We start from the raw sequence: 54935 nt of genomic DNA on the forward strand, positions 1-54935 counted from the left end.
AGCACCGTCGTGATCGCCGCCGTCAGCGTCGTCTTGCCATGGTCAACGTGACCAATCGTGCCCACGTTCACGTGCGGCTTGGTCCGCTCAAATTTCTCTTTTGCCATTTTTCAGCTCCAAAAACAAATTGCCGAAACACCAGAACAAATACAAATAACTGGTGCCCATGGCGGGAATCGGACCCGCGACCTCTCCCTTACCAAGGGAGTGCTCTACCACTGAGCCACATGGGCCAAGGCATCCGGCAAGCCGAACACCCCTGGAATCTCACTAACTACCAGCCCGAAACGGGCCCACAACCGACGCAACATGGAGCGGGAGACGGGAATCGAACCCGCGTCATCAGCTTGGAAGGCTGGGGTTCTACCATTGAACTACTCCCGCCCGAACAAGCCGGCGCCACACGGCACCGAATCACAAGAGCGCGACTTCCCATTCACTAACACGTCACATCGATCGCTGGTGGAGGAGGCTGGATTCGAACCAGCGTACGCGTAAGCGGGCAGATTTACAGTCTGCTGCCTTTAACCACTCGGCCACCCCTCCATAGCGCAGCCCGCGATTATGCCATGAATTTATGGCGGGAGACCTCCAAGCCTTCGACCGCGTCACCACGCCACGGGCGGCAGGCGCTGCCCGGACAGCCAGGCATTGGCTTGCCCGAAATGGCCACACCCGACGAAAGGCACCGGGCCGCGCCGGGCCGACAGCGGCGAGGGATGGTTGGCGCTCAGCACAAGGTGGCGCCCGGCATCGATCAGGGGCGCCTTCTTCTGCGCGTGAGCACCCCAGAGCAGAAATACCTTGGGGCCGCCGGTCTCGCCGCAGTGGCGGATGACCGCATCCGTCAAGGTTTCCCAGCCTCGGCCCGCATGGCTGGCGGGCTGGCCGTCCTCCACCGTCAGGCCGGTGTTGAGCAGCAGTACCCCTTGGCGGGCCCAGCGCACCAGAGAGCCGTCGGCGGGCGCCGGTGCGGCCAAGTCGCGCTGCAGCTCCTGCAGCATGTTGCGCAGGCTGGGCGGCACCTTGACGCCCGGCGCGACGGAAAATGCAAGGCCTTCCGCCTGGCCGGGGCCGTGATACGGGTCTTGCCCCAGGATGACCACGCGAACCGCCTCGGGTGGGGTGAGATCGAGGGCCCGCAGCGGCTGGGGCGGGTAGATCACCGCGCCGTGGGCCAACCGATCTTCCAGAAAGCGCTGCAAGCCTTGGCCCTGGGGTGACGCCCAGAAACCGGAGACCAGCCCAGCCCAACCGGGCTGAACAGGCCAGTCGGACGGATTGGCCGAAGTCAGGCGGGGGGCCGCCGCAGGCCCATCCCAGTCGAAGCCGGTCTGCATCGCAACCTCAGGCAAACAACTCGGCCAGCGCCAGACCCGGTTCGGGCGCGCGCATGAACGCTTCGCCGACGAGGAAAGCGTTGACGCCCGCGGCGCGCATGGTTTGCACGTCGGCCCGGCCCAGAATGCCGGATTCGGTGATCAGAAGACGGTCCGCGGGCACGTCGGGCAGCATGTCCAGTGTGGTCTGCAGGCTCACCTCGAAGGTGCGCAGGTTGCGGTTGTTGATGCCCACCAGCCGGGTCTTGAGCTTGAGCGCGCGATCCAGTTCGGCGCGGTCGTGCACCTCCACCAGCACCGCCATGTTCAGACCCAGCGCAATGGCTTCGAGTTCGGCCATGCGGGCGTCGTCCAGGCAGGCCGCAATGAGCAGGATCGCGTCGGCGCCCATCGCGCGGGCTTCATAGACCTGGTACGGGTCGACCATGAAGTCCTTGCGCAACACCGGCAGATCGCAACTGGCGCGCGCCTGCTTGAGGAAGTCGGGGCTGCCCTGGAAGAACTGGCGGTCGGTCAGCACCGACAGGCAGGCGGCGCTGACCTTGCCATCGCCTTCGGCATAACTTTGCGCAATATCGGCCGGGATGAAGTCTTCGCGCAGCACACCTTTGCTGGGGCTGGCTTTCTTCACTTCGGCGATCACGGCGGCGCGGCCGGCGGCGATCTTGCTGCGCAGCGCGCCCTCGAAATCGCGCGTGAGCACGCGGCTTTCGGCGTCGAAGCGGATCGCATCGAGCGGCTTCTTGCGCTGCGCGGCGGCGATTTCCTCGTGTTTGACGGTGACGATTTTCTGCAGGATGTCGCTCATGGTGGTGTCCGGGTCAGGCCACGAAGGCCTTGAGTTGTTCGAGCTTGGCCAATGCCGCGCCAGAGGCCAGTGTGCGTCGGGCCAGCGCAATGCCGGCGTTCATGTCGGCCGCCACGTTGGCGGCATAAAGCGCCACGCCGGCGTTGAGCGCCACGATCTCGCTGGCGGCCTTGAGGGCCGGCTCGTCACGGCCTTCGAGCACGCCCATGAGCATCTGGCGCGAAGCTTCGGGCGTTTCCACCCGCAGCGCGCGGCTGCTGGCCATGGTCATGCCGAAGTCTTCGGGGTGGATTTCGTATTCGGTGATTTCGCCATTCTTGAGTTCGCCCACCAGGGTGGCGGCGCCGAGCGAGACCTCGTCCATGCCGTCGCGGCCGTAGACCACGACCGCGTGTTCGGCGCCCAGGCGCTGCAGCGCGCGCACCTGGATGCCGACGAGATCGGGGTGGAACACGCCCATCAGGATGTTGGGCGCGGACGCGGGATTGGTCAGCGGACCGAGGATGTTGAAGATGGTCTTGATGCCGAGTTCGCGTCGCACCGGCGCCACGTTCTTCATGGCGGGGTGGTGGTTGGGCGCGAACATGAAGCCCACGCCGACCTGCTCGATGCAGCGCGCGATGGCTTCGGGCGGCAGGTTGATGTTGACGCCCAGGCTTTCCAGCACGTCGGCGCTGCCGCTTTTGCTCGACACGCTGCGCCCGCCGTGCTTGCTTACACGCGCGCCGGCTGCGGCCGCGACGAACATGGAGCAGGTGGAAATGTTGAAGGTGTGCGAGCCGTCGCCGCCGGTGCCCACGATGTCGACCAGGTGGGTCTTGTTGGCCACATTCACCTTGGTGGAGAACTCGCGCATCACCTGCGCGGCGGCGGTGATCTCGCCGATGGTTTCCTTCTTCACGCGCAGGCCCGTGATGAGGGCGGCCATCATCACGGGCGACATCTCGCCGCTCATGATCATGCGCATGAGGTGCAGCATTTCGTCGTGGAAGATTTCGCGGTGCTCGATGGTGCGTTGCAGGGCTTCCTGCGGGGTGATCTTGTGTGCGGTGGTGGGCGACATAGGAGGCTCCGTACGTTCTTTTTACTGGGCGGGATGGTCGGTGAAGGCCAGCTTCAGGCCGAAGCCGATGAAGAGCAGGCCGGCGGCGCGGTCGAGCCAGTGCATGGCCTGGCGCACCCGTTGCACGCGGCGCGCGGCCCAGGCCGCCACCCATGCGTAACCCAGCGTCACGGGCAGGGCATTGACGCTGAACAGAACACCCAGGGCCAGGAAGGCCAGGGTCTTGTGACTCGTATCCGGCGCGATGAACTGCGGCAGGAACGCCAGAAAGAACAGCGCGACCTTGGGGTTGAGCACGTTGGTGAGGAAACCGCGGCGGAACACGCGGCCCATGTCGGGCTCGGCCGGCGCGGCGTCGGGCGACCAGCCCGGCGTGGACGCGCGCAGCAACCGCACGCCCATCCACAACAGGTAGGCGGCGCCAATGACCTTGACAACTGTGAATGCCATGGCCGAGGTCGCCAGCAAAGCGCCCAGACCGATGGTGGCCACCGCGACATGCACGAAGCACCCGGCGAAGATGCCGAGCGCGGCCACCATGCCGACCCGCGCGCCGCCGCGCAGCGAATGGTTCACGATGTAGAGCACGTCAGGCCCCGGCGTGAGGTTGAGCAGCCAGCCGGCCACGATGAAGAGCAGGAGTTGCGGCAGATCCGGCATGGCGTGCTCCTCTTGCGTTCAATACACGGCCGATCCGGCCGGGCGCGCAGCGGCGGCGTTGCCGCCCGCTTGCGCAAAGAAGTTGCGGGTGCTGGCGATTGCGCGGTCGATGCCCGCCCCATCCACGTCCAGGTGCGTCACGAAGCGCAGGCCGATCAGGCCGGTGCCCAGCACGCCGTCGTTCGCCAGGTGGGCGAGAAGGTCGGGCCCGCGGCCGTTCGCCACGTCGACGAACACGATGTTGGTCTGCGCCGAGCGCACGCTCAGGCCTTCGATGCCGGCGAGGCCTTGCGCCAGGCGCTGCGCAAGCGCGTGGTCGTCGGCCAGGCGGCGCACGTGGTGGTCCAGCGCGTGGTGCGCCGCGGCGGCCAGCAAACCGGCCTGCCGCAGACCGCCACCGAGCATCTTGCGCCAGCGCAAGGCGCGACGGATCAGCTCGTTCGAACCGCACAGCGCCGAGCCCACCGGTGCGCCCAGGCCTTTGCTGAAGCAAACCGAGACGCTGTCGAAGCGGTCGACGATGCCGCGCACGGCAACGTACGGGTCGCCGCCCGCGGCCACCGCCGCGTTGAACACGCGTGCGCCGTCCAGGTGCACCGCCAAACCCTGCTCGCGCGCCAGTGCGGTGGCCTGGTCGAGGTACTCGGTCGGCATCGGGTGGCCGTTCCAGGTGTTCTCCAGGCACAGCAGGCGCGTGCGGGCGAAATGGGGGTCATCGGGTTTGATGGCAGAGGCTATGTCGGCCAGCTGCATCTGCCCGCTGGCGTTTTGCGCCAAGGGCTGCGGCTGGATGCTGCCCAGCACCGCCGCGCCGCCGCCTTCGTAGCGGTAGGTGTGCGCGTTCTGGCCCACGATGTATTCGTCACCCCGCTCGCAGTGCGACAGCATCGCGCAGAGGTTGCTCTGCGTGCCGCTGGGCATGAACAGCGCGGCCTCCTTGCCGGTGATGGCGGCGATGCGCTCCTGCAGCGCTTGCACCGACGGGTCATCGCCGAAAACATCGTCGCCCAAGGGCGCGGCCATCATGGCCTCGCGCATGGCGGCCGTCGGTTGCGTCACGGTATCGCTTCTGAGGTCAACAGTGTTCATACGGCCTGTTCCAGAAAGTTCTTGAGCATGGCGTGGCCGTGCTCGGTGAGGATGCTCTCGGGGTGGAATTGCACGCCCTCGATGGCCAGCGTCTTGTGCTTCGCGCCCATGATCTCGCCATCCGGCGTCCAGGCCGTGATCTCCAGGCAATCGGGGCAGCTCGCGCGCTCGATCGCCAGCGAGTGGTAGCGGTTCACGGTGAACTGCTCGGGCAGGTTGGCGAACACGCCCTGGCGCGTGGTGGTGATCTGCGAGGTCTTGCCGTGCATGAGTTCCTGCGCGCGGATGATCTTGCCGCCGAACGCCGCACCGATGCTCTGGTGCCCCAGGCACACGCCCAGGATGGGCAGCTTGCCGGCGAAGTGCTGGATCGCCGCCACCGAAATGCCGGCCTCGGCGGGCGAGCACGGGCCGGGCGAGATCACCAGGCGGTCGAGCTGGCCGGCGTCCAGGCGGGCCTGAATGTCGGCCACGGTGATCTCGTCGTTGCGGAACACGCTGACTTCGGCGCCCAACTCGCCGAAGTACTGCACGATGTTGTAGGTGAAGGAGTCGTAGTTGTCGACCATCAGCAACTGCACGGGTTTCATTCCAGGCCCTCCTCGACCAGTTCGGCGGCACGCAAGAGCGCGCGCGCCTTGTGCTCGGTTTCTCTCCATTCCATCTCGGGGACCGAGTCCGCCACCACGCCGGCCGCGGCCTGCACGTAGAGCGTGTCGTCCTTGATGATGCCGGTGCGGATGGCGATCGCCACGTCCATGTCGCCGGCGTAGCTCAGGTAACCGCAGGCGCCGCCGTAGATGCCGCGCTTGGTGGGTTCGAGCTGGTCGATCATTTCCATGGCGTGCACCTTGGGCGCGCCGGTAAGCGTGCCGGCCGGGAACGTGGCCTTGAGCACGTCCATGTTGGTCATGTTGTCGTTGAGCACGCCTTCGACGTTGCTCACGATGTGCATCACGTGGCTGTAGCGCTCCACCGCAAACGCCTCGGTGACTTTCACCGTGCCGATCTTCGCGATGCGGCCGATGTCGTTGCGCGCGAGGTCGATCAACATGACGTGTTCGGCGCGTTCCTTGGGGTCGTTCACCAGCTCGATTTCGGTGGTTTTGTCGAGCTCGGGCGTGGCGCCGCGCGGGCGCGTGCCGGCCAACGGGCGAATGATCACCTTCTGGCCCTCGGTGGTGTTCTCCTGCCGCACCAGAATTTCGGGCGACGCCCCCACGACGTGGAAATCGCCGAAGTGGTAGTAATACATGTAGGGCGAGGGGTTGAGCGAGCGCAGCGCGCGGTACAGGCTCAGCGGCGATTCGGTGTAGCGCTTCTTGATGCGCTGGCCGACCTGCACCTGCATGAAGTCACCACCGGCGATCAATTCCTTCGCGCGTTCGACCGCCTTGAGGTAATCGGCCTTGGCGAAGTCGCGCTCGGCCGGATGGCTCTGGCTGGGCTTGACGACCGGTGCGCTCACCGAATACTTCAGCGCTTCGCGCAGGTCGCGCAAGCGCTTCTTGGCGTTGGCGTAGGCCTCGGGCTGGGCCGGGTCGGCGTAGACGATCAGGTAGAGCTTGCCGGAGAGGTTGTCGATCACCGCCAACTCTTCGCATTGCAGCAGCAGGATGTCGGGGCAGCCCATCGCGTCGGGCGGGCAGGTGGCTTCGAGTTTCTTCTCGATGTGGCGCACCGCGTCGTAGCCGAAGTAACCGGCCAGACCGCCGCAGAAGCGCGGCAGCCCCGGGCGCAGCGCGACCTTGAAGCGCTTCTGGTACGCGGCAATGAAGTCCAGCGGGTTGCCATGGTCGGTCTCGATGACCACACCTTCGCGCACCACCTCGGTTTTCGCCTCGGCGCCAAAACCCGTGGCGCGCAGCAGTGTGCGGGCGGGCAGGCCGATGAAGCTGTAGCGCCCGAAGCGCTCGCCGCCCACCACGGATTCGAGCAGGAAGCTGTGCTTGCCGTCGCCGCGTCCGTGCGCGAGCTTGAGGTAGAGCGAGAGCGGGGTTTCGAGGTCCGCGAAGGCTTCGGCCATCAGCGGGATGCGGTTGTAGCCCTGCTGGGCCAGGCTCTTGAATTCCAGTTCGGTGATCATGTTCGTCGTTCTTTCCATCGGCCACGCCTGCGGTCATCGACGCTTGGGGCGCGGTTTGCGGGGACTGGTCATCCGGTCAGGCGGGCTGCCGGGCTTGGGTGGGGGACAGTGGCGGCGGCTGGTGGGTCAACGCGCGCGGACTGTGCAAACCCCGGGGAAGGTGCACGTTTACGCTGGCTTACGCCAGGGCCAGGCTCCCCGGCCATTGCGGCTCGGAAGAAAACCTGTGAAGGGTGTGCGTGGGTTGAACATGGAAGGCGCAGTGTAGCAAAGCGCCGTGTCCGTGGCCTGCGTCACGCGCCCAAGCTTTGGTTTTACGGCCAAACCCTGATGCCTGCGGGGCCGTCCAGACAGGACAATCCCCACGAAAAGAACGGTCGTTCTTTTTTTACCCACCCCGCAGTCCCGAAGGCACCGATGAAAACACCGTTCCTCCCCGCCCTTGCCCTGAGCGCCGCACTGCTGGGCGCTTCGCTCGCACAGGCGGCCACCGTCGACCTGGCCGGCGTGAAGCTCGAAGACCGCGCCACCGTGGCGGGCAGCCCGCTGGTGCTCAATGGCGCCGGCATCCGCTACAAGGCCGTGTTCAAGGTCTACGCCGCCGGCCTGTATCTCGCGGCGAAGGCGGGCACGCCGGACGCCGTGCTGGCCACCCAGGGCCCCAAACGCATCAGCATCACCATGCTGCGCGACATCGACTCGGCCGAACTGGGCAAGCTGTTCTCGCGCGGCATGGAAGACAACATGGACCGCAGCGCCTTCTCCAAACTCATCCCGGGCGTGCTGCGCATGAGCCAGGTGTTCAGCGCCCACAAGAAGCTGCAGGCTGGCGACAACTTCCTGGTGGACTGGGTGCCCGGCACCGGCGCCGTGCTCACCATCAAGGGCAAGGTCGAGGGCGAGCCGTTCAAGGAGCCCGAGTTCTACGACGCGCTGCTGCGCATCTGGCTGGGCCCCAAGCCGGCCGACCACCTGCTCAAGGACGCCCTGCTCGGCCTGTCAAAGTAATTGCAGTTCGGCCAGCGAGTCGATCAGCCGGTCGTGCGGCGCCTGGTCGATCGGGTCGCCGTGGTTGTAGCCGTAAGTGACGAGCACGACGGGGCAGCCGGCCGCGCGGGCGGCCATGCCGTCGTTCTGCGAATCGCCCACCATCAGGGTTTGGGCCGGCGCGGTGCCCAGGGCTTCGCAGGTCTTGAGCAGCGGCAGCGGATCGGGCTTGTTGCGCTCGAAGCTGTCGCCCCCAAACACGTGGCTGAAAAACCCGCTCAATCCCTTGGCCTGCAGCAGCGGGCGCGCGAAGCTCAGCGGCTTGTTGGTCAGGCAGGCCAGCGGCAGGCCGCGCGCGCGCAGTGCCGTGAGGCCCTCGATCACACCGGGGTAAACCGCGCTGTGCTGGCCGTTGATGGCGAGGTAGTGCGCCTGATAGCGCGTCCAGGCGTCGGCTTGCACGCCGACCGCTTCGTCGCCGCTGAGCCCCCCGTGCAGCAGCGCTGAACGGATGAGATGCGCCGAGCCCTTGCCCACCATGCGCTCGATGTCGACCCGCGTCACGGTGGGGCGACCGAGGTCCTCGAGGGTCTGGTTGAGCGCGACGTCGAAGTCACCCAGGGTGTCGACCATGGTGCCGTCCAGATCGATGATGGCGGCCTGAACGGCGTGAAGGTGCGGCGCGAACGCTGTCGGTTGGATCATGGTTTGGTAGAAATGGCGCCGGCTTTGTGCGCGGCCAGCAATGCCTCGCGAAATGTCTCGGCGATCCGCAGGAGCTCGGGCGAGCGGCGGCGGATGCAGGCAAATGTACAGCGGTAAAAGAGCCGCTCGGGCGATACCGCCCGCATCCGCCCGCCCTCCACGAACGGCTGCGCGTAGTGGTCGGGCAGGAAGCCCACGAACATGCCGGACAGGACCAGGGTGGCCACCGCCTCCTGATCGCTGGCGGTGGCGGCCCGCTCCAGGCCACGACCCTGCGCGAGCGACATGTTGGGCGAGTGGTAGCCCAACGCCGCCAGGTGCTGGCGCCTGAGTTCCGCCCACCCGTGCCGTTTCGAGGCCTCGCCGAACCACGGATGCCCGGAACCGGCATACAGGTGCATGTTCTCTTCAAAGAGACGGTCGTAGCTCAGGCTGTCCGAGCGCCGATGTTCGGGAATCACCCCCAGGTGGTACTGACCGTCGATGACACCGCGCTCGATCATGGCGATCGTGCCCACGTGCAGGTGCAGATGCACCTGCGGCGCCTGCCGCCGGAACAGCGCGATCGCATCGGACAGCCGGGCCTGCGGGTTGCTGGCGGTTTTTTCGAACACGGCCACATGCAGGTCACCACCCAAACTGCGGTGGATGTTGTGCAGGTTGCCTCGAAAGGCATCGGTGGCGGCGAGCAACTGCTCGGTGGCGGCGTACACCAGCTCCCCCTCGGGCGTCAGCGAGAAACCCGCCCGGCCACGCCGGCACAACACGAGGTTGAGGCGGGTCTCCAGGTCTTTCACGTGGCGGCTGATCGTCGACATGGCCAGGTTGAGTTCCAGCTCGGCCGAGGCCATGCCGCGGCAATCCACCACGGCCTTGAACACCCGCAGCAGGCGCAGGTCCACGTCGCCAAGCTGGCCAATGGGTGTGGGGTTGTTTGCTTGCATGAATCGTCAACTTTACTGGGAAACGTTGTCATTCTCTCAATCCGAACATCTCCCCAGAATGCGCCGATCCGACCCACTTCAAGAAGCACTTCCATGGACATGCCGGTCAACCACCCCACCCCCAACGCCACGCGCACCGACGCCGATTGGCTCGCGGCGCACTGGATGCCCTACACGGGCAACCGCGACTTCAAGGCCAAGCCGCGCCTGATCGCTTCCGCGCAAGGCGCCTACTACGTCACACAGGACGGGCGCCGGATCTTCGATGGCCTGTCGGGCCTGTGGTGCACCGGGCTCGGCCATGCCCGCCAGGAGATCGTCGAGGCGGTGAGCCGCCAGGTGGCCACGCTGGACTATTCGCCAGCGTTCCAGTTCGGCCATGCCCTGTCGTTCGAGCTCGCCAACAAGATCGTCGAACGCATGCCTGCGGGGCTGAACCGGGTGTTCTTCACGGGCTCGGGCTCGGAGGCGGCGGATACCTCGCTGAAGATGGCGCGCGCCTACTGGCGCGCCAAAGGACAGGCCGGCAAGACGCGTCTGATCGGCCGCCTCAAGGGCTACCACGGCGTGAACTTTGGCGGCATCTCGGTGGGCGGCATCGCGGCCAACCGCAAGCTGTTTGGCCAGGGCGTGGAAGCCGACCATCTGAACCACACGCAGCCCGCGCTGGGCAGCTTTCACAAAGGCATGCCGCCCGTGGGCGCCGCCTTGGCCGACGAGCTGCTCGACCTGATTGCGCTGCACGACGCATCCAACATCGCGGCTGTCATCGTCGAACCGTTTTCGGGGTCGGCGGGTGTGGTGGTGCCGCCGGTGGGCTATCTGCAGCGCCTGCGCGAGATCTGCACCGCCCACAACATCCTGCTGATCTTCGACGAGGTCATCACCGGCTTTGGCCGGACCGGCGCGTGGACCGGCGCGCAAGCCTTTGGCGTGACCCCGGACATATTGAACATAGCCAAACAGGTGACCAACGGTGTGCAGCCGCTGGGCGGTGTGGTCGCGCGCCAGGACATCTACGACACCTTCATGGACGCGGGCGGCCCGGACTACATGCTCGAGTTCCCCCATGGCTACACCTACTCCGCGCACCCGGTCGCCTGCGCTGCCGGCATCGCCTCGCTGGATCTGCTGGCCCGCGACCACGCCATGCAACGCGTCACCGAACTGGCGCCGGTCTTCGAACGCGCCGTTCACGGCCTGCAGGGCTGCAAGCATGTGGCGGACATCCGCAACTTCGGCCTGGCCGCCGGCATCACGATCGACGCGCTGCCGGGCGAGCCCGCCAAACGCCCTTACGACATCGCCATGGCGATGTACGACAAGGGCTTCTATGTGCGCTATGGCGGCGACACCATCCAGCTCGCCCCACCGTTCATCAGCACGGAAGCGGAGCTGGGCCGCTTGATGGACGCCTTGGGCGAGACCCTCAACGCCACCGCTTGATGTCGCATGCCGCCCACGGATGGGGCGGCTGCAGGCCCTTCAGCCCTGGCCGAAGAACGGGGCGTTACTTCAACGCCACGCGCATCTGGTCGATCACCGACTTGTAGTCCGGCTTGCCAAAGATCGCGCTGCCCGCGACGAAGGTGTCGGCACCCGCATCCGCCACGCGGCGGATGTTGTCGGCCTTGATGCCGCCATCCACCTCCAGGCGGATGTCCTTGCCGCTGGCCTCGATGCGTTTGCGCGCGTCTTCGATCTTGCGCAGTGCGGACTCGATGAAGCTCTGGCCGCCGAAGCCGGGGTTGACGCTCATGATGAGGATCAGGTCGATGTCGTCGATCAGCCAGTCCAGCACGTCCAGCGTCGCGCCGGGGTTGAAGGTGAGGCCAGCCTTGGCGCCCTTGGCCTTGATCGCCTGCACGCTGCGGTGTACGTGGGTGCTCGCGTCGGGGTGAAAGCTCACCAGGTCGGCGCCGGCGTCGATGAAGGCGCCGGCCAGCGCGTCCACCGGCTGGATCATCAGGTGCACGTCGATCGGCACCGGCGTGCCATCGGGTTTCTTCGCGTGCGGCTTGAGCGCCTGGCAGATCATCGGCCCGAAAGTCAGGTTGGGCACGTAGTGGTTGTCCATCACGTCGAAATGGATCCAGTCGGCGCCAGCGGCGATGACGTTCTTCACTTCGTCGCCGAGCCGGGCGAAGTCGGCGGAGAGGATGGAAGGGGCGATGCGGTAGGTGGTGGTGGACATGGTCTGGCTGCGCTGGCGTGGGGAATGAAGACCCGCATTCTCGCAGGGCCGTTGCCCTGACGCAGCCGCGCGGTAACATGCCGCCCATGCCGAAATACCTGTTCACCTGCGAGGTCGAACCCCAATACCTGAGCGAGCAGTCTTCGCCCGATGAAGACCTGTACGCCTTCGCCTTCGCCTACACCATCACCATCACCAACGCGGGCGAGGTCACGGCGCAGCTGATTTCGCGCCACTGGATCATCGACGACGCCAACGGCCACACCGAAGAGGTCAAGGGCCTGGGCGTGGTCGGCCACCAGCCGCTGCTGCGGCCCGGCGAATCGTTCCAGTACACCAGTGGCACGCGCCTGGCCACGCCCACGGGCAGCATGCGCGGCAGCTACTTCTGCGTGGCCGAAGATGGCGAGCGCTTTGAATCCACCGTGCCCGAATTCCACTTGCTCGCACCCGGCTCGGGCGACGCGCCCGCGCGCGTCCTGCACTGACCTCCACCGCTTCCTCACGCGGCCAAACACCCCACGACCGCATGCCCATCGCCACCCCGCTCGACACCCTGGACCCGGACGCCTCGCTGGCGCTGCGCCACCTCTGGCTGATCAACGCGCTGCGCTGGGTGCGCGGCGACGAAAGCGATGTGCAGGCCAGCGTGGCGCGCGTGCGTGCCTTCGTCGACGCGGTACAGGCCACGCCCGAAGCGCAGGCGCGCTGGCGCCGCTGGTGGCGCCAGTTCATCGGCACGGTGGACATCACGCCGCTGCTGGCCGACCACGGCTTTGCGCCGCGCACCGCTTTTCTCAGCGAGTTCGGCAACCGCCTGCGCAAGAAGGTGTTGCCCGGCACGCCCGAGACCACCGACATGGCCGAGCTGTTCGACCTGCTGCTGTCTTCGCGCTTCGACGTGCGCTGGCTCAAGGCGCTGGACAGCGAGACGCTCAAGCGTCTGCACAGCGGCCTGATCGAACCTGAGCCCGACGCCGCGGTGCAGGACGATCCCTCCAGCTTCTGGGAAGACGCGCTGATGGACGCGCTGGTCTACTGCGCCAGCCAGATCTGCGCCACCGGCTTTGCCTCCGAGATCCGGGGCCGCATGTCGCCCGAGGCCAAGGCGGGGCGCGCCTTCCACCAGTTGCCGGCCGACTTCGAAGGCCTGCGCCGCGCGGTCGACGCGCACGGCGCGCGCAGCCCGCAGGCCCTGGCCGCCGCCGACGCGCTGCGCGCCATCCTCGACACCTGCCGCCACGCCGCGTACACCGTGTACTCGCACCTGGAAGAGCACGGCGTCTCGGTGGGCATCGTGTTCCGGCTGCGCCAGTTGCGCGAGCGCGTGGTGCGCATGAAGCAACTGCTGGACTGCCTGCAGTCCGAGCAGCCCGAGCGCGCCACCGCCGCGCTGCTGGCCGACCTGGCGCAGGTGGGCATCGACAACCGCAGCATCCGCGCCCTCGTCGCCAGCAGCTCGCAGCTGACGGCGGCCAAGGTGGCCGAGCGCAGCGCGGAAAGCGGCGAGCACTACATCACCCGCAACGCGGTCGAGTACCGCGGCATGCTACGCAAGGCGGCGGGCGGCGGCGCCATCGTCGGCCTGACCGTGTGGGTCAAGTTCCTGATGGTGGGCCTGGGCCTCACGGCGTTCTGGGGCGGCTTCGCCAATGGCGTGAACTACGCCACCTCGTTCGTGGTCATCATGCTGTTGCACCTCACGCTGGCCACCAAGCAACCGGCGGTGACGGCGCCGGCCATGGTGGCCAAGCTGCGCGACATCAAACAACCCGGCGCGGTGCGCAGCTTCGTCGACGAAGTGGCCAACCTGTTCCGCTCGCAGGTCGCGTCCATCGTGGGCAACATCGGCATGGTGATTCCCGTGGTGGCGCTGATCAGCCTGCTGATGGTGTGGACCACCGGCCACGCCATGGTCGATGAACACAAGGCGCACGAGGTGCTCAAGAGCATCAGCCTGCTCGGGCCTCTGCTGCTCTATGCGGCCTTCACCGGCGTGCTGCTGTTCGCCTCCAGCATCATCGCGGGCTGGGTGGAGAACTGGTACGTGTTCCACAACCTGGACTCGGCCATGCAGCACAACCCGCGTTTCACGGCTGTGCTCGGGCGCGAGCGCGCCGCGCGCTGGGCCGCCTTCATGCGGCGCAACATCTCGGGCCTGGCGGCCAACATTTCGCTCGGCTTCATGCTCGGCCTGGTGCCAGCCTTCATGACCTTCTTCGGCATCGGGCTGGACGTTCGCCACGTCACGCTCTCGGCGGGCCAGGTTGCGGCAGCCGCGATGGCGCTGGGCTGGGGCGCCTTCACCGAGCCCGCGCTCTGGTGGGCCGTGGCGGGCGTGCTGTTCATCGGGCCGATCAACCTGGGTGTGAGCTTCTACCTCGCGTTCCGCCTCGCGCTGCGCGCACAGAACATCAGCGAGGTGAACCGCCAGCTGATCCGCGCGGCGATCCAGCGCCGCATCCGCGCCGCGCCGCTGAGCTTCCTGCTGCCGCCGCGCCGTCCAGCGGTCGACCCCGACGAACCGGCCGCACCGCAGGCCCATGGGTGAGTTCGACCTGATCCGGCGGCACTTCCAGCGCGCGCCGTCGAACGACACGGGCGCGGTGGTGCTGGGCATCGGCGACGACTGCGCGCTGCTGCAACCCAGCCCCGGCCACCAGCTCGCGATCTCCAGCGACATGCTGGTGGCGGGCCGGCACTTCTTTGCCGACGTGGATCCCGAGGCGCTGGGCCACAAGGCGCTGGCCGTGAACCTGAGCGACCTGGCCGCGATGGGCGCCCGCCCGCTGGGCTTCACACTCGCGCTGGCCTTGCCCCACGCGGACGACGACTGGCTCGCCGCCTTCGCGCGCGGCCTGTTCGCGCTGGCCGACGCGCACGCCTGCCCGCTGGTGGGCGGCGACACCACGCGTGGCCCGCTCAACATCTGCATCACCGTGTTCGGTGAAGTTCAACCCGGCCAGGCACTGCGCCGCGACGCGGCGCGCGTGGGCGACGACCTGTATGTGAGTGGCCGCACCGGTGAAGCGCGGCTGGCGTTGGAACACCTGCGGGGCAGCGACTGGGCCGCAGCAGCCCATGGCGCGGACCTGCGCGCGCGGCTGGAACGCCCCACGCCACGCAACGCGCTCGGTGCCTTGCTGGCCGCGGCCGGCGCGCGCGCGGCGATCGACCTGAGCGATGGCCTGACCGGCGACCTGGGCCACATCCTGCGGGCCAGCGGTGTGGGCGCCGAGATGGATGTGGACGCGCTGCCGGTGGCGCCTGCGCTGCAGGCCTTGCCCGAAGCGCAGCGCCTCGAATGCCTGCTCGCTGGTGGCGACGACTACGAGCTGCTGTTCACGGCGCCGCCCGCATCGCGCGCGGCCATCGCGGCCGCTGCCGCGTCAAGCCAGACGCCGGTCACGCGCATCGGGTGCATCGTGGCGGACACGGGCCTGCGACTGCTCGACGTGAATGGCCAGCCGGTGACGTTCGACGCGCGCAGCTTCGACCACTTCGCCTGAAAGACCCTCAGCGCCGCCCGCTCAACGGCAGAAGCCGGGGTCGCTGTCCCACATGAAGCGTGCCATGGCATCGAACAGCAGCCGGTTCTGGTGGCCCTGCCGCGCCGACCGGTCGAACTGATCGGCCGCATGCACCGCGATGGCGTGGTCGGGTTGCCGCAAGGCCACGCCGCTGCCCTGCGCGGCCACCTGCACTTCGCAGGCGCGCTGCAACAGGTAGTGGTCGGCAAACGCATCCTCGATCGACGCACCGCACACCAGCAGGCCGTGGTTGCGCAGGATCATGATGTTCCGGTCGCCCAGATCGGCCGCCAGGCGCGCGGACTCGTCGTGTTCCAGGGTGATGCCCTCGAAGTCGTGGTACGCGATGCGGTCGGTGTAGAACACCGACGTGAAGCTCAAGGACAGCAGCCCATCGCGCTGGCACGACACCACCTGCCCGGCGGTGGTGTGGGAATGCATGACGCACGCCACGTCGGCCCGCGCGCGGTGCACCGCACTGTGCACCACAAAACCGGCCGGGTTGATCGGGTAAGCGTCGGGGTCGAGCGAACGCCCTTCGAGGTCGATCTTCACCAGGTTGCTCGCGGTCACCTCCCGGTACATCAAGCCAAAGGGGTTGATCAGGAAATGCTCGGTGCCCGGCACGCGCAGCGTGATGTGGTTGTAGATCAGCTCGTGCCAGCCGAGATGCCAGAACATCCGGTAGGCCGCGGCCAGCTCGCACCGCGCTCGCCACTCTTCTGGCGCATAACGCGCGGGCCGCCGCTGCTCGAATTCGTGCGCCAGGGACGTGTCGCGCATGCCTCAGCTCTCCGGCGTGAACGCGACCGCCTTCACCAGCCGGCCCCAGAAGTCTGCTTCGGTCTTGAGCATGCCCGCCAGCTGCTGCGGCGTGGTGGGCAAGGGTTCCATGAACGCGGTAGCGAGGCTGCTGACCACGTCCGGCGCGGCCAGCGCGGACCCAATGGCCGCTTGCAGGCGTTGCACCAGCTCCGCCGGTGTCCTGGCCGGCAGGTAGAAACCGAACCAGCCGACGTAACTGAGATCGCCGAAGCCCTGTTCGGCGAGCGTGGGCGTGTCGGGCGTGAAGCGGCCCCGGCGAGGACCGCTGGTGGCGAGCAGGCGGCACTTGCCGGCCTGCACATTGGGCATGAACTCGCCGGTGGGACCGACCACGGCGGCGATCTGGCCGCCCACCATGTCCAGGATGGCGGGCTGCGAACCCCGGAAGGCCACATGGCGCAAGTCGGCCTGCCCGGCTTTGCCCAGCGCCGAACCGATGAGGTGCGCGGCCGAGCCCGCGCCCGCCGAGCCGAAGTTCGCCTGCGTCCCGTTGGCCTTGCACCAGGCCAGGAAGTCCGGCACCGTGCGCACGCTGGCGGGCACCAGGGCGCCCACCGCGAGCGCGTAGTCGAAAGCGGCCGCGCCCGACACCGGCATCACGTCATGGACCGGGTCGTAGGGCAGCTTCTTAAAGGTGTGGGGATGCAGGCCCAGCGGCGACGCCGGGGTGAGCAACACGGTGGCGCCATCGGGCGCGGCGTTCTTCACGGCCTGCACCGCGATCTGCCCGCCGGCGCCGGTGCGGTTCTCGACGATCGCCACACGCGCGAAACCCGGCTGCAGCTTGTCGGCCACGCGCCGTCCCACCAGGTCGATCGTGCCGCCGGGTGCGAAGCCGATGAGGATCTTCGTGGTCTCCAGCTGTGGTTGGGCGCGGGCATGGGGCGCGAGGCCCGTCATCAGAAGGCCCGCGGCAGAGGCATGGCAGAAATCGCGGCGCGTGAGGTTCATGGTGGATTCCTTGTTGTCGTGGTGGATGAACGTGGGATCAGAGGTCGAGCACCAGCCGCGGCGAGCGGGCCCGGGACACACAGATGAGCATGCTGCGCAGGCCTTCGCGCTGGGCCTCTGAATAGACGTAGTCGCGGTGGTCGATCTCGCCTTCACAGACCCCGGTCTCGCAGGTCCCGCACACGCCGTCTCGGCAGGAAAACGGCACGTCGTGGCCATGGCGCTCCAGCACCTCCAGGATGCTGAGCTCCGGCGGCACCTGCAGGCTCTGGCCGCTGCGGCGCAGGTCGATCCAGAAGCCGTCCGCGCTGGCCGGTGCCTCGCCCGCCACCGGCGCGGAGAACCACTCGAAGTGGCGCGCTGCTGCCGGCACCGGCGAGGCGCTGTCGCGCACCGCCTCCATCAAAGGCGCGGGCCCGCAGCAATACACCTCGGCATCGGCCGGCGCGTCGGCCATCAGCCGCGCCACCGGCAAGGGGCACGCGGCTTCGTCGTCGCAGTGCAGGTGCACGCGCTCGCGGTGGGGCACCAGGTCTTCGTAGAACGCCAGGCGCGAGCGGTTGCGCGCCGCGTAGACCAGCTGCCACGGCTTGTCCATCGCATGGCACCAGCGGATCATCGAGAGGATGGGCGTGATGCCGATGCCGCCCGCGATGAACAGGTAGCGCGTGGCATCGGGCCGCAGCGCAAAGTGGTTGACCGGCGCGGCGCTGTGCAACAGCATGCCGGGCCGCAACTCGGCATGCACACACTCGGAGCCGCCGCGCCCGCCACGGACCCGGCCCACGCCCAGCACATAGCGGTCCCGCTCCCGCCAGTCGTTGAGCAGCGAGTACTGCCGCACCGCGCCATTGGGCAGCGTCAGCGCGAGGTGCGCCCCGGGCTCGAAAGCGGGCAGCGACTGCCCACGGGCGTCCACCAGTTCCAGGCGCATCACGTCATGGGCCTCGGCGGACATGTCCGCGATGCGCAACTGCAATGCGCCGTTCATGCAGAGACCGGCTTGAGCATCGCCACGGGCGCCCCGGCCGATTCGCCCGCGCGCTCGGCCGCCACCAGTTTGTCGAAGGTCCAGCGGAAGTGCGACAGCGCGGTGTCGGCCGCCACCGCGAGCATGCGGAACGACGGGTCGGCGTCGAGCACTTTCTGCTGGGCTTCGATCAGGTGCTTGTCCTCCATGAAGCCTTCGATGAGGCTCTGGTGCAGCGAGCGCGACACGTTGTGGTCGCTGCCCTCGAAGTTGTTGAGGTAGGTCCAGAAGAAGTGCGTGCTCCGGCGCGTCTCGGGCGTCATGAACTGGCAGTTGCGGTATTCGCGGCTGCCCTCGCGGCTGCCGGTCTCCGAGCCACTCCCCGCGGGCGAGAACATGGACTCCAGGAAAAAGATGCCGGGGATGTGCATGTGGCCGATGTTGCGGCGGTCGACGTGGCGGTCCTTCTCGTCCAGTGGCAGCACCTTGCGGTGGAACGGCGGCGCCGCCGCGTCCATGTGCCAGCGCTCGACGCGAAAGCCGCGCGGCAGGCGCTCCACGGCCACGGGCTTGGTCACGTAGGCGTACTCCTCCGAGCCGCCCAGCGTTTTGGTGTGCACGAACGCGAGGTGCGCGAAATCGCTCAGGTTGTCCACGATGAGCAACCAGTTGGCGTCGTAGTGCATGTAGTCGGGAACGCCCTTCCACTGTGGGTCGCGCAGGTAGGGAAAGTCGATGATGTCGTCGGTGTCGGCCAGCGCGGGATCGCCCATCCAGATCCAGACCAGGCCATCGCGCTCGGTCACCGGATAGCTGCGCACACCGAGTTTGGGCGGGATCACCTCCTGGCCGGGGATCTGCACACATTTGCCGGTGGCATCGAACTTGAGTCCGTGGTACATGCAGCGCACGCAATCGCCTTCGCGCCGGCCCAGGTGCAGCGGCACACCGCGGTGGCAGCAGCGGTCCTGCAAGGCCACCACCTTGCCGCTCTCCGACTTGTAGAGCAGCACCGCCTCTTCCAGCAGGGTGCGCGGCAGCATGCGGCCATCGATCAGTTCGTGTGTCCAGGCGGCCACGTACCAGCAGTTTTTCAAGAACATGGGGTTTCCCTTTTCGACGTGTGTGCGTCATGCGGTTGTCGATGGGAGAATCCTAGGTTTTCAGCGCGGGCAGATATACAGGCTGTGCTGGTTACTGTGTTCCGGATCCTGAACAATGCATTGGGAAGACTTCGACGCCTTCTGCCTGGTCGTGGACCACGGAGGGTTCACCGCCGCAGCCCGCGCCACCGACCGGCCGAAGTCAAGCCTCAGTGCGTCCGTCACGCGGCTGGAGGCGCAGGTCGGCGCGCGGCTGCTGGAGCGCACCACGCGCCAGCTGCGCCTCACCGACGATGGCGAGGCGCTCTACCGGGAAGTCTCCAAACCGCTGTCGCAGTTGCGCGAGTTCGCCGCCGAGGCCATCACCAAGAGCGCGCAGGTGCAAGGCACGCTGCGCATCGCGGCGCCGTACGAGTTCGGTGCGCACCACCTTGCCAGCGTGGCCAGCGCGGTGATGAAGACCTACCCGCAGCTCAACATCCATCTTGATGTGGAGCACGCCCGCGTGGCGCTGTTCGAGCGGCACTACGACATCGTGTTCTCGGCGATCGAGCACAGCTTCGCCCCGTCCACCGTGGTCGTGAAGCGGGTGTACACGCTGGAGCGGGGCATCTTCGCCGCGCCGGAGCTGGTCCGTCAGCACGCGCCGCTCACGGCGCCGCGCGACCTGCATGCCCTGCCGCTGCTGGCCGGCAATGAAGAGGCGCACTGGGGCTTTCGCGCCGCCGATGGCAGCGCCATGGAGATCGACGTGCGCACGCCCCGCCTGCGCAGCGGCAACGCCAGCGCACGGCTCGCATCGGCCAAGGCCGGCCTTGGCGTGGCGCGCATCACCGCGACCTTCTGCGCGCAGGCCATCGCCCAGGGCGAGCTGGTGCGGCTGCTGCCCGAATGGCACTGCGAGCCCCTGCGCATCTACGCCCTGTTGCCCGGCAAGCGCCTGGTGCCCTCCAAAGTGCGGATATTTCTGGACGCGCTGGAAGCCGAGTCGCGCTCGCACGCGGACTGAGGCCTACGCCATCAGCAGCGCCGCGCTGATCTCGCGCACCCGGCGCTGGTCCAGCCGCGTCGCGTCCACCCACACGAAACGCCCGGCTGGCGCGCGCGCCACATCGGCCTCGGCCACGGCGCGCTCCGTCGTGCCGTCGAACAACAGCACCACGCGCTGCAACCGGGGCGCGGCGGCGAGCACGCCGAGTTCGTGTCGGCAGCCGCGGTTCTTCTCGCGAAAACCGCGCAGGTCCATCAGCACCACATCGGCCTGGCGCACCAGCGCGGCCAGCGCCTGCTGCCAGGTGCTGTCGAAGCAATAACACTCGTTGACGCGGTAGCGGCCATCGGGGTCTGGCTCCAGGTCGAACTCGCGCAGGCGCGCCCACATCTGTTCCTCGTTGGCCATGAAGCGCTGCACGAGGCGGCCGTCGAGGAAGGTGAACAGGTCGTCGGGGTCGAGCGTGCGGCTGAGCAGGTCGGTGCCTGCGATGAGCACGGTGTTGCCCGAGAGCCGCCAGCGCTCGACGACGCGGTCGAACAAGGCCTGCACGCCCGCGTCCTGCTGGAACACGCGCAGCACCAACAAGGTCGGCGGTGTGCCCACGGGCCGAAGCCAGCCGCGCAAGGCCCAACCCGCCAAGGGAATCCACAGCCAGGGAATGAATTGCGTCAACGCGATCCAGCCACTGCCTTGCAATGCGGGCAGTGCCGAGGCCGCGAGCACCACGAACCAATAGGCGGCGAGCAGGTACCAGAGATCGGAGAAGCGCTTGGCGCGGTACGCCGCGGCCAGCGAACGCGCGATGGTCCAGGCCGGCCAGGCCAGCAGCACCCAGGGTGCCAGCACCAGCAACAGAATTGCAGGATAGGCGCCCACCGTGCTCACGAACCCGATCAACCAGCGTGGCGGATCCAACGAGCCCGCCACCATGATCTGCAAGGTGGTGACCGACGCCCCGGCCAGCAGCAGAAAGATCGGCAGCAGGTACGGCGCCACCGCGCGGATGCGGCCGCTCGCGCCGATCAACAGCGTGACCGTGACCGGGATCAGCACCAGCCCGCCGAGCCAGAGCAGCGCATCGTCCAGCGGCTGCGGCGAGACCGAGCGCCAGGTGACCAACGCGAGCATCGCCAGCAAATACACACCGATCGCGCCCAGCGTGCGCAGCCACGACCAGCGCCGCAGCAAGCCCCAGGTGAGCGCCATCGGCCACGCATAGACCGCGCCCAGCGTGAGCGCGCGGCCCGGGCTGAGCAGGGACGGATCGCCATACACGAAGAGCAGCGCGAGCACCGATTGGGTGAGGCCGATCAACAGGCTCAGCACACCGAGCAACACGAAGTAGCGCCACGCGGCTCGCTGGTTGGCGGCGAAGTCGAGTTGGGCCAGGGGCAACTGCGGCTGCGCCGCGTGCGCCGCGCGCGCCGAGGCGATCGGCGCGTGCAGGGCGTCGGGCGGGGGCGCGCGCCGCATCAGCGCCAGCATGCGCCGCCGGTACAGCCCCGACACCACCCACGACGCCGCGGCGGTGAGCACCACGCCGAGCATCAAGGCCGTGAGGATCGCGCCGGTGTTCATGGTCATCCCGCTCCCCAGCCGGATGCCTGCCCGGCGCGGCCCAGTATCGCGCCGCACCTGCCCGGCAACAAGCCCCGGCCGGCCGATAATCCCCGCATGCCCGACACCGCCACCGACGCGCCGCCCCTGCCCCATCCGACCTGGCGCTTCCTGCTGGCCCACCCGGCCCACTTCATCGCGCTGGGCGCGGGCGCGGGCCTGAGCCGCATCGCCCCGGGCACCGCCGGCACGCTGTGGGCCTGGGTCGCTTTCCTGTTGCTGCAGCCGGTGCTCTCGCCGTGGGCGTGGGCGGCGTTGATCCTCGTGTCCACCCTGGTGGGCTGGTGGGCCTGCACCGTCACCGCGCAGCACATGCGCATCGCCGATTCGGGCCACATCGTGTGGGACGAGGTGGTGGCGTTCTGGCTCTTGCTCTGGCTGGTCTCGCCCACGGACTTCTGGGGCCAGCTCGCCGCGTTCCTGATCTTTCGCGCGTTCGACATGGTGAAGATCGGGCCCATGGCCTGGGCCGACAAAACCTTCAAGGGCTTCGGCCCGCGCGGCGGTTTTGGCATCCTGCTCGACGACTTCGCCGCCGCGTTCTGCACACTCGTCGTCATCGCGCTCTGGAGACTGTGACCATGCAAGACACTGCTGCCGCCCTCGTGGATCAACTCGCGTCATCTCTCAAGGCCCGCGGTCTGATGATGGCGACGGCGGAGAGCTGCACCGGCGGTCTCATCGCCGGCGCTTGCACCGATGTCTCGGGCTCCAGCGACTGGTTCGAGCGCGGCTTCGTCACCTACTCCAACGCCGCCAAGCACGAGCTGATCGGTGTGCCCATGGCACTGATCGAACAGCACGGCGCGGTGAGCGAACCGGTGGCGCGCGCCATGGCCGCCGGCGCGCTCGCGCACTCGGCCGCGCAACTCGCCGTGGCCGTGACCGGTGTGGCCGGGCCCACCGGCGGCAGCGCGGAAAAACCGGTGGGCACGGTCTGGTTCGGCTGGGCCACGCCCGAGGGTGTGTTCACCGAACACCAGCGCTTCGACGGCGACCGCGCCGCCGTGCGCCAGGCCACCGTGCGCCACGCGCTGGCGGGTCTGCTGCAGCGCCTGCCCCCCAACACCTGACCGATCGATCCATGGAACCGTTCAAGAACCTCATCAACCGCGACACCGTCGCCCGCACCGGCCAGCACCTGCGCCGCGCCTGGCCGCGCTTCGACCACAAGCGTTTTGCAGCGCAGGCCGCGACCGGACTCGAAGACCTGGAGTTCAAGGCCCGCGCGATGCAACTCGCCGACGCGCTGGAAGCCACGCTGCCCGCCGACTTCAACGCGGCCTGCGAGGTGCTGGAAACCAGCCTCGCGCCCGCGCTCGCGATCGATGCGCAGGGCGAGCCGATGAAACTCGGTGAGGCAGCCGACACGGGCGTGGCGGGCTGGGCGCTGTGGGCAGTGGGCGAGTTCGTCGCGCGCCGGGGTGTGCTGGACGCGGCGGCGGCGCAGCGCGGCCTGGCCTGCCTGCACGCGATCACACAGCGCTTCACGGCCGAGTTCGCGATCCGCCCGATCATCCAGAAGCACCCCGCGCTGTCGTTCGACACATTGAGCCAGTGGTTGAACGACCCGAGCGCGCACGTGCGCCGACTGGTGAGCGAAGGCAGCCGCCCTCGCCTGCCCTGGGGCCTGCGGCTGCAGTCGCTGGTGGTGGACCCCACGCCCACGCTGCCGCTGCTGCGCGCGCTGCAGGACGACAGCAGCAGCTACGTGCGCCGCAGCGTGGCCAACCACCTGAACGACATCGCCAAGGACCACCCCGACCTGGTGGCGGGCTGGGTGCGCGATCACCTGATCGACGCGCCCGATGCGCGCAGCGCGTTGCTGCGCCACGCCAGTCGCGGCCTCATCAAACAGGGCCACGCACCGACGATGGCGGCCTGGGGTCTGGCCAGCGGGCTCAAGGGCGACGCCTCGCTCACGCTGTCGGCCCCGCGCGCATCGGTGGGTGGTGACATGGGCCTGCGCGTGCGGCTGCGCTCCACCGCGCGACAGCCGCAACTGCTGGTGGTGGACTACGCGGTGCACCACGTGCGCGCCAACGGCAGCGCGTCGCCCAAGGTGTTCAAGGGCTGGAAGCTCACGCTGGCGCCGGGCGAGGAACGCATGCTGGAGAAGCGCCACAGCCTCAAGCCCGTGACCACGCGCACACTCTACCCGGGCACGCACGTGATCGACTTGCGGGTCAATGGCGTGGCGCTGGCCGAGGCGGCGTTCGAGCTCAGAGCTTGAGGATGTGTGCCTCCAGCCCGCGCCGCGGCGCGGGCTGGATGGCCGGGGCGTAGCCCAACCGGGCCCACATCTGCACCGTGAAACGCGGCGCGGGCGCGCCCAGCAGCTGGTGGATATCGGTGTAGGGCACGGTCTGCTCGGGGTACTCCTGCAGCGCCTGCGACAGCGGCTGCATCGAGAGCCCCACGGCGGTGGCGGCGAGCTGGGCGCGCACGTAGGCGCGGCCCGCGTTGACCTGGGTGAAGCGGTCATTGCCCTCGGTCACCAGCCAGAAGAAGGCGGGTGTGCTGTCGATCTTGCGGTTGAAGTCCTGGATCTGCGAGGTGGTCGCGAAGTCGTCGGGGCCGGGCGCGACACCGCGGTCGAACAGGCCCACGGCGTCGAGCGCGCGCACCAGCGGGTCGCTGAGCGAGAGGCCGTCGCGGTGCCGCGCGATCTCCTTCGGGCCCACGCGCAACACCTGGAGCGACTCCATCACCGTGCGCGGCGTCACCAGCTCGATGCGCCAGGCCGCTTGGGCGATGCGGCGGTGCTGCGCCAGCGCCTCGGTCTGCGCCGCGCCGACGAAACCGACACGCACCGGGTGCGGCCGAACGCTGGCGGTGATCCCCTGCAGGGCGGCGGCGGCGGGCTCGCGCGCGCCGTAGGCCTCGCGGTTCGTGCGGCGGCGAAAGATCTGCGCGAACAGAGGGTCGGGCTGCACCGACGCATCCGGCGCCAGGCGGATGCGCGCGGTCGGCCGCGCGTCGACCGTGGTCGGGTCGAAGGGACCCTGCGGAAACAGTTCGATCTGCGCACGCAGGCCCTTCTGCCGCGCGGCCAGGTCGAGCAGTTCGATGAAAGTGCCCTGGCTCATCATCATCTGGCGCGCGTACGGGTCGGTCTGTGGCAACAGGCGGCTGCGGTCGATGAACAAGCGAATCTCGCCGGGCACACCCAGGTCCACCAGCCAGGACTGCAGGTTGTGCGAGTGCGGCGCGAGCAGCGCGTGTCCGACCAGCCAGCGGCGCACGTCGGCCTGCTCGCCCGGCCCTTGCCAGGCGGCGATGGCCTCGGGCGGCAGCGCGCTGCTGCAGGCGCCCAGGGTGCTGGCGGTGGCAGCGGCGATGGCGCCACCGCCCGCGAGGCGGATGAACAGTCGGCGGTCCATGGTGATCTCCTGGTAGGTCTGGCGGTGTCAGGCCCGCGCGGTCAGCGGATTCGCGGCGTCCACCGGCGACAGCAGCGACAGGCCCCGCAGCGTGTGCTGCAGCGCCAACGGCCAGGGCGTGTGCGGCTCGCCGCCGATCCGCTCGCGCAGGCGGCGGTTGTCCAGCCGGTGCGGCTGGTTCCAGAGGTAGCGCAAGGCGGCCAGCGCACCCAGGGTCGGCATGACCGTGCCGAGCGCGCGGATCGGCAGCCAGGGCATGCCACCCACGCGCAGCGCCTCGTTCTCGCGCAGCCAACCCTGTTCACGGGCCAGTGGCTGCAGGGCGTTCACCCAGTCGTGGCCCGTGAGCGTGTGCCCACTGAAATGCAGCGACTCGAACGCCGGCAGGGCATGGCGCACGCGCGCCACCGCGACGAAGGTCTGCGCCAGGTCGGGCAGGTAGGCCCAGGGCGTGGCCACGTCCATCGGGCCGGGAAACACCAGCTTGCCGCGCTGGATGCCGGTGAGCATCGCGCGGTCCAGCCAGGTGCCCTGGCCCTGTCCATAGAAGTTGCCGGCGCGCACGATCACCGCGCGCAAGTCGCCGCGCTGCGTGGCGGCCGCCAGCCCCGCTTCCATGTCGGTGCGGATGCGGCCCATCGCCGTGGTCGGGCGGTGTGGCGCGCCTTCGAGCAGCACGGCCGGCATGTGCTGGCCGAAGTTGTAGACGTTGCCCGGCAGCATCAGCGTGGCGCCCAGCGCCTGCGCCACCGCCATGCCGCTGTGCAGCAGGGGCCCGGCCTCGCGCTCCCAGGCCGGGCGCGTGTACCGGTTGGGGTTGAGCGCGTGCACCACCACCGTGGCGCCACCGGCCTGCCGCACCTGCGCCACCAGCGCGGCGGTGGCCTGCGGCGTGTCCACCGCTTGCGCCAGCCATTGCACCTCGCCAGCCACCGTGGGCGCCCGCGCACCGGGTCGCGTCTGCGCCAGCACACGCCAGCCGTCGCGCGCAAAGGCCTGCACCGCGGCCAGGCCGAAGCGGCCGCGTCCGCCGAGCACCAGCACCGTGCCGGCAGACGATGGAGGAGAGGTGTGTGCGTGCATGAGGAACTCCGTGGGACACCGACCACCGGCGCCATGTCGTGCATTGTGGAAAGCTGTAGCCCCATTCACAATTGCCTGAAACCGAACACCAGCCATGCACAAATGAATACCGGCGATTTCAACTGGACGCTGATCCGATCGTTCCTCGCGGCGCTCGACCGCGGCAGCCTGATGGCCGCGGCGCGGGCGCTGGCCACGACGCAGCCGACCGTGGGCCGCCACATCGGCGAACTCGAAGCGCAACTCGGTGTGGTGCTGTTCGAGCGCACCGGCCGCGGCCTGGTGCCCACGCCGCACGCCCACCGGCTGGCCGAAGCGGCGCGTGCGATGGCCAGCGCGGCCGACCAGCTCGCACGCCAGGCCTCGGGTGCGCAAAAGGGCCTGCGCGGCTCGGTGCGCATCAGCGCGAGCCAGCCCGTCACCTGCGTGCTGCTGCCGCCCGTGCTGCTGCAGATGCGCCGGGCGCATCCGGACATCCAGGTGGAACTGGTGTCGAGCAACGCGGTGAGCAACCTGCTGCAGCGCGAGGCCGACATCGCGCTGCGCATGGTGCGCCCCGACCAGGCCACGCTGCTGTGCAAGAAGGTCGGCCAGGTCGCCCTGGGCACCTACGCGCACCGCGACTACCTGCGCCGCCGCGGCGCGCCACGCGTGCCCGAAGACCTGCTCGCGCACGACCTGGTGGGCAACGACCGCAACACCGACATCCTGCGCGGCTTCGCGGCCATGGGTTACCCGCTGCAGCGCGAGGCCTTTGCCGTGCGCACCGACGACCTCAACGCCTACCAGGCCGCGGTGGACGCTGGGTTGGGCGTGGGTTTTCTGGCGCGTTATGTGGCGCGGCGAAACCCCGATCTGGTGCCGCTGCTGCCGATGCTTTCCATTCCACCGCTGCCGATGTGGCTCGCGGTGCACCGCGAGATCCGCAGCAACCCGCGCATCCGCCAGGTGTGGGACTTCCTCGCCCAGGCCCTGCCCCCGGCGCTGGCCTGAGCGCGCACCCTACACTGCGTCCCACCCGCCACCCCTTGAAAGGCCGCCCTTCATGCTCACGGTCCACCACCTGAACAACTCGCGCTCGCAGCGCGTGCTCTGGCTGCTCGAAGAACTCGGCGTGCCATACGCCATCGAGCGCTACGACCGCGACCCGAAGACCATGCTGGCGCCGCCGTCGCTGGTCAAGGTGCACCCCTTGGGCAAGTCGCCCGTGGTCACCGATGGCAAGGCCACGCTGGCCGAGTCGGGTGCGATCCTGGAGTACCTGGTCGAGCAGTATGGCGAGGGCAAGTTCGCGCCGGAGCGCGGCACGCCGTCGTTCCTGCGCTACCGCTACTGGCTGCACTACGCCGAAGGCTCGCTGGCCACGCCGCTGTTGTTGCAACTGGTGTTCGACCAGATCGAGCGCAAGAGCCCGCTGCTGGTGCGGCCGATTGCGCTGGGCATCTCGGCCAAGATCAAGGGTTTGCTGGTCACGCCCAACCTGAAGCGGCACTTCGATTACCTCGAGGCCGAGCTGACGGAGCATGGACCGTGGTTCGCGGGGCGTTCGTTCAGCGCGGCCGACGTGCAGATGAGCTTTGGCATCGAGGCGGCGGCTGCGCGCGGCTTGCTGAAGAACCGGCCCAAGCTCGCGGACTGGTTGCGCCGCATTCACGAGCGGCCCGCGTACCAGCGTGCGCTGGAACAGGGTGGGCCGTTTGTTTTGGGGACGTTTTGAAGGCGCTGGTTTAAAAGAAGCGGATTGGCGGGTGGCCCCCACCCCAGCCCTCCCCCAGGAGGGGAGGGAGAGGAAGCACATCACGCCAGCTTGAACGGCAACTCCCGCAGCGGCTTGCCGGTCAAGCGCGCAATCGCATTCGCAAACGCCGGCGCCAGCGGCGGCACACCCGGCTCCCCCACGCCCGTGGGCGCATCCGCACTGGGCACGATGTGCACCGCGATCACCGGCATGTCGGTGATGCGCGGCACCACGAAGTCGCCGAAGTTGCTTTGCTCGACCACACCGTCCTTCAACGTGATCGCCGCGCCCGGCAGGCACATGGACAGGCCCATCAGCGCCGCGCCCTGCACCTGCGCTTCCACGCTCTTGGGGTTCACCGCGAGGTTGCAGTGCACGCCCGCCGTCACCTGGTGCAGCTTGGGCGTGCCATTGTCGACCGATGCTTCCACCACATACGCCACCACCGAGTCGAACGATTCGTGCACCGCCACGCCCCAGGCGCGTCCGGCCGGCAGCGTCTTCTTGCCGTAGCCGCTCTTGTCCACCGCGAGCTGCAGCGCGGCGCGGTGCCGCACGGCCTTGCTGTCCATCAGCTTCATGCGGTAGGCCACCGGGTCCTGCTTCGTGGTGCGCGCGATCTCGTCAACCAATGTCTCCATCGCGTATGCGGTGTGGGTGGACCCCACGCTGCGCCACCACAGCACCGGCACGTTGAGCTTGGGGTGGTGGGCCGAGAGGCGCATCGGCACGTCGTACGGCTTGCCCATGCCTTCCACCGCGGTCTCGTCCACGCCGTTCTTCACCATCATCGGCTCGAAGAAGGTGCCGGCCATGATGGACTGGCCGACGATGACGTGGTCCCACGCCAGCACCTTGCCTTGCGCATCAAAGCCGATCTCGGCGCGGTGCACGTGCATCGGACGGTAGTAGCCGCCGCGCACGTCGTCTTCGCGGCTCCACACGGTGCGCACCGGTGCGCTCAGGCCCGCGGTCTGCGCGGCTTTCGCGATCGTGCAGGCCTCGGTCACGAAGTCGCTGGTGAGCAGGCCGCGGCGGCCGAAGCCACCACCGGCCATCTGCACGTGCATGGCCACCTGTTCGGGCTTGATGCCCAGGGTGCGCGCGGCAGCGGCGGCGTCCAGGCCCGGCATCTGCGTGCCGGTCCACACCGTGGCCTTGGCCTGCGCGCCGGTGCCTTCGAGCTGCACCGTGCAGTTCAGCGGCTCCATCGGCGCGTGCGCCAGGTACGGGAACACGAACTCGGCGCTGATCTTGTGCGGCGCGTTCGCCAGCGGCGACATGTCGGCGTCGTGCTTGATGTTGCCGGTCTTCGCGGCCAATGCACGGTAGCTGGCGAGTTGTTTCTCGCTGTCCACCTTCTCGCGGCCGCTGTCGTTCCACTGCACCTTCAAGGCATCGCGCCCCTGCTTCGCGGCCCAGTAGCCGGTGGCCACCACGGCCACGCCTTCACCGCCGTCGTGCGTCGGCACGCGCAGCACGGCTTTCACACCGAGCACGGCGCGCGCGGCCGCGTCGTCCACCGACGCGACCTTGCTGCCGAAGACCGGTGGGTGCGCGAGCACGGCCGTGAGCATGCCGGGCAGGCGCACGTCCATGCCGAAGGCTTGTTGGCCGCTGGACTTCGCTTTCGCATCGAGTCGCGTCGTGGGTTGACCGATGAGCTTGAAGCGCGACGGGTCCTTGAGCGTCACCTGCGCGGGCACCGGCTGCTGCATCGCGGCATCCGCGAGCGCACCGTAGGTGAGCTTCCTGCCGCCCGGGCCGATCACCGCGCCGCGCTCGGTGGCCAGCGAGGTCACCGGCACCTTCCACTGCTGCGCCGCCGCCGCGAGCAACATCGCGCGGGTGCGTGCGCCGAGTTCGCGGTATTGCGTGTACGAGTGCTTGATCGCGGTGGAGCCGCCGGTGATCTGCATGCCGAAGGCCGGATCGTTGTAGGCCGGGTCGGCGTTGCCGTGCACCGCCTGCACGCGGCTCCAGTCGGCATCGAGCTCTTCGGCCAGCACCATGGCCAGGCCGGTGTGCGTGCCCTGGCCGAACTCCAGGCGGTTGACGGTGACCGTGATGGTGCCGTCGCGCGCGATCTTCACGAATGCCGCCGGTTGCTGGTCGGGCTTGAGGCCGGTGGCGGCGGGCTTGGCATCTTGCTGCGCGTTGGCCATGAGCGGGTAGGCGCCGAGCGCGAAACCCGAGGCGGTCGCGAGCTTGAGGAAGCTGCGGCGCGCAAGGCCGGCATCCGCATCGCTTTCGGTGAAGCGGTGCGCCAACGCGGGGGGCAACAGGGACTGGATCTGGTCGCTGGAGAGATGGGTAGGCAGGTGCATGGTGGTTTCTCCTTCAGGCCAGCGAGCGGGCCGCGTCCTTGATGGCGATGCGCACACGCGCGTAGGTGCCGCAGCGGCAGATGTTGCCGGCCATGGCGCTGTCGATGTCCGCATCGGTGGGCTTCCTGTTGGCCTTGAGCAGCGCGGTGGCGCTCATGATCTGGCCGCTCTGGCAGTAGCCGCACTGCGCCACGTCGGCCTTCACCCAGGCCTGGTGCACGGCCTTGCCGACGCGGTCGGTCTGCACCGCCTCGATGGTGGTGATCTTCTGCCCCACGGCCGCCGAGATCGGCGTGACGCAGGAGCGGATCGCCGCGCCGTTCAGGTGCACGGTGCAGGCGCCACACAGGGCCGCGCCACAACCGAACTTGGTGCCGGTCATGCCCAGCGTGTCGCGCAGGGCCCAGAGGATGGGGGTGGATTCGTCGGCATCGACGCGAGTGTCCTTGCCATTGATGTTGAGCGTGGTGGGCATCGTGGTTTTCTCCGGTCGTGGTGGGGGTGGGGAAATCGGGCGTTATGAATGAATGTTCATTCGCTTATTGAAGGCAATTCGGGCATGGGATGGCATGGGCTTCAGGCCTTGATGCCATCCCAGCACATGCCGAAGGCCTGCGCCAACGCAGTCTCGGTGTCGGTCAGATCGCCGCTGCGCAAGAGGTTGGCGGTATCGCGCACGGAACCAAAAAAGCTCGCGGCCAGTAGCATGGTGGGCACGTCCTTGACGATCTGCTGCGCACGCGCGTCGTCGAAAAAGCCCAGGCAACCGCTGGCAAAGCGGGCCGAGAACTGGCGCGAGGCTTCGCTGAACCAGGGCGAGTTGTAGTACTGGTCCATGAACACCGCTTCGGGGTAGTGCGCCAGCCGGTGGCGCAGCAGCCGCGTCCAGTTCTGCTCGATGCGGCGGCGAAACGGCACCGAGGGATCGATGCCGGTGTCGATCAACGCGGCCAGCGCGCCCTTGACCTGCTCGTACAGCGCATTGAGCAGCTCTTCCTTGGAGCGGTGGTAGACGTACAGCGTGCCGGTGGCGATGCCGGCCTCGCGCGCAATGCCGGCCATGGTGAGCCCGCTCAGGCCGACGCGCTCCACCAGGGCCAGCGTCGCGCTGGCGATGGCCTGTTGCTTGTCGTCGTCTTTGGGTTTCATGCGAGCGCAATCTTAAGCGAATGAATATTCACCCGTCAACCGCGCCCGTCGGGCGTCACGCGCCGTGGCACTTCTTGTATTTCTTGCCGCTCCCGCAGGGGCAAGGATCGTTGCGGCCGGGCGTGGCTTCCTTGCGCACCGGCTCCACGCGCGGCCCCAGGCTCTTGCCGATCTGGTGCAGGTCGTACACGGCCCAGATCGCGGCGCCGAAGGCGTTGAGGCGGTCGTCGCTCACGCTGGGCGGGCCGTCTTCCACGTGCATGTTCACCGTGGGGGTGTCGGTGTCGTCTTCGGTCAGCGCCACGACGCTGTCCAGCGATTCGTCGATCCAGGTGGCGGTGTCCTTGTCGCGCGGCGGCTCCCACTCCTCGCCCCAGTTCTCCACCACGAACATGAAGCCCAGCGCCCACACCTGCGCGTAGGCGGGCAGTTCCTGGTCCTTGAAATCGGCGCGCTCGGCATCGGGCAGCGCGGCCACGGCGCCACGCACGTCCATCAGCTCGGGGTGGTAGCTGCGCTCGTCTTCCAGCGTGTCCACGGGCGCGGCGAGCGAGGCCGCCACCTCGTCCTGGCGGCGCGACCACAGGTCCATGAAGCGCTCGTACTGCGCGGTGTTGCTGAAGTGCGTGCCGTCGTCCTGCGGCGCGGTCGGCAGCGGGCCGGTGCCCAGCAGCACCGGCAGCCACTCGGCGGGTTCGATCGGGCGGCGCGTGCACAAGAGCGCGGCCATCGCGCCTTCGCAGAACTCCCACTGCGGCACTTCTTCGCCGCGCGTGCGCAGGTCGTCGAGGATCGCGTCCAGCGCGTCGTAGTCGTCGTGGTCCAGCGCGGTGGTGGCTGGGTCGGGGGTGGTGTCGGGGGACGTCATGTCAGCAAGGCCGGAGTTTTATGATGCCCCGCAGTGTATTCCCCACCGCACCCACGAAGGCCCGCATGCTCGATCGACTCAACGCTCTCTACCCCGTGCGCTACACAGCGCTGGCCTTGTGTGTGTTGATCGGATTGCTGAGCCTGTTCACGCTGGTGGCCTTCGGCATCGGCGGACTCGCGTTTCTGGTGTTCGGCGCGCTGTCGCTAGTGGGCGTGTGGGACCTGCGGCAGACCAAGAGTTCGGTGCTGCGCAACTACCCGGTGATCGGCCACCTGCGCTTCATGCTGGAAAAAATCCGGCCCGAGATGCGGCAATACTTTCTGGAGAGCGACACCGACGCCACGCCGTTCTCGCGCAGCCAGCGCAGCCTGGTCTACGCGCGCGCCAAGGGCGAGACCGACAAGCGGCCGTTCGGCTCGCAACTCGACATGAACGCCGATGGCCACGAGTGGCTCAACCACTCGCTGCAACCCAGCACCCTGGCCACGCACGACTTTCGCGTGCTGATCGGCGGTGACGCCTGCACGCAGCCGTACGACGCCAGCGTGTTCAACATCTCGGCCATGAGCTTTGGTGCGCTCTCGGCCAACGCGATCCAGGCGCTCAACGCGGGCGCGAAGCGTGGCCGTTTCGCGCACGACACCGGCGAAGGGTCGATCTCATCGTGGCACCGTCTGAATGGTGGCGACCTGATCTGGGAGATTGGCTCGGGCTACTTCGGTTGCCGCGACGAGACCGGCCGCTTCAGCCCCGAGCGCTTTCGCGCCAGCGCGATCGATCCGCAGGTGAAGATGATCGAGATCAAGCTCAGCCAGGGCGCCAAGCCAGGCCATGGCGGCGTGCTGCCCGGCCCCAAGGTGACACCCGAAATTGCGGCGGCGCGTGGCGTTCCCGTGAACGTGGATTGCATCTCGCCCTCGTCGCACAGCGCGTTCTCCACACCGATCGAGATGATGCATTTCATCACCCGGCTGCGCGAACTCTCGAACGGCAAACCCGTGGGCTTCAAGCTCTGCATCGGCCACCCGTGGGAGTGGTTCGCCATTGTCAAGGCGATGCTGGAGACCGGCGTGCGGCCCGACTTCATCGTGGTCGACGGCGCCGAGGGCGGCACCGGCGCGGCGCCGCTGGAATTCACCGACCACGTGGGCGCGCCGCTGCAGGAAGGCCTGCGCCTGGTGCACAACACGCTGGTGGGCGTGAACCTGCGCGAGCACATCAAGATCGGCTGCGCCGGCAAGATCGTGAGCGCCTTCGACATCGTGCGCGCCATGGCGATCGGCGCCGACTGGTGCAACAGTGCGCGCGGTTTCATGTTCGCGCTGGGCTGCATCCAGGCACAGAGCTGCCACACCGGCCACTGCCCCACCGGCGTGACCACGCAAGACCCGGTGCGGCAGCAGGCGCTGGTGGTGCCCGACAAGGCCGATCGCGTGCACCACTTCCACCAGAGCACGCTGATGGCGCTGCAGGAACTGGTGCAGGCCGCTGGCCTTCAACACCCGCGCGAGATCACCTCGCACCACCTGGTGCGCCGCGTGAGCGAAAACGAAGTGCGCCTGCTGGCCACCCTGCTGCCGCTCACGCCACCGGGCGCGCTGCTCACCGACCTGGCGGCGCAGCATGCGGTGTTCACGACGTACTGGGAACGGGCCAGCGCGGGCCGGTTCGGGCTGGCCTGAAGGCCGCACCTCCGGGCGCGCGACCTCAGTGGTCGCGTCCGTTGTACTCGTGAACCTTGACCGTGCTCAGGTCCAGACCTTCGATGCAGCGCAGGTTCACGGCCGCCATGGCATTGCCTTTGGGATCGACACCTTCGCCATAGGGATGGATGCCGCAGGTGGGGCAGAAGCGGTGTTGGATGACGTGCTTGTTGAAGGTGTAGGTGGCGGCCGCGTCCTCGGGGGTCTTGAGCTTGAGCCGGTCGCGGGGCACGAACCAGAGCAAGGAGCCTTTGCGCGAGCAGATCGAGCAGTTGCAGGACATGCCGCTGTCGATCTCGCCCTCGACTTCAAACGCCACCTGGCCGCAGTGGCAACTGCCGGAATACCGTGTGCTGGGCATGGAACGCTCCCGTGATGTGGACAAAAGGTCTTTGTACCAAAGGCCGCTGCGTCTGTGCGCGGCACTTACCTCAGGTTTCGATCTTCGCGCCTTTTTCCCGCAGCAGTTCGCGCAACACGGAGCGGTGGCAGTGCGACTCGTCCGCACAGTAACAACCGACCGAAAAATCCGCCTGGAGAGAGAGCGTGGCGAGCAATTCGATGGACCGGGCGTGCTCGGGCTCGGCCATTTCGGCGCGGTACTTGCGCTGGAACGCGGCCCACTGCGCGGGCGTCTCGGCGGCCTGCCCAAGCTTCATCGTCTCCACGCTCGGCGCGAGATTGGGATACCACACGTCGTACCAGTTGCCCGAGGCGAATTCCGTCTTGGGCACACCGCGCGGCGGTCGTCGCACCGTGCCGATGCGCGTGCCCTCACCCGCCGCCCGCTCGCTGCCCAACCGCACCACCCGCATCACCATGGCCGTCTCCTCATGTTGTCGAGACCCTACTGTCGCAGATCACGCCCCTGGGTGAACATCAACCCGTAGGGGCCGGGCCACTCCACACGCGGGCGATGGTCACGCCGATGCGCTCCATGCGCCGTGCCATGCACAGCACCGCATCGTCCTTGCTGAGCAAGGTGGCGCGGTGCGCGGCGGCGAGGTCGATGAACTTCTGGTCGTCGGCATCCTTGCAGGTGAAGGCGGCCTTCGGTGCCTCGGGCACCAGGCGGGTGCAGCGGTCGAAGGCGTCGAGCACGGCTTGCGCGGGCTTGGCGTGGGCCGTTAGGCGGCGCGCGATCTGCGGGTAGGCCAGCACGCGCACGAGTTCTTCGCGCATCGCCGCGGTGGCCAGCCATTCGCCGGGCGCGCGTTCGAGCGCCTCGCGCAGCGCTGCGGTGGCCGGGTCCTGGAAGACGAACAGGTCGAGCGCGATGTTGGTGTCGAGCACCAACGCCGCCGAGGTCTCCAGGCCAGCCTGCACGCTCACGCCTCGGTGTCGGGACGCGGCCTGCGCGGCGTCAGATCAAAACGGAACAGGCGGCATTCGATCGGACCATTCCACAGCGGCACGCGGCGCGATTCCTTGAAGCGCATCTTGCCGGGCAGCTTGAGGTCGGGCGTGAGCAGCCAGGCGCTCCAGCCCGCGTAGTGGGTTTTCCAATGCGCGGCGAGCTGGTTGAAAAAATCGCTGCCGTCGCCACCGTCGGCCATCTGCGCGCTCTCGCGGCCTTGGCCCGGGGTGGGTGGTGGTGTGGCGCCCACGGTGAAGGTGCGCGGCGCGCGGGGCGCCATGCGCTGGGCGCGCGCGCTCGCGTTCTCACCGGCCACGCCCGCGGCCGCGATGCGCTCGCCGTACGGCGGGTTGAGCAGCAACACACCTGGGCGCTGCGTGGGCGGCGTGCGTTGCAATGCATCGCCGCCGCGCAGTTCGATGGCATGGGCCACGCCCGCGCGCTCGGCGTTGCGTTGCGCGAAGTCGACCATGCGGAACGACACGTCGCTGCCGAAGACGATGGGCGCATGGCCGGCCGGCCATTCGCGCTGCTGTTTCACGGCGTCGGCCTTGATGGCGTCCCACACGTGGGGCTGGAACGGCAGCAGTTTCTCGAACGCAAAGCGGCGCAACTGGCCGGGCGCGATGTTCAGCGCGATCTGCGCGGCTTCGATCACCACCGTGCCGCTGCCGCAGCAGGGGTCGTAGAGCGGCGCGATCTCGTCGAGCGGTTTTTCGATGCCCGCCTCCCAGCCGGTGGCCGCGATCATGGCGGCCGCCAGGGTTTCCTTCAGCGGCGCATCGCCCTTGTCCTCGCGCCAGCCGCGCTTGAACAGCGGCTCGCCCGAGGTGTCGATGTACAGGCTCACGGTCTCGGTGGTGAGGTGCACATAGATGCGCACGTCGGGCCAGGTGGTGTTCACGCTGGGCCGCTCGCCGCGCTTGGCGCGGAAGCGGTCGCAGATGGCGTCCTTCACCTTCAGCGCGGCAAAGTTCAGCGACGTGAGCGGGCTGTGCTGCGCGGTGATCTCGACCTTGATGGTCTCTTTGGGCGTGAACCAGATTTCCCAGGCCACGTCGGACGCGGCGTTGTAGAGGTCCTGCTCGTTGCGGTAACCGCCGTGCCAGAGCTGCACCAGCACGCGCTGCGTGAGGCGGCTGTGCAGGTTCAGGCGCATGGCGTCGCGCCACGAGGCGTTGAGCGCGACACCGCCGCGCGCCTTGTAGGGCGGCTCCGCTTCGCCGGTGATGCGCTGCACCTCGGCGGCGAGCATGTCCTCCACGCCGGCGGCGCAGGGCAGAAAAACTTGTAGTTGGTTCATGTGATGTTTTGCCGCCGGGCCGCCCCAAGGCGCAACAGCCCCCTCAGGGGGCAGCGACCCGTGCAGCGGGGGAGCGTGGGGGTCATAGCGCTTTTCTGAGATTGGCGGGCGCGATGCGCAGCGCCTCGCGGTACTTCGCGACAGTGCGGCGCGCGCACTCGATGCCCTGCTCGCGCAGCAGGTCCGAGAGTTGGTTGTCCGACAGCGGCTTGGCCGGCTCTTCGGCGGCGATGAACTGCTTGAGCAGCGCGCGCACCGCGGTGCTGGAGGCGTTGCCGCCGGTTTCGGTGCCGAGCGAGGAGCCGAAGAAGTACTTGAGTTCGTAGGTGCCGAACGGCGTGGCCATGTACTTCGCCGTGGTCACGCGGCTGATGGTGGATTCGTGCAGCCCCAACTCGTCGGCGATCTCGCGCAGCACCAGCGGGCGCATGGCCAGTTCGCCGTGCATGAAGAAGTTGCGCTGGCGCTCGACGATGGCGCTGGACACGCGCAGGATGGTGTCGAAGCGCTGCTGGATATTCTTGATGAACCAGCGCGCTTCCTGCAGGCGCTGCTGCATCGCGGCGTGTCCCGCCTCGCCACCACCGTCGCGCCCGCCGCGGTTCTGCCGCATTGCGTTCGCATACACGTCGTGCACGCGCAGGCGTGGCATCACCTCGGGGTTGAGGATGACCTTGAAGCCGCGGCCGGCGTGCGTGACGATCACGTCGGGCACGACCACGTTGCGCTCCACGTCGATGAAGCGGCGGCCCGGCTTGGGTTCGAGGCGCGCGATGAGGGCCAGCGCGGCGCGCGCGGTCTCGTCGTCGATGGCGCAGAGGTTGCACAGGCGCTTCACGTCGCGCTTGGCCATGAGCTCCAGCGGCTGGGCGCAAATGGCCAGCGCCGCGCGTGCTTGCGGGCTGTTGCGCAGTTCGAGAATCTGCAGCCGCAGGCATTCGCCCAGGTCGCGCGCGCCCACGCCCGCGGGGTCCATGTGTTGCAGCAGTTGCAGCGCCACCGACAGGCGCTGCTCCAGCGCTTCGCGCTCTTCCAGGCCGTCCTGCGGGTGATCGCCACCGGCGAGTTGCGGCACACCGGACAGGTGCAACCACGCGTTGGCCAGGTCGCTCAGGCTGTCTTCCAGGTAACCGTCTTCGTTGAGCGATTCGATCAGGAAGTACAGCGCGGCACGGTCTTCGTCGGACAGGCGCAGGCAGCGCGCCTGCTCGTGCAGGTGGTCCTGCAGGCTGACCGGCGCGCGCGCGAGGTCGGCCGCGGTGGCGGTGTCGTCACCGTCGCCGGAGCCGCTGTTGCGCGCGGGCGCGTCGCCACCCCACTCGCTGTCGTCGGGCGCCATCTCCACCGTGCCGTCGCCCTCCCAGCTCTCTTCCACCGGGGTGGCGCCGTCGAGCTTGCCTTCCAGGCCGTCGCCATCGCCCGCATCGGTGCTGCTGGCGCTGGAACCGAGGGACTCGGTGGGCGACAGCGGCGCGCCGGGCGGTTCGGGCAATGAGGCATCGGCGATCTGTTCGCCCGCGCTCACCGGCACATCGGTCTGCTCCAGGCCGAAGGTTTCGCGCTCGGCCGCTTCTTCGGAGCGTTCGAGAAACGGGTTTTCGTCGAGCATCTGCTCGACTTCCTGCGCCATCTCCAGCGTGGAGAGTTGCAGCAGGCGAATCGACTGCTGCAACTGCGGCGTGAGCGCCAGGTGCTGCGAAACCCGCAGGGACAGTCCTTGTTTCATGACCGCTCGATCACATGCGGAAGTGTTCGCCGAGGTACACGCGGCGCACGTCGGCGTTTTCCACGATCTCCGCAGGCGTGCCACTCGTGAGCACGTGGCCGTCGTTGATGATGTACGCGCGGTCGCAGATGCCCAGCGTCTCGCGCACGTTGTGGTCGGTGATGAGCACACCGATGCCGCGCGATTTGAGGAAGCCGATGATGCGCTGGATCTCGATCACGGCGATCGGGTCGATGCCGGCGAAGGGTTCGTCGAGCAGGATGAAGCGCGGGTCGGTGGCCAGTGCGCGCGCGATCTCGACGCGGCGGCGCTCGCCACCCGAGAGCGCGGGCGCGGGCGAATCGCGCAGGTGGTCGACGTGCAGGTCCTGCAGCAAGGCGTCGAGCCGGTTTTCGATCACCTTCGAACTCAGGGGCTTGTCCTTCTCGTCGACCTGCAACTCGAGCACGGCGCGCACGTTTTCGGCCACGCTGAGCTTGCGAAAGATCGAGGCCTCCTGCGGGAGGTAACCCAGGCCGAGCCGCGCGCGACGGTGGATCGGCAGGCTTTCGATGGACTGCCCGTCCAGCAGGATCTGCCCGGCGTCCGAGCGCAACAGGCCCACGAGCATGTAGAACGACGTGGTCTTGCCGGCGCCGTTGGGGCCGAGCAGTCCCACCACCTCGCCCTTGAAGACGGCGAGGGACACGTCCTTGACCACCTTGCGGCTGCCATAGGCTTTCTGCAGGCCGCGCGCCTCGAGTCGGCTGACGGCAGGGCTGGCGGAACGGCCGTTGGGGCCGGCTGCCGAGGGCATGGTGGTCACTGGCGACCCTCTTCGATCTGGGGCGTGGGCTTGAGCGTGGCCGGCGGCGCGGGCACGGGGGCCGGGCTTGGCGCGGGCGCGCCTTCCTTGGGCACGGGCGTGAGCATGGCGCGCACGCGGCCCGTGGGGTTGAAGGCGGTGCGGTTGGCCACGCCGCCGTCCACGGTGAACACGTCGGTGGTGTTGTTGTAGACGATCACGTTGCCCGACGTTTCGTCGTTGAGCTGCGTGCCCTTGAAACGCTTGAGCACCGCGTTGCCGGTGAATTTGACGGTGTCTGCCTTGCTGTCGTAGTCGATGCGCTGGCCCGTGCCTTCGATGAACTCGTCCACGCCGTCGCGCTTTTGCCGGAAGAAGCCCGGGGTGCCGTGGACGACGCCAAACTGGTTGCCCTGCGGGTCCTGCCGCACCTCGACCTGGTTGCCGCGGATGATGATGGTGCCTTTGGTGATGACCACGTTGCCGGTGAACACGCTGGTCTGGCGCGCGTCGTCGTAGCGCAGCGCGTCGGCTTCGGCGTTAAGCGGCAGGTTGCGGTCGGCCTTTTCCGCCAGGGCGGGAGCGGCGCTCCACACCGCGGCGTTCAGAACGGCGACCCAGGCAGCGGTGCGGAGGAAGGTGGTGGTGGCAGGCATGGAATTTGAGGGCACGAAACTTGCATTCATTGTAGCGGTGCCCCGCTGCCCGAACAGACCGTTGCCGCAGTTTCCCGGCGCTTTGAGCGAACGGCGCCGCCCATGAGCGACAAGGCCCGCGCGCAGCGGGCCCCGACACCGCGGCAGCCGGCCTCTCAACCCTTGCGCAGCCCGGCGATCAGCGCATTGGCCACCACCAGGGTGTGCGGCCCCTGGCCCTTGATGTGATAGCGCCCGGCCACACCCAGCGCGGGTGTGCCTTCCACCTCATAAGCGTCCTGCAGCTCGACGGCCCTGGCGGCCTTTTCGCCCGTGGGCTTGGCGTTGAAGACCTCGGTGAAGCGCACGCGGTCCACGCCTTGCTTGGCCACCCAGTCGATGATGGCCGACGGCGCCACCAGCGGCTGGCGCTCCCCATGGAACGCCTGGAACACCTTGGCGTGCAGCTTGTCGACCAGGCCCATGGCTTCCAGCGAGAAATACAGGCGCTGCATCGGCACGAACTCCGGGCTGAACGCCACCGGCATGCGCCGCACGACCACGTGCGCGGGCTTCTGCTGGATCCATTGTTCAAAGGCGGGTTCGAAGTTGGCGCAGTGGACGCAGGAGTAGGCAAAGAACTCGAGCACCTCCACCTGGCCGGCCGCGCTCTCCACGGGCACCGGCTTGGCGAGCTTGACGTAGTCCACACCCTCCCTGGGGCCCACGCGCTGCGCAAGGGCGGGCGAGACAGCGAGGCCACTGGCGGCGGTGCCGGCAAACGCCAGCATGGACCGGGAAAAATCGCGACGTTGCATGAATTCAGACTCCTGAGGTTGGCCCGGTTGGGGCAGACAGCAGCCGCAAAAGTTCCCGAAGCGAGATCACGCCACGCCCGCAAAGCACCCGCCGAGAGACACCAAGGGTCCGGCTCCGCCGGCCCCTTGGTGTTGCCCCCCTGAGGGGGTGGCGCCGAAGGCGACGCGGGGGTTACCTTTGAACGCGAACCAGGGCGGCTTCCACGCCGTTGTTCTGCAACTGCTCCTGCGTCATGTCGGCCAGGGCTTTCTGGTTGAACGGGCCGACGCGCACGCGGAACACGGTGCGCCCGCTCTGTTCGCGCTCGGACACCTGCGCATCGATGCCCAGCATGGCCAGGCGCGCGCGTTGGGACTCGGCGTCTGCCGGCGTGCGGAACGCGCCGGCCTGCACGAAGTAGGTGAAGGGGTCGGCGCCGGGCGCGGCGGCGGCCGGCGCAGTTGTTGTCGCGGCCGCCGCAGGCGCCGCGGCGGGCTTCGGCTGGCCCAGGCGCGACTGCGCCAGGTCACCCAGCGGATCGGCGCTGGTGGCAGGGCGGCCAGCGGGGGCGGTAGCGGCGGGCGGCGTTGCAGCCTGGCCGTCGGCAGCCGGTGGCACGATGATCGCGCCCGGCGCCTCGGGCGCGGCAGGCACGACCACGGCCGGGGCGGTGGGCGCGGCGGCGCCGCCGAGCGAGCGGTTCGGGTTCCAGCCCTTGTTGCGCTCGGCCTCCAGGGCGTCCTGGTCGGCATTGCGCGAAACGTTGCGGTCCACGAAAGGAATCGGCACGCGCGTCACGTACACAGCGACCGCCAGCGCAACCCCCAACCCCACGAGCAGGCCGATCACCAGACCGATGAGCGTGCCCCCGGAGGTGCTTCGGGTCTTGGACGTTTTCTTTTTCATCGTTGGTTTCACCATCACATCTTCTGCGGGGCACTGACGCCCAACACAGCCAGACCATTGTGCAATACCTGCGCCGTGGCCTTGACCAGGGCGAGGCGCGCCTTTTTGACCGCTTCATCATCCACCAGGATGCGCTCGGCGTCGTAGTAACTGTGGTAACTGGCCGCAAGCTCGCGCAAGTAGAAGGTGACGTCGTGCGGCGCGAAGTCGCGCGCGGCGTCGCTCAGCATGGCGGGGTACTTGGCCAGCAACAGCATCAGGGCTTGCGCGGGCGCGCTGTCGAGCGCGGAGAGGTCGGCGTCGGCCAGCGAGGCCACGTCGCCTCCCCACGCGGCCAGCACCGAGCAGATGCGCGCGTGCGCGTACTGCACGTAGTACACCGGGTTGTCGTTGTTCTTCTGCACGGCAAGGTCGACGTCGAAGGTGTATTCGGTGTCGGGCTTGCGGCTGAGCAGGAAGAAGCGCACAGCATCCTTGCTGGTCCATTCGATCAGGTCGCGCAGCGTGACGTAGCTGCCGGCGCGCTTGCTGATCTTCACCTCTTCGCCGCCGCGCACCACGCGCACCATGGTGTGCAGCACGTAGTCGGGGTAGCCCTGGGGGATGCCGACGCCGGCCGCTTGCAAACCGGCGCGCACGCGCGCGATGGTGCCGTGGTGGTCGGTGCCCTGGATGTTGATGACCTTGGTGAAGCCGCGCTCCCACTTGGCGATGTGGTACGCCACGTCGGGCACGAAGTAGGTGAACGAGCCGTCGGACTTGCGCATCACGCGGTCCTTGTCGTCGCCGTAGTCGGTGGACTTGAGCCAGAGCGCGCCGTCCTGTTCGTAGGTCTTGCCGGCGTCGACCAGCTTTTGCACCGTGGCCGCCACGCGCCCGCTGGTGTACAGGCTGGACTCGAGGTAGTAGTGGTCGAACTTGACGGCGAAGGCCTGCAGGTCCAGGTCCTGCTCGTGGCGCAGGTAAGCCACGGCGAACTGGCGCATGCCGTCGACATCGTTCACATCGCCGCTGGCGGTGAATGCGCGGTCGTCGGCCGTCACGGTCTTCTTCGCCAGGAAGTCGTTGGCGATGTCCTGGATGTAGTCGCCGTTGTAGGCAGCCTCCGGCCACTGCGGATCACCCGGCTTGAAACCTTGCGCGCGCAAGTGCGTGGAGGTGCCCAGCGTGCCGATCTGCACGCCCGCGTCGTTGTAATAGAACTCGCGGTGCACGCTCCAGCCCTGGGTGCTGTAGAGATTGCAGATCGCGTCGCCCAGCGCGGCCTGGCGGCCGTGGCCCACATGCAGCGGGCCGGTGGGGTTGGCCGAGACGAACTCGACCATCAGGCGCTGCCCGTTGGACGGCTGCACGCCGAACGCGTCACCGCCTTGCAACACCTCGCGCACGATCTGCTGCTTGGCTTCGGGCTTGAGGCGGATGTTCAGGAAGCCGGGGCCGGCCAGGTCGATCTCGGACACCCAGCGCTGGTACACCGGCTGGGCCAGCAGCGCCGCGCGCAGGTTTTCACCGAGCTGGCGCGGGTTGAGCTTGAGCGGCTTGGCCAGCTGCATGGCCGCGGTGCTGGCGAAATCGCCATGGGCCGCCACCTTGGGCGACTCGAACGCGGCCTTGGCGCCCGCGCCGGGGGAAAGGGTTTCGAGCGCGGCGGCCAGGCCGTCGAGCAGTTCCTGTTTGATCTTGAGCATAGGGACGGGATTTTAGGTGGCGACCGCGTCGGCGGGCCGCAGCCGCTCGCGCGCCGCCGCCTTCACCGCGGCGGTCAGCCTCTGCGCCGAGGGCGACTCGTGCGCCCAGTGCTGCCAGTAGAGCGCCACGTCGACCGTGGCGCCGGGCAGGATCTCCTGCAGTTCCGGGCGCTTTTGCAGGTGCTGCTCGGGCACCATGCCCCAGCCCAGGCCGAGTTCGATCGCGGTTTCGAACGCCTCCACCGCGGGCGCGAAGTGGCGCGGGTAGTGCGGCTGGCGCAGGCCGAAGTGCTGTTCCAGAAAGGCGTCCTGCAGCGCGTCCTTGCGGTTGAAGATGATGGCCGGCTGCGCCAGCAGCTTGTGCGGCGAGACCGCGCCGCGCGGCGTGCGGCAGCGCTGCACCACGGCGGGCGAGGCCACGCAGCGGTAGCGCATGACGCCCAGCGGCTCGGCCACGCAACCGCGCATGGCCGTGGACAAGGCCGTCACGCAGCCCATCACGTCGCCGCTTTTCAGCGCGTCGTGGGTGTGGTCTTGGTCGTCGATCATGATGTCGAGCAGCAGGCGGTGCCGCTGCACCAGCGCGGCCACGCCGGGCAGGAACCAGCCGGCCACCGAGTCGGCGTTGATCGCCACCGACAGGCTTTGCCAGCGCACGCCGTCCTTCGCCGCGCCGCCGCCCTGCAGGCCGCCGAGCAAGTCGGCCTCCATCAGCCGCACCTGTTTCACATGCCCCAGCAGCGCCTGCCCGGCCGGTGTGACGCGCACCTGCTTGCCGCGCACCAGCAGGCGCTGGCCCAGCGTGTCTTCGAGCGACTTGATGCGCAGCGACACCGCCGCGAGCGTGAGCGACAGCGCCTGTGCGGCCGGGCCGAAGCCGCCGTGTTCGACCACGGCGGCCAGGGCTTCGAGTTGGCGGGCGTCCAGCATGATTTGCTCAAGTTATTTTCAACCGAACTGAGTTTAAGTTAACTGGATTTAAATCATGCGGTTTTGCGCGCACACTGCCGGCCATTCACCCGCATTCGATCGACCCCCATGACCCTCGCCTTCCCCACCTTCACCGCCGGCATGGTGCTGAGCATGTCGCTGATCATGGCCATCGGCCCTCAGAACGCACATGTACTGCGCATGGGCCTGCAGCGCCAGCACCTGTGGCTCACCGTGCTCACCTGCGCGCTGGCCGACGTGGTGCTGATCGGCCTGGGCGTGCTCGGTCTGGCGCAGCTCGGCGGCCTGTCCGACAAGCTGCTCGGAGCGCTGGTGGGCGCGGGCGCCCTGTTCCTCGCAGTGTATGGCTGGAAGGCGTTCCAGCGTTTTCTGCGCCCGCAAGCGCTGATGCTCGATGCCGAAGGGCGTGTGTCGGCGGAGCCGGTCTCGCCCCGCAAGGCGGTGTTGTCGGCGCTGGCCTTCTCGTTCCTGAACCCACACGCCTGGCTCGACACCGCCGTGCTGATCGGCACCGCCTCGCTGGCGTACGGCCAGGGCAGCACCGTCTTCGGCCTGGGCGCGGCCACGGGTTCGCTGGTGTGGTTCGTCTCGCTCGGCGCTGCCGCCTTCTGGCTCGGCCGCCGGCTCAACTCTTTGCACGTCTGGCGCGTGCTGGATGGCCTGGTTGCGTTGATGATGTGGGGCACGGCAGCCTGGTTGTTGACCAGCCTGTTCTGAACCTCGGAGGTTTCGCCATGCCAACGCCCCTGCGCGCCGCCGACGCGCCCGTGACCCTGTTCGGGCCCGACTTCCCGTTTGCGTTCGACGACTGGATCGCCCACCCCGCGGGCCTGGGCGAACTGCCGCCCGAACGGCTGGGGCAGGAAGTGGCCATCGTCGGCGCCGGCATGGCCGGCATGGTGGCGGCCTACGAGCTGATGAAGCTGGGCCTGAAGCCGGTTGTTTACGAGGCCTCGCGCATGGGCGGGCGCTTGCGTTCGCAAACCTTCGAAGGTGGCCAAGGCGTGGTGGCCGAACTCGGCGGCATGCGCTTTCCGGCGTCGAGCACCGCGTTCTTCCACTACGTGAACCGGCTCGGCCTCCCGTCGCAGCCCTTCCCCAACCCGCTCACGCCCGCCGCCGGCTGCACGGTGATCGACCTCGAAGGCCAGACGCACTGGGCCCGCACGCTGGCCGACCTGCCACCGCTGTACGCCGAGGTGGCCGAGGCCTGGGCGCAGGCGCTCGAAGAAGGGGCGGGATTCACCGGCTTGCAGCAGGCGCTGCGCGAGCGCGACGCGGTCAAGCTCAAGGCCCTGTGGGACCGGATCGTGCCGCTGTGGGACGACCGCACCTTCTACGACTTCGTCGCCACCTCGAAGGCGTTTTCCCGGCTCTCGTTCCAGCACCGCGAGGTGTTCGGCCAGGTCGGCTTTGGCACAGGAGGATGGGACTCCGATTTTCCCAACTCGATGCTCGAAATCCTGCGCGTGGTGCTCACCGGTTGCGACGAGAACCAGCTGCTCATCGTGGGCGGAGTGCAGCAGGTGCCGCTGGGTCTGTGGCAACACGCGCCCGCCGCGCACGAGCTGCGCCACTGGCCCGCGGGCACCACGCTGGCCAGCCTGCACAACGGCGCACCACGCGCGGGCGTCACCGCTATTTCGCGCGCGGCGAACGACGCGCTCGCCGTCACCGACACCTGGGGCAACACGCACAGCTACGCCGCCGTGCTCGTCACCTGCCAGAGCTGGTTGCTCACGACGCAGATCGCGGTGGAAGAGTCGCTGTTTTCGCAAAAGCACTGGATGGCGCTGGACCGCACGCGCTACATGCAGTCGTCCAAAACCTTCGTGATGGTGGACCGTCCGTTCTGGAACGACCTGCGCGCCAACGGCTGGCCGCAGATGGGCATGACGCTCACCGACCGGCTCACGCGCGGTACCTACCTGTTCGACAACGGCCCCGACCAGCCCGGCGTGATCTGCCTGAGCTATGCCTGGATGAGCGACGCGCTCAAGATGCTGCCACACACCACGCAACGGCGCGTGCAGCTTGCCTTGCAGGCGCTGCAGAAGATCTACCCCGACGTGGACATCGCCAGCCACATCATCGGCGACCCGATCAGCATCTCGTGGGAAGCCGACCCGCACTTCCTCGGCGCGTTCAAGGGCGCCCTGCCCGGCCACTACCGCTACAACCACCGCATGTACAGCCACTTCATGCAGGACGGCTTCCAGGCCTCCGAGCGCGGCATCTTCATCGCCGGCGACGATGTGTCGTTCACGCCGGCGTGGGTGGAGGGCGCGGTGCAGACCTCGCTCAATGCCGTGTGGGGCATCGTGCGGCATCTGGGTGGCCAGACGCTGGCGGCCAACCCCGGACCGGGAGAGATGTTTGCCGAGCTGGGGCCGGTCGCTTTGCCGGACTGACCATGAACACCCTCACGCTGGCGCTCTGGCAGTGCTCCTACCCGGCCAACACCTTCGACGCCCTGGCGCAGCTCGACGCCACCGCCGCGCAAGCACGCGCGCAAGCTGCAGAGCTGCTGGTGTGCCCCGAGATGTCGCTCACCGGTTACCAGATCGGCGCGCAGCGCGCGGCCGATCTGGCAGAGCCGGCCGATGGCCCGTTGTCACAGGCCGTGGCCGCGATTGCGCAACGCCACGGCATCGCCATCGTGTATGGCTACCCCGAACACAACACCGAGGGCAAGCCGTACAACGCCGCGCAGTTCATCGCCGCGGATGGCCAGCGCCTTGCGAACTACCGCAAGACACACCTCTTCGGCGACATCGACCGCGCGCAATTCAGCCCCGGCCCGCAAGCGCCTGCCGTGTTCGAGTGGAACGGCTGGCATCTCGGCCTGCTGATCTGCTACGACATCGAATTTCCGGAGCCCGCGCGCATGCTCGCGCTGCAGGGCGCGGACGCGGTGCTGGTGCCGACGGCCAACATGATCGAATTCGACGAAGTGCAGCGCGTGCTGTTGCCCGCGCGGGCGCTGGAGAACCGCGTGTTCGTCGCGTACGCCAACGCCTGCGGCATGGAAGGCGGCACGACCTACGGCGGCTTGAGCCTGGTGTGCGGACCGAAGGGCGTGCTGCTCGAACACGCGGTGCGCGATGCGGCGCTGGTCATCGCGACGCTCTCAGGTGACGACTTGCGGCAAGCCCACGCCGGCTCGCAGTTGGCGGAGCGGCGCGGCGACCTCTACGGCTTACTGGGCCGGTAGCCGGCACTCCATGGTTCGGGCCATGAGGGACGAGCCTTCGCGCAAGGGCTCGGGTTCACCGACCTCAACGAATCCGTGCGTCGCGTAGAGGCGGGTGGCCGGCGAATCGCCCACCGTCACGCCCAGCCGAACACGGCGTGCGCCCACACGTCTCGCCCAATCGAGTGCGGCCTTCAAGAGGACGCCGCCCGCGCCGCGGCCTCTTGCTTCGGGCGCGACCCACATCTGAAAAAGATGCGCCGTCTCTCGGTCCTGCGCATCGAGCTTGCACCAGGCCAGACCACAGATCCGATCCCCTTCCAGGGCGAAAAGCGGCGCGTCACGGTCGGACAACGCAGCGTCTGACAGGCGCGATGCCCACAAGGCGTCGGGCCTGCCGCGTTCAAGCGCGTAGGTGCTTCCGAATGCATCGGGTGCCTCTTGCAGTGCGCGAAGACGCAGGTCGCGGTACGCGCGCCAGTCGGACGGTTCGATCCTGCGGACTGTGATCATGGATGGCGATAGCATGTCGGATCAGTATGCACCGCAGGCCCCCACACACAGGAGATCGACGATGGCCAGGCACCACATTTTCGAGATCGCGTTTGCGAAGGTGTATCCGATGTACGTTCAAAAGGCGGAACGCAAGGGTCGCACGAAAGAAGAGGTCGACCAGATCATTCGCTGGCTGACGGGTTATGACCAGGCGGGACTCGATCGGCAGATCGAACAGGGCACGGATTTTCAAACCTTCTTTGCCCAGGCCCCGGCCATCCACCCCCACAGTGCGCTCATCAAGGGCGTGGTCTGCGGCATTCGCGTGGAAGAGATCGACGACCCGTTGATGCAAAAGATTCGCCACCTGGACAAGCTGATCGATGAGCTCGCCAAAGGCAAGGCCATGGACAAAATTCTGCGGTAACGTCGTCTTCTCGAACTTCCTTCAACTCCCCTCAAAGGCACAGCAGCACATGGCTTCAGACAATTCCCCCCGCGTCGCCCTGGTCACTGGCGCCGGCAGCGGCATCGGCCGCGCGGTTGCCCTCGCCTTGCTGCAAAACGGCTACCGCGTCGTGCTCGCCGGCCGCCGTGCCGAGCCCTTGAACGAGATGGCCGAAGCGGCGAAGGCCGCCGGCCAGCAGGCGCTGGCGGTGCCCACCGACGTGCGCGACGAGAACAGCGTCGACGCCCTCTTCGCGCAGACCGAGCAACACTTCGGCCGCCTCGATGTGCTGTTCAACAACGCTGGCGTGAACGCCCCCGCCGTGCCCATGGACGAGCTGCCGGTGGAGCGCTGGAAGGACGTGATCGACACCAACGTCACCGGCGTGTTCCTGTGCGCGCGCGCGGCCTTCGGTTTGATGCGCCGACAGAACCCGCAGGGTGGCCGCATCATCAACAACGGCTCGATCTCGGCGCACACGCCCCGCCCGTTCAGCAGCCCCTACACCGCCAGCAAACACGCGGTGCTGGGCTTGACCAAGACCATCTCGCTCGACGGTCGCGAGTTCAATATCGTCGCCAGCCAGATCGACATCGGCAACGCCCTGACCGAACTCTCCTCGCGCATGACCAAGGGCGTGCGCCAGGCCAACGGCACGGTGGCCACCGAGCCCATGATGGACGTGCAGCACGTGGCCGAGGCGGTGCTCTACATGGCGGGGCTGCCGCTCTCGACCAACGTGCTGAACATGACGGTGATGGCGAGCCAGATGCCCTTCGTCGGGCGCGGCTGAGCCGGCGCTAAGCCTCGGGCTTCGCGGCGCGGTAGAGCGAGCGCACCAGATCGGTCTGGGTGATGATGCCGGCCAGGCGCCGGTCCGCATCGATGACCGGAATGTGGTGGTGGCCACCTTCCGAAAACAGCGGCACGAGCTCCGCCAGCTGTTTCTCTTCGCTGGCCACGCGCACCGTGCGCGTCATGATCTGCCCCACCACCTCGGGCTTGGCCGCCGCGTGCAGGGTGCCGCCGCGCCGCATCAGCGCGCGCAAGCGGCTGCCGATGCCTTCGTGCTGGTCCAGGTCGGCATGGCGCATGAAGTCGGCCACGGTCACGATGCCCACCACGTGCCGCGACTTGTCCACCACAGGCAACGCCTTGATCTTCTTCTGCCGCATCAACAGCCAGGCTTCGCGCAGCGGTGTGCCGGGGCGCACGGTCACGGGCTCGCGCGTCATGATGTCCTTGCAGCGCAGGCTGCCGAAGTTGCGCTGGTAGGCTGCCGATTCGGCGTAGTGCAGCAGCTCTTCCAGGTCATCGCGGCTGACGTCGAGCACCTGGTTGTAGTGCGCCAGCGCGGCGTCCAGATCGGCCTCGGTGAAGCGCGCCGATGCGCCGGCTTGCGGCGTGCTCGGCGCGTGCCGGCCCTGCGCGTGCGGATAGCGCCGCCCGGTGAGGCTGTTGTAGAGCACGCCGGCCAGCACCAGCAGCACCGAGTTCACCAGCATGGGGAACAGGGCGAAATGAAAACTCGCCGCGCCGAGTGCGGCGAACAGCGCGGTGGCGCCACCGGGCGGGTGCAGGCAACGCAGCGAGAACATGAGCGCGATGGCCAGTGCCACGGCGGCCGAACCCGCCCACGCGGGGTCGCCGATCCACATGGCGCAGAGCGTGCCCACCAGCGCCGACAGCGTGTTGCCGCCGATGACCGACCAGGGCTGTGCCAGCGGGCTCGCGGGCACCGCGAACACCAGCACGGCACTGGCGCCCAGGGGCGCGACCAGCCACGGCCCGGCCGCCAGCGGCCCGGCCCACCAGCGGCTGAGCAAGGCCGTGACCAGGACGCCAAAACCCGCGCCCATGAAGGCGCGCCAGCGCTCGCCCGCGTTGACGTTCACCGGCGCGGGCCAGAAGCTGGCCAGGAATTGCGCGACCTTGGGTGTGCGCGCCAACGGTTGGTCGTTCATGGGCTCGATGAGGGGTTCAGTGGGTGCGAACCGTCGTTTCCATCAGGCACCGGGTGACACGCGGCGGCGCCTCGCCCAGGTGGAAGGTCAGCTTGCGGTCGCGCAGCGCGGCGTCGCCGGCGGTGAGGCGGTCGAAGCGGCGCAGGTGTTCGGTCCAGGATTCGTCGACATACATCTCGACGAAGCGCCCCGGCGCGCTGATGTCGTGCAGCAACTCCCACGACAGCGCGCCATGGCGCATGCGGCTTCGCCGGCCTTCGCTGAGCATGAGGTCCCGGAATTCGTCCGCGCGCGCCGGGTCGACGATGTACTCGATCATCACGGTGACGTGGCCGTGCGCAGGCGGTGTGTCGATCGCCGGCACTCGAAAGAGGCGGTTGGGCGTGATGTCGTCGTGCACGCCCACGTCGGGCATGAAGCGGTGGGCCAGGAGCATGGCGATCATGCCGCTGACCGAGGCGATGCCCAGGGTGATGGGCACGTTGGTCCAGGTGGCGATCTGCCCCCAGATGGCGGCGCCGAGCGCGCTGGCGCCCATGATGGACATCTGGTAGATCGACATGCCGCGCGCGCGCACCCAGTCGGGCAAGCCCATCTGGATCGACACGCTCAAGGTATTGGCGGTGGTGATCCAGGCCGCGCCGCCAAAAAAGAGCGCCGGCACCGCCACCCAGATGTGGTCGGTGAAGGCCAGGGCGGCCATGGATACGGCCTGCAGGCCCGCGCCGCGCAGCACGAGCGCGTCGCGCACATAGCGGTGGCGCAGCCGGGGCAGAAAGAAGGTGGCCGTGATCGCGCCCGCGCCCATGGAGGCCAGCAGCAGCGTGAAGGTGCCCGCGCCGCCGCCTTGCATGTTGCGCGCCACCAGCGCCAGCAGCGCCAGCATGGCGGTGGAGTGGAAGAAGAAGATCGAGATGCGCAGCAGCACGCCCTTGAGCAGGTAGGACTGCGTGACGTACTGCCAGCCCACGCGCATGGCGGTGCCCAGGGGTTCGCGACCCAGGGGGTTGGGTTTGTGTTCGCGCTTCCAGCGGCTGACGATGACGGCCGCGGCCAGCGAGATCACCGCGTTGAGCACGAACACCCAGGCGCTGCCGGCGCTGGCGATGAGCGCGCCGGCCACCAGCGGGCCGATGATGCGCGAGGCGTTCATGGACACGCCGTTGAGCGCCAGCGCGGCCGGCAACTGTGCGCGGGGCACCAGCTCGGGCACGATGGCGGAGAACACCGGCCAGCGCAGGGCCAGGCCCACGCCGTTGGCGAAGATCAGGGCCAGCAGCACCGGCGGCGTGACCGCGCCCATGAAGATGACCGCGCTCAGCACCAGGGCCACCAGGGCCACCCACAACTGGGTGAAGAGGAAGTAGCGCTTGCGGTCCAGGCTGTCGGCCAACGCGCCGCTGGGCAGGCCGAGCAGGAACACCGGCAGGGTGGAGGCGGTCTGCACCAGCGCGACCCAGATCGGCTTGGTGGTCAGCGAGGTCATCATCCAGGCCGCCGCCACGTCGTTCATCCACATGCAGATGTTGGCCATGAGCCAGGTGGTCCACAACATGCGGAACACCGGCAGGCGCAGCGGGGCAATGGGCGAGAGGCTGTCGTCTGGGGTGGGCATGGGAGAACTGTAACGGCTCCCCGTTCCCCGACGCCCGGACTCGGGCACCGGCGTCAGTCCGCGCCGAGCCCGATCGGATTCGGTTGCCGCTTCTCCACCGCGTGGCGCAGCAACGCGGCGGTGCGGAACACGCCGTGCGCGAACTTGCCGTACGGCAGCGTGGCGAACAGCGCCATCACCGCGCCCAGGTGCAGGCACAGCAGCACTGCCAAGGCGGGCGTGCCGCGCCCCAGCCACAGCGCCAGGCCGCTGGCGCTGGTGAGGAACAGCAGGGCGATGAAACCCAGGTCCATCGGCTTCTGTGCCGGATCGCCGTGCGCCGGGTCGCGGCGGCGGTTCAGGCGCCACAGGCCGGCGGTGCCGATGAGCAGGCTCAGGCCACCCACCACGCCCAGCAGCTTGGGCAAACTCGGCAGTTCGTAGGGCGCGACCCAGCCGAACGCGTAGTGGTAGACCGTGGCCACACTGGTGGCCGCGAAGCACAGCATGAAACCGTAGAAGGTGAAGTGGTGGTAGCGGCGGCGCGAGAGGGTGTAGGCGTCGTCCTCGTTGTGGCAGCCGTCGCCGTGCCCGCCGTCGAGGTATTTGAGGCGCAGCACGTTGCCCGTCGCCTCGGTGGTGGCGGGCAGGCTCAGCGGCGCGCCGCTGGTGGCGGGCGTCACCTCGCGCCAGAAGCGCGTCACGCCCATGCCGAGCGCGAACACCACAAACAGGAACACAGGCGCGAACAGGCTCACCAGCAGGTTGTGCGGGAACAGGTTGTAGAAGTTGCCGCCCAGGTTGGTGGGCCAGAGCGTGCCGTTGAGCGCCACGGCCAGCAGCAGGAACAGCGCCAGGCCGGCCGCGAGCGCCACGCTCAGCGTGAGGCCGTTGCGCTGGTAGAGCTTGCCCAGCGCGGGTGGCCAGGCGTAGTCGGCATAGGTCTGCCCGCGCACCTCGGCCATGGCCTTGGGCACGTTGATGGCGAACTCGTGCGGCGGCGCGTACTGGCAGGCGTGCAGGCAGGCGCCGCAGTTGTGGCACAGGTTGGCGAGGAAGTGGATGTCGGCCTTGCCGAATTCGAGCCGGCGCGTCATGGCCGGGAACACACCGCAGAAGCCTTCGCAATAGCGGCAGGCATTGCAGATCTGCATCTGGCGCGCCACTTCGGTTTCCGGTGCGGTGAGCACGACTTCGCCCTGGGCAAGGGCGCGGGCATCCCGCGTGAGGAGCTCAAGCGACTGCATGTTGCACCCCTTCTTTCAGTGCGGCCTTCGCCGCCTGCGTGCCGGCGATGCGGCCGAAGGCCGTGCCGATGGACATGCCCACCCCGGCGGTGTAGCCCTTGCCGAGCACGTTGCCGGCCATCATTTCGCCGGCCACGAACAAGTTCTCGCTGGGCTGGTCGTTGAAGCGCACGGCGGCGGTGTCGTCGGTGTGCAGGCCGAGGTAGGTGAAGGTGATGCCGGGGCGCACCGCGTAGGCGTAGAACGGCGCGGTGTCGATCGGCCGTGCCCAGTGGGTCTTGGCGGGTGCCACGTCTTCGGTGTGGCAATCGTCGAGCGCGGTGTGGTCGAAGGTGCCGACACGGCAGGCGGCGTTGTAGTGATTGAGGGTCTGCATGAAGGTGTCCACGTCCAGGCCGAGCTGGCGCGCGAGGTCGGACAAGGTGTCGGCTTTCACGCCCGGGAACACGGGCGGCATGAAGCGGCCGATGGCCTTGCTGTCGATGATGGAATAGGCGATCTGTTTCGGTTGCTGGGCCACCAGGCGGCCCCAGATGGCGTAGCGCTTGGGCCAGAAGTCTTCGCCTTCGTCGTAGAAGCGGCGCGCTTCGCTGTTGACCACCACGCCCAGCGACACACAGTCGATGCGGGTGCAGATGCCGCCGTCGTACAGCGGCGCGCGCGCGTCGATGGCGACCATGTGCGCCTGCGTCGGGTCGCCAATGCAATCGGCCCTGTGGTCTTCGAGCATGTGCTTGAGCAGCACACCCTTGTTGAACGCGGTGCCGCGGATCAGGAAGTTGTCGGCCGGCCATTCGCCGCGCTCGTTCTGGCCCCAGGCTTCGCGCAGCCATTCGCGGTTCGATTCGAAACCGCCGGCGGCGAGCACGCAGGCCTTGGCGGTGATGCGCTCACCGGCGCGCGTGATCGCGGCCACGAAGCGACCGTCTTCGATCTCCAGGCGGTCGACCGGCATTTCATAGCGCACGCGCACGCCGAGTTTTTCGGCGCTGCGGTAGTAGGCATTCACCAGCGCCTTGCCGCCGCCCATGAAGAAGGCGTTGGTGCGCGCCACGTGCAGCGCGCCGGAGAGCGGCGGCTGGAAGTGCACACCGTGCTGGCGCATCCAGTCGCGGCAGGTGGAAGACGCGCGGATGGTCAGACGCGCCAGGTGTTCGTTGGTCAGCCCGCCGGTGACCTTGAGCAAGTCCTGCCAGAACTCTTCTTCGGGGTAGGCCTCGACCAGCACGTCCTGCGGCGCGTCGTGCATGCAGCGCAGGTTGCGCGTGTGGCCGGAGTTGCCACCGCGCCATTCGCGCGGCGCGGCCTCCAGCAACAACACGCTGGCGCCGGCCTCTCGTGCCATCAGCGCCGCGCACAGGGCGGCATTGCCGCCGCCAATCACCAGAACATCGGGTTCCAAAAAACGCTCCTTGCGCCACGGCGTGGGACCGCAGCTTTGGGCGTCACTGTAGAAAAAACCGCGCCGCCGGTGCACCCCGGCGTGGGCATGAGGTCATCACGATTCGTGATGACCTATCGCGCGTGTGCCGGGCCAGCGCTTCTGCGCCAGCAGTGCCTGGACGGTGTCGCGCACGACGATGCGCGTGGCCAGCGCGGCGGGCGAGAGCTCGTCGTCTGACAGGCTGCACAGCAGATTGGCCCGGCCCACCTGGGGATCGTCGATGTGCACCAGCTCGAAGCGCTGCGCGGCGTCGGGGAAGCGGCCCACCGCCGCGTGCGGCTG

Annotated in this window: 56 protein-coding genes and 3 tRNA genes (1 of these 59 running past the window's edge); 17 read left to right on the forward strand and 42 right to left on the reverse strand. The window is 68.2% G+C overall.

Going from position 1 to position 54935, the window contains the following annotated elements:
* The 11 genes from FFS09_RS20430 to trpE all read right to left on the reverse strand — a co-directional run.
* On the reverse strand, positions 1–107 hold a 107-nt coding region (locus FFS09_RS20430; RefSeq protein ID WP_208454991.1), incomplete at its 3' end, for a GTP-binding protein.
* 51 nt (positions 108–158) lie between these two features.
* Positions 159–233: transfer RNA gene (locus FFS09_RS20435), tRNA-Thr, on the reverse strand.
* Between the two features lie 77 nt (positions 234–310).
* Positions 311–384 (reverse strand) — tRNA-Gly (locus FFS09_RS20440).
* Positions 385–460: 76 nt separating this feature from the next.
* Positions 461–546 (reverse strand) — tRNA-Tyr (locus FFS09_RS20445).
* 62 nt (positions 547–608) lie between these two features.
* On the reverse strand, positions 609–1340 hold the full coding sequence (locus tag FFS09_RS20450) for a uracil-DNA glycosylase (protein WP_137920749.1): 732 nt from the start codon (positions 1338–1340) through the stop codon (positions 609–611).
* A gap of 7 nt (positions 1341–1347) precedes the next feature.
* Positions 1348–2148: an indole-3-glycerol phosphate synthase TrpC gene (gene trpC, locus FFS09_RS20455; RefSeq protein ID WP_137920750.1), complete on the reverse strand. Its 801-nt coding sequence runs from the start codon at positions 2146–2148 to the stop codon at positions 1348–1350.
* Positions 2149–2161: 13 nt separating this feature from the next.
* A complete protein-coding gene (gene trpD, locus FFS09_RS20460; RefSeq protein WP_137920751.1) occupies positions 2162–3211 on the reverse strand; it encodes an anthranilate phosphoribosyltransferase in 1050 nt (349 codons plus the stop codon).
* A 21-nt stretch (positions 3212–3232) separates the two neighbouring features.
* On the reverse strand, positions 3233–3871 hold the full coding sequence (locus tag FFS09_RS20465) for a LysE family translocator (RefSeq protein WP_137920752.1): 639 nt from the start codon (positions 3869–3871) through the stop codon (positions 3233–3235).
* 18 nt (positions 3872–3889) lie between these two features.
* On the reverse strand, positions 3890–4960 hold the full coding sequence (gene ltaE, locus FFS09_RS20470) for a low-specificity L-threonine aldolase (RefSeq protein ID WP_137920753.1): 1071 nt from the start codon (positions 4958–4960) through the stop codon (positions 3890–3892).
* Positions 4957–5541 carry an anthranilate synthase component II gene (locus FFS09_RS20475; RefSeq protein ID WP_502703750.1) on the reverse strand — a complete coding sequence of 195 codons (585 nt, stop codon included), beginning with the start codon at positions 5539–5541 and terminating at the stop codon, positions 4957–4959. The genes ltaE and FFS09_RS20475 overlap by 4 nt, the downstream gene beginning before the upstream one ends.
* Before the next feature lie 5 nt (positions 5542–5546).
* Entirely contained in the window at positions 5547–7046 is a 1500-nt protein-coding gene (gene trpE, locus FFS09_RS20480; RefSeq protein ID WP_137920755.1) for an anthranilate synthase component I, read from the reverse strand.
* A gap of 417 nt (positions 7047–7463) precedes the next feature.
* Here trpE and FFS09_RS20485 point away from each other — a divergent pair, with 417 nt between their 5' ends.
* Positions 7464–8054 carry a chalcone isomerase family protein gene (locus tag FFS09_RS20485; RefSeq protein ID WP_137920756.1) on the forward strand — a complete coding sequence of 197 codons (591 nt, stop codon included), beginning with the start codon at positions 7464–7466 and terminating at the stop codon, positions 8052–8054.
* Here FFS09_RS20485 and gph read toward each other — a convergent pair.
* Both gph and FFS09_RS20495 read right to left on the reverse strand, forming a co-directional pair.
* Positions 8046–8738 (reverse strand): phosphoglycolate phosphatase, encoded by a 693-nt coding sequence (gph, locus tag FFS09_RS20490; protein ID WP_137920757.1) that lies wholly within the window; start codon positions 8736–8738, stop codon positions 8046–8048. The two genes, FFS09_RS20485 and gph, sit on opposite strands and share 9 nt — an antisense overlap.
* Positions 8735–9682: a LysR family transcriptional regulator gene (locus tag FFS09_RS20495; protein ID WP_137920758.1), complete on the reverse strand. Its 948-nt coding sequence runs from the start codon at positions 9680–9682 to the stop codon at positions 8735–8737. The genes gph and FFS09_RS20495 overlap by 4 nt, the downstream gene beginning before the upstream one ends.
* A 93-nt stretch (positions 9683–9775) precedes the next feature.
* On the opposite strand from FFS09_RS20495, the gene aptA reads away from it, so the two are divergent.
* Positions 9776–11128 (forward strand): omega-aminotransferase AptA, encoded by a 1353-nt coding sequence (gene aptA / locus FFS09_RS20500; RefSeq protein WP_137920759.1) that lies wholly within the window; start codon positions 9776–9778, stop codon positions 11126–11128.
* Positions 11129–11192: 64 nt separating this feature from the next.
* Here aptA and rpe read toward each other — a convergent pair whose 3' ends face one another.
* Positions 11193–11876 carry a ribulose-phosphate 3-epimerase gene (rpe, locus tag FFS09_RS20505; protein WP_137920760.1) on the reverse strand — a complete coding sequence of 228 codons (684 nt, stop codon included), beginning with the start codon at positions 11874–11876 and terminating at the stop codon, positions 11193–11195.
* Positions 11877–11962: 86 nt separating this feature from the next.
* On the opposite strand from rpe, the gene apaG reads away from it, so the two are divergent.
* Genes apaG through thiL form a run of 3 tightly spaced genes read left to right on the forward strand, consistent with a single transcriptional unit; the run spans position 11963 to position 15385 of the window.
* Positions 11963–12364: a Co2+/Mg2+ efflux facilitator ApaG/CorD gene (gene apaG / locus FFS09_RS20510; protein WP_137920761.1), complete on the forward strand. Its 402-nt coding sequence runs from the start codon at positions 11963–11965 to the stop codon at positions 12362–12364.
* Positions 12365–12405: 41 nt separating this feature from the next.
* Positions 12406–14427 (forward strand): transporter-like protein TlpB, encoded by a 2022-nt coding sequence (gene tlpB, locus FFS09_RS20515; protein WP_137920762.1) that lies wholly within the window; start codon positions 12406–12408, stop codon positions 14425–14427.
* Entirely contained in the window at positions 14420–15385 is a 966-nt protein-coding gene (thiL, locus tag FFS09_RS20520; protein WP_137920763.1) for a thiamine-phosphate kinase, read from the forward strand. Before tlpB ends, thiL begins: the two co-directional genes overlap by 8 nt.
* 21 nt (positions 15386–15406) lie before the next feature.
* Here thiL and FFS09_RS20525 read toward each other — a convergent pair whose 3' ends face one another.
* Genes FFS09_RS20525 through FFS09_RS20540 form a run of 4 tightly spaced genes read right to left on the reverse strand, consistent with a single transcriptional unit; the run spans position 15407 to position 19255 of the window.
* On the reverse strand, positions 15407–16189 hold the full coding sequence (locus FFS09_RS20525) for a class II aldolase/adducin family protein (RefSeq protein ID WP_137920764.1): 783 nt from the start codon (positions 16187–16189) through the stop codon (positions 15407–15409).
* 3 nt (positions 16190–16192) lie between these two features.
* Positions 16193–17182 (reverse strand): Bug family tripartite tricarboxylate transporter substrate binding protein, encoded by a 990-nt coding sequence (locus FFS09_RS20530; RefSeq protein ID WP_137920765.1) that lies wholly within the window; start codon positions 17180–17182, stop codon positions 16193–16195.
* Between the two features lie 37 nt (positions 17183–17219).
* A complete protein-coding gene (locus FFS09_RS20535; protein ID WP_137920766.1) occupies positions 17220–18173 on the reverse strand; it encodes a PDR/VanB family oxidoreductase in 954 nt (317 codons plus the stop codon).
* The gene (locus FFS09_RS20540; protein WP_137920767.1) at positions 18170–19255 is read right to left on the reverse strand and encodes an aromatic ring-hydroxylating dioxygenase subunit alpha; all 1086 of its coding nucleotides are present in this window, start codon (positions 19253–19255) and stop codon (positions 18170–18172) included. The genes FFS09_RS20535 and FFS09_RS20540 overlap by 4 nt, the downstream gene beginning before the upstream one ends.
* Positions 19256–19370: 115 nt before the next feature.
* Between FFS09_RS20540 and FFS09_RS20545 the strand changes: the two genes are divergently transcribed.
* Positions 19371–20264: a LysR family transcriptional regulator gene (locus tag FFS09_RS20545; protein WP_137920768.1), complete on the forward strand. Its 894-nt coding sequence runs from the start codon at positions 19371–19373 to the stop codon at positions 20262–20264.
* A 3-nt stretch (positions 20265–20267) separates the two neighbouring features.
* On the opposite strand, the gene FFS09_RS20550 is transcribed toward FFS09_RS20545, so the two are convergent.
* A complete protein-coding gene (locus FFS09_RS20550) occupies positions 20268–21827 on the reverse strand; it encodes a hypothetical protein (RefSeq protein ID WP_137920769.1) in 1560 nt (519 codons plus the stop codon).
* Between the two features lie 96 nt (positions 21828–21923).
* Between FFS09_RS20550 and FFS09_RS20555 the strand changes: the two genes are divergently transcribed.
* The 3 genes from FFS09_RS20555 to FFS09_RS20565 are packed head-to-tail and all read left to right on the forward strand — an operon-like array spanning position 21924 to position 24099.
* Positions 21924–22445, forward strand: coding sequence for a phosphatidylglycerophosphatase A family protein (locus tag FFS09_RS20555; protein WP_137920770.1), 522 nt, complete (start codon positions 21924–21926; stop codon positions 22443–22445).
* A 2-nt stretch (positions 22446–22447) separates the two neighbouring features.
* Positions 22448–22939: a CinA family protein gene (locus tag FFS09_RS20560; protein ID WP_137920771.1), complete on the forward strand. Its 492-nt coding sequence runs from the start codon at positions 22448–22450 to the stop codon at positions 22937–22939.
* Positions 22940–22950: 11 nt separating this feature from the next.
* Complete coding sequence (locus FFS09_RS20565; RefSeq protein WP_137920772.1) at positions 22951–24099, forward strand: DNA alkylation repair protein; 1149 nt, start codon at positions 22951–22953, stop codon at positions 24097–24099.
* On the opposite strand, the gene FFS09_RS20570 is transcribed toward FFS09_RS20565, so the two are convergent.
* Together FFS09_RS20570 and FFS09_RS20575 are read right to left on the reverse strand one after the other, a co-directional pair.
* Positions 24089–25249: an Acg family FMN-binding oxidoreductase gene (locus FFS09_RS20570; RefSeq protein ID WP_137920773.1), complete on the reverse strand. Its 1161-nt coding sequence runs from the start codon at positions 25247–25249 to the stop codon at positions 24089–24091. The two genes, FFS09_RS20565 and FFS09_RS20570, sit on opposite strands and share 11 nt — an antisense overlap.
* Before the next feature lie 27 nt (positions 25250–25276).
* Positions 25277–26332, reverse strand: coding sequence for an NAD-dependent epimerase/dehydratase family protein (locus tag FFS09_RS20575; RefSeq protein WP_137920774.1), 1056 nt, complete (start codon positions 26330–26332; stop codon positions 25277–25279).
* Between the two features lie 102 nt (positions 26333–26434).
* Here FFS09_RS20575 and FFS09_RS20580 point away from each other — a divergent pair, with 102 nt between their 5' ends.
* Together FFS09_RS20580 and FFS09_RS20585 are read left to right on the forward strand one after the other, a co-directional pair.
* The gene (locus tag FFS09_RS20580) at positions 26435–27325 is read left to right on the forward strand and encodes a LysR family transcriptional regulator (protein WP_137920775.1); all 891 of its coding nucleotides are present in this window, start codon (positions 26435–26437) and stop codon (positions 27323–27325) included.
* A 52-nt stretch (positions 27326–27377) separates the two neighbouring features.
* Positions 27378–28049, forward strand: coding sequence for a glutathione S-transferase family protein (locus FFS09_RS20585; protein WP_137920776.1), 672 nt, complete (start codon positions 27378–27380; stop codon positions 28047–28049).
* 80 nt (positions 28050–28129) lie between these two features.
* On the opposite strand, the gene FFS09_RS20590 is transcribed toward FFS09_RS20585, so the two are convergent.
* The 4 genes from FFS09_RS20590 to FFS09_RS20605 form a co-directional block, all read right to left on the reverse strand.
* Positions 28130–30397, reverse strand: a complete 2268-nt coding sequence (locus FFS09_RS20590) for a xanthine dehydrogenase family protein molybdopterin-binding subunit (protein WP_137920777.1) — start codon at positions 30395–30397, stop codon at positions 28130–28132.
* 13 nt (positions 30398–30410) lie between these two features.
* Positions 30411–30872, reverse strand: a complete 462-nt coding sequence (locus FFS09_RS20595) for a (2Fe-2S)-binding protein (RefSeq protein ID WP_137920778.1) — start codon at positions 30870–30872, stop codon at positions 30411–30413.
* Between the two features lie 101 nt (positions 30873–30973).
* Positions 30974–31546: a TetR/AcrR family transcriptional regulator gene (locus FFS09_RS20600; protein WP_137920779.1), complete on the reverse strand. Its 573-nt coding sequence runs from the start codon at positions 31544–31546 to the stop codon at positions 30974–30976.
* Between the two features lie 55 nt (positions 31547–31601).
* Positions 31602–32414: a YecA/YgfB family protein gene (locus tag FFS09_RS20605; RefSeq protein ID WP_137920780.1), complete on the reverse strand. Its 813-nt coding sequence runs from the start codon at positions 32412–32414 to the stop codon at positions 31602–31604.
* Between the two features lie 65 nt (positions 32415–32479).
* Between FFS09_RS20605 and FFS09_RS20610 the strand changes: the two genes are divergently transcribed.
* On the forward strand, positions 32480–34099 hold the full coding sequence (locus tag FFS09_RS20610; protein WP_137920781.1) for an FMN-binding glutamate synthase family protein: 1620 nt from the start codon (positions 32480–32482) through the stop codon (positions 34097–34099).
* Between the two features lie 25 nt (positions 34100–34124).
* Here the strand turns inward: FFS09_RS20610 and FFS09_RS20615 are convergent, their stop codons facing one another.
* The 11 genes from FFS09_RS20615 to FFS09_RS20670 form a co-directional block, all read right to left on the reverse strand.
* On the reverse strand, positions 34125–34481 hold the full coding sequence (locus tag FFS09_RS20615; RefSeq protein ID WP_137920782.1) for a GFA family protein: 357 nt from the start codon (positions 34479–34481) through the stop codon (positions 34125–34127).
* A 70-nt stretch (positions 34482–34551) separates the two neighbouring features.
* Positions 34552–34941 (reverse strand): DUF488 domain-containing protein, encoded by a 390-nt coding sequence (locus FFS09_RS20620; protein ID WP_137920783.1) that lies wholly within the window; start codon positions 34939–34941, stop codon positions 34552–34554.
* 58 nt (positions 34942–34999) lie between these two features.
* Positions 35000–35452, reverse strand: a complete 453-nt coding sequence (locus FFS09_RS20625; protein WP_252374456.1) for a PIN domain-containing protein — start codon at positions 35450–35452, stop codon at positions 35000–35002.
* Entirely contained in the window at positions 35449–36780 is a 1332-nt protein-coding gene (locus tag FFS09_RS20630; RefSeq protein ID WP_137920784.1) for a THUMP domain-containing class I SAM-dependent RNA methyltransferase, read from the reverse strand. The genes FFS09_RS20625 and FFS09_RS20630 overlap by 4 nt, the downstream gene beginning before the upstream one ends.
* An 82-nt stretch (positions 36781–36862) precedes the next feature.
* Entirely contained in the window at positions 36863–38506 is a 1644-nt protein-coding gene (rpoN, locus tag FFS09_RS20640) for an RNA polymerase factor sigma-54 (RefSeq protein WP_137920785.1), read from the reverse strand.
* A 10-nt stretch (positions 38507–38516) separates the two neighbouring features.
* Positions 38517–39302, reverse strand: coding sequence for an LPS export ABC transporter ATP-binding protein (gene lptB / locus FFS09_RS20645; protein ID WP_137920810.1), 786 nt, complete (start codon positions 39300–39302; stop codon positions 38517–38519).
* A 5-nt stretch (positions 39303–39307) separates the two neighbouring features.
* Positions 39308–39946, reverse strand: a complete 639-nt coding sequence (gene lptA / locus FFS09_RS20650; RefSeq protein ID WP_252374457.1) for a lipopolysaccharide transport periplasmic protein LptA — start codon at positions 39944–39946, stop codon at positions 39308–39310.
* 155 nt (positions 39947–40101) lie between these two features.
* Positions 40102–40743: a thiol:disulfide interchange protein DsbA/DsbL gene (locus FFS09_RS20655; RefSeq protein ID WP_137920787.1), complete on the reverse strand. Its 642-nt coding sequence runs from the start codon at positions 40741–40743 to the stop codon at positions 40102–40104.
* Positions 40744–40915: 172 nt separating this feature from the next.
* Positions 40916–41629 (reverse strand): SPOR domain-containing protein, encoded by a 714-nt coding sequence (locus tag FFS09_RS20660; protein WP_137920788.1) that lies wholly within the window; start codon positions 41627–41629, stop codon positions 40916–40918.
* A 14-nt stretch (positions 41630–41643) separates the two neighbouring features.
* On the reverse strand, positions 41644–43317 hold the full coding sequence (argS, locus tag FFS09_RS20665) for an arginine--tRNA ligase (protein WP_137920789.1): 1674 nt from the start codon (positions 43315–43317) through the stop codon (positions 41644–41646).
* 12 nt (positions 43318–43329) lie between these two features.
* A complete protein-coding gene (locus FFS09_RS20670; RefSeq protein ID WP_137920790.1) occupies positions 43330–44247 on the reverse strand; it encodes an HTH-type transcriptional regulator ArgP in 918 nt (305 codons plus the stop codon).
* A gap of 108 nt (positions 44248–44355) precedes the next feature.
* Between FFS09_RS20670 and FFS09_RS20675 the strand changes: the two genes are divergently transcribed.
* The 3 genes from FFS09_RS20675 to FFS09_RS20685 are packed head-to-tail and all read left to right on the forward strand — an operon-like array spanning position 44356 to position 47482.
* Positions 44356–44985 (forward strand): LysE/ArgO family amino acid transporter, encoded by a 630-nt coding sequence (locus FFS09_RS20675; RefSeq protein ID WP_137920791.1) that lies wholly within the window; start codon positions 44356–44358, stop codon positions 44983–44985.
* A gap of 17 nt (positions 44986–45002) precedes the next feature.
* On the forward strand, positions 45003–46679 hold the full coding sequence (locus FFS09_RS20680) for a flavin monoamine oxidase family protein (protein ID WP_137920792.1): 1677 nt from the start codon (positions 45003–45005) through the stop codon (positions 46677–46679).
* A 2-nt stretch (positions 46680–46681) separates the two neighbouring features.
* The gene (locus FFS09_RS20685; RefSeq protein WP_137920793.1) at positions 46682–47482 is read left to right on the forward strand and encodes a carbon-nitrogen hydrolase family protein; all 801 of its coding nucleotides are present in this window, start codon (positions 46682–46684) and stop codon (positions 47480–47482) included.
* On the opposite strand, the gene FFS09_RS20690 is transcribed toward FFS09_RS20685, so the two are convergent.
* Positions 47468–47974, reverse strand: coding sequence for a GNAT family N-acetyltransferase (locus FFS09_RS20690; RefSeq protein ID WP_137920794.1), 507 nt, complete (start codon positions 47972–47974; stop codon positions 47468–47470). The genes FFS09_RS20685 and FFS09_RS20690 overlap by 15 nt on opposite strands.
* A gap of 61 nt (positions 47975–48035) precedes the next feature.
* On the opposite strand from FFS09_RS20690, the gene FFS09_RS20695 reads away from it, so the two are divergent.
* Entirely contained in the window at positions 48036–48383 is a 348-nt protein-coding gene (locus FFS09_RS20695) for a DUF2200 domain-containing protein (RefSeq protein ID WP_137920795.1), read from the forward strand.
* Between the two features lie 49 nt (positions 48384–48432).
* Positions 48433–49197, forward strand: a complete 765-nt coding sequence (locus tag FFS09_RS20700) for an SDR family oxidoreductase (protein WP_137920796.1) — start codon at positions 48433–48435, stop codon at positions 49195–49197.
* 7 nt (positions 49198–49204) lie between these two features.
* On the opposite strand, the gene FFS09_RS20705 is transcribed toward FFS09_RS20700, so the two are convergent.
* The 5 genes from FFS09_RS20705 to FFS09_RS20725 all read right to left on the reverse strand — a co-directional run.
* Positions 49205–50368 (reverse strand): HPP family protein, encoded by a 1164-nt coding sequence (locus tag FFS09_RS20705; RefSeq protein WP_137920797.1) that lies wholly within the window; start codon positions 50366–50368, stop codon positions 49205–49207.
* Positions 50369–50384: 16 nt separating this feature from the next.
* Positions 50385–51983: an MFS transporter gene (locus tag FFS09_RS20710; RefSeq protein WP_137920798.1), complete on the reverse strand. Its 1599-nt coding sequence runs from the start codon at positions 51981–51983 to the stop codon at positions 50385–50387.
* 53 nt (positions 51984–52036) lie between these two features.
* Positions 52037–53209, reverse strand: coding sequence for a tricarballylate utilization 4Fe-4S protein TcuB (tcuB, locus tag FFS09_RS20715; protein WP_137920799.1), 1173 nt, complete (start codon positions 53207–53209; stop codon positions 52037–52039).
* Positions 53196–54611 (reverse strand): FAD-dependent tricarballylate dehydrogenase TcuA, encoded by a 1416-nt coding sequence (gene tcuA / locus FFS09_RS20720; RefSeq protein ID WP_137920800.1) that lies wholly within the window; start codon positions 54609–54611, stop codon positions 53196–53198. The genes tcuB and tcuA overlap by 14 nt, the downstream gene beginning before the upstream one ends.
* A 96-nt stretch (positions 54612–54707) precedes the next feature.
* Positions 54708–54935, reverse strand: partial view of a LysR family transcriptional regulator gene (locus FFS09_RS20725; RefSeq protein ID WP_137920801.1) — the end only. Its footprint extends 729 nt past the window's final position; 228 of the gene's 957 nt are visible here — the last part of the coding sequence; the start codon falls outside the window, past its right edge; its stop codon occupies positions 54708–54710.

The organism is Hydrogenophaga sp. 2FB (assembly GCF_005503365.1).
Lineage (GTDB): Bacteria > Pseudomonadota > Gammaproteobacteria > Burkholderiales > Burkholderiaceae_C > Hydrogenophaga.

Coding starts and splice junctions, on each gene's coding strand:
- FFS09_RS20585 (WP_137920776.1), top strand. CDS start 27,378: ATGCTCACGGTCCACCACCTGAACAACTCGCGCTCGCAGCGCGTGCTC.
- FFS09_RS20525 (WP_137920764.1), bottom strand. CDS start 16,189: ATGCGCGACACGTCCCTGGCGCACGAATTCGAGCAGCGGCGGCCCGCG.
- FFS09_RS20535 (WP_137920766.1), bottom strand. CDS start 18,173: ATGAACGGCGCATTGCAGTTGCGCATCGCGGACATGTCCGCCGAGGCC.
- aptA (WP_137920759.1), top strand. CDS start 9,776: ATGGACATGCCGGTCAACCACCCCACCCCCAACGCCACGCGCACCGAC.
- rpoN (WP_137920785.1), bottom strand. CDS start 38,506: ATGAAACAAGGACTGTCCCTGCGGGTTTCGCAGCACCTGGCGCTCACG.
- FFS09_RS20555 (WP_137920770.1), top strand. CDS start 21,924: ATGCCCGACACCGCCACCGACGCGCCGCCCCTGCCCCATCCGACCTGG.
- gph (WP_137920757.1), bottom strand. CDS start 8,738: ATGATCCAACCGACAGCGTTCGCGCCGCACCTTCACGCCGTTCAGGCC.
- FFS09_RS20465 (WP_137920752.1), bottom strand. CDS start 3,871: ATGCCGGATCTGCCGCAACTCCTGCTCTTCATCGTGGCCGGCTGGCTG.
- FFS09_RS20615 (WP_137920782.1), bottom strand. CDS start 34,481: ATGCCCAGCACACGGTATTCCGGCAGTTGCCACTGCGGCCAGGTGGCG.
- FFS09_RS20685 (WP_137920793.1), top strand. CDS start 46,682: ATGAACACCCTCACGCTGGCGCTCTGGCAGTGCTCCTACCCGGCCAAC.
- ltaE (WP_137920753.1), bottom strand. CDS start 4,960: ATGAACACTGTTGACCTCAGAAGCGATACCGTGACGCAACCGACGGCC.
- trpE (WP_137920755.1), bottom strand. CDS start 7,046: ATGATCACCGAACTGGAATTCAAGAGCCTGGCCCAGCAGGGCTACAAC.
- FFS09_RS20450 (WP_137920749.1), bottom strand. CDS start 1,340: ATGCAGACCGGCTTCGACTGGGATGGGCCTGCGGCGGCCCCCCGCCTG.
- FFS09_RS20605 (WP_137920780.1), bottom strand. CDS start 32,414: ATGACGTCCCCCGACACCACCCCCGACCCAGCCACCACCGCGCTGGAC.
- lptB (WP_137920810.1), bottom strand. CDS start 39,302: ATGCCCTCGGCAGCCGGCCCCAACGGCCGTTCCGCCAGCCCTGCCGTC.
- FFS09_RS20620 (WP_137920783.1), bottom strand. CDS start 34,941: ATGGTGATGCGGGTGGTGCGGTTGGGCAGCGAGCGGGCGGCGGGTGAG.
- FFS09_RS20680 (WP_137920792.1), top strand. CDS start 45,003: ATGCCAACGCCCCTGCGCGCCGCCGACGCGCCCGTGACCCTGTTCGGG.
- FFS09_RS20540 (WP_137920767.1), bottom strand. CDS start 19,255: ATGTTCTTGAAAAACTGCTGGTACGTGGCCGCCTGGACACACGAACTG.
- FFS09_RS20700 (WP_137920796.1), top strand. CDS start 48,433: ATGGCTTCAGACAATTCCCCCCGCGTCGCCCTGGTCACTGGCGCCGGC.
- FFS09_RS20710 (WP_137920798.1), bottom strand. CDS start 51,983: ATGCCCACCCCAGACGACAGCCTCTCGCCCATTGCCCCGCTGCGCCTG.
- lptA (WP_252374457.1), bottom strand. CDS start 39,946: ATGCCTGCCACCACCACCTTCCTCCGCACCGCTGCCTGGGTCGCCGTT.
- FFS09_RS20590 (WP_137920777.1), bottom strand. CDS start 30,397: ATGCACCTGCCTACCCATCTCTCCAGCGACCAGATCCAGTCCCTGTTG.
- FFS09_RS20695 (WP_137920795.1), top strand. CDS start 48,036: ATGGCCAGGCACCACATTTTCGAGATCGCGTTTGCGAAGGTGTATCCG.
- trpD (WP_137920751.1), bottom strand. CDS start 3,211: ATGTCGCCCACCACCGCACACAAGATCACCCCGCAGGAAGCCCTGCAA.
- FFS09_RS20630 (WP_137920784.1), bottom strand. CDS start 36,780: ATGAACCAACTACAAGTTTTTCTGCCCTGCGCCGCCGGCGTGGAGGAC.
- tlpB (WP_137920762.1), top strand. CDS start 12,406: ATGCCCATCGCCACCCCGCTCGACACCCTGGACCCGGACGCCTCGCTG.
- FFS09_RS20600 (WP_137920779.1), bottom strand. CDS start 31,546: ATGAAACCCAAAGACGACGACAAGCAACAGGCCATCGCCAGCGCGACG.
- FFS09_RS20570 (WP_137920773.1), bottom strand. CDS start 25,249: ATGGACCGCCGACTGTTCATCCGCCTCGCGGGCGGTGGCGCCATCGCC.
- FFS09_RS20705 (WP_137920797.1), bottom strand. CDS start 50,368: ATGAACGACCAACCGTTGGCGCGCACACCCAAGGTCGCGCAATTCCTG.
- FFS09_RS20655 (WP_137920787.1), bottom strand. CDS start 40,743: ATGCAACGTCGCGATTTTTCCCGGTCCATGCTGGCGTTTGCCGGCACC.
- FFS09_RS20595 (WP_137920778.1), bottom strand. CDS start 30,872: ATGCCCACCACGCTCAACATCAATGGCAAGGACACTCGCGTCGATGCC.
- apaG (WP_137920761.1), top strand. CDS start 11,963: ATGCCGAAATACCTGTTCACCTGCGAGGTCGAACCCCAATACCTGAGC.
- FFS09_RS20530 (WP_137920765.1), bottom strand. CDS start 17,182: ATGAACCTCACGCGCCGCGATTTCTGCCATGCCTCTGCCGCGGGCCTT.
- FFS09_RS20575 (WP_137920774.1), bottom strand. CDS start 26,332: ATGCACGCACACACCTCTCCTCCATCGTCTGCCGGCACGGTGCTGGTG.
- FFS09_RS20565 (WP_137920772.1), top strand. CDS start 22,951: ATGGAACCGTTCAAGAACCTCATCAACCGCGACACCGTCGCCCGCACC.
- argS (WP_137920789.1), bottom strand. CDS start 43,317: ATGCTCAAGATCAAACAGGAACTGCTCGACGGCCTGGCCGCCGCGCTC.
- thiL (WP_137920763.1), top strand. CDS start 14,420: ATGGGTGAGTTCGACCTGATCCGGCGGCACTTCCAGCGCGCGCCGTCG.
- rpe (WP_137920760.1), bottom strand. CDS start 11,876: ATGTCCACCACCACCTACCGCATCGCCCCTTCCATCCTCTCCGCCGAC.
- tcuB (WP_137920799.1), bottom strand. CDS start 53,209: ATGCAGTCGCTTGAGCTCCTCACGCGGGATGCCCGCGCCCTTGCCCAG.
- FFS09_RS20485 (WP_137920756.1), top strand. CDS start 7,464: ATGAAAACACCGTTCCTCCCCGCCCTTGCCCTGAGCGCCGCACTGCTG.
- FFS09_RS20495 (WP_137920758.1), bottom strand. CDS start 9,682: ATGCAAGCAAACAACCCCACACCCATTGGCCAGCTTGGCGACGTGGAC.
- FFS09_RS20545 (WP_137920768.1), top strand. CDS start 19,371: ATGCATTGGGAAGACTTCGACGCCTTCTGCCTGGTCGTGGACCACGGA.
- FFS09_RS20560 (WP_137920771.1), top strand. CDS start 22,448: ATGCAAGACACTGCTGCCGCCCTCGTGGATCAACTCGCGTCATCTCTC.
- FFS09_RS20550 (WP_137920769.1), bottom strand. CDS start 21,827: ATGAACACCGGCGCGATCCTCACGGCCTTGATGCTCGGCGTGGTGCTC.
- FFS09_RS20675 (WP_137920791.1), top strand. CDS start 44,356: ATGACCCTCGCCTTCCCCACCTTCACCGCCGGCATGGTGCTGAGCATG.
- trpC (WP_137920750.1), bottom strand. CDS start 2,148: ATGAGCGACATCCTGCAGAAAATCGTCACCGTCAAACACGAGGAAATC.
- FFS09_RS20610 (WP_137920781.1), top strand. CDS start 32,480: ATGCTCGATCGACTCAACGCTCTCTACCCCGTGCGCTACACAGCGCTG.
- FFS09_RS20690 (WP_137920794.1), bottom strand. CDS start 47,974: ATGATCACAGTCCGCAGGATCGAACCGTCCGACTGGCGCGCGTACCGC.
- FFS09_RS20660 (WP_137920788.1), bottom strand. CDS start 41,629: ATGAAAAAGAAAACGTCCAAGACCCGAAGCACCTCCGGGGGCACGCTC.
- FFS09_RS20670 (WP_137920790.1), bottom strand. CDS start 44,247: ATGCTGGACGCCCGCCAACTCGAAGCCCTGGCCGCCGTGGTCGAACAC.
- FFS09_RS20580 (WP_137920775.1), top strand. CDS start 26,435: ATGAATACCGGCGATTTCAACTGGACGCTGATCCGATCGTTCCTCGCG.